Origin of the sequence: Legionella maceachernii (assembly GCF_900167045.1) — a bacterium.
GTDB lineage: Bacteria > Pseudomonadota > Gammaproteobacteria > Legionellales > Legionellaceae > Tatlockia > Tatlockia maceachernii.
This window is the reverse complement of sequence record NZ_FUXJ01000008.1, coordinates 115,344-173,014: the sequence shown is the minus strand read 5'-3', so window position 1 is coordinate 173,014 and position 57,671 is coordinate 115,344. Positions and strand designations below refer to the sequence as shown.

Below are 57,671 nucleotides of genomic sequence, written 5' to 3'. Positions count from 1 at the left end.
CTTATCTTTTGAGGCGTACAAATCATATCAGTATAAATTTCAGCGGCACTTTTTTCACTAAGATTTAAGTCTTTTCGTGTTAGAGGGTCTTGCCGTTTCAAGGCAAAAAAGCTCGCTAAGTTTTCTGCAAAACGCGTTTGCGGTAAATAGGGTTTTCCTGAAGGACAAAAGGCAGCTTTACCCTCCATTGCTGCTTTATTCGTTAGCGCACCCGGTACCGCTTGGGATGCACCATCCGCAGCAGCCGCAGCCTCCACCCCGCTCACTTCAACGCGCAGGAATAGTTTTTCATACAGAGGATTATCAATGGTTAATTGAGGTTGTTTAAGCTTCGCGGTAAATGCGACAGGTAAAATAATTTTAAATTGTTTTTCTGCTTCAGGGTATGCTTTGCAAATAAGTAAGATATGTTGCAAATACTCATCCAAATCTTCTATTCCTGGATGTAACCCAAGACGCAGTTGCACCGTGGGATGCTTAGGGAGTTCTTCTAACACGCATTTTAAAAAAGGGGCATCACAGGTTTTTACAGGCTGAGTTGAACTACTTGCAAAGGCGAATAATTGCTCGGGAGCTATGCCTAATTGTTCCCTCGTCTTCTTTATCGTTTCAGGTGCAGGAGGTTTGGCTGAAAGCGCGCTATCGATACTTAAATGCCCAGTAACAAACACTTTTGCCTCAGGCCCAAAATCTTCAATTGCGGTATCCAGTGGCACTCCCCATTGAACATTGGGTTTTTGTTTCAATGCAGGTAAATATTTCCATAAAGAATGTGGCTCTGGTTTAAACATAAACTCATCAGCAATAAGCACAGGGATATCATCCAATGCCTGAGCGATTTGAAAAGGAAGTTCATTATCCACTGACGGCACACCTAAAAAAGCATGATCAATCTGATGCTCTTTTCTTACGTACTCAGTAATGGCTTGAATTTGCTCTTCGGAACATGCCCCTGCAGGAAAATCATCCATTTTCAAGAGTTGAAACAGGCTTTTTTTCTCAATGAGAGAAGGGGACTGAAATTTTTCAATGTGGTTTTTTGCTGTCTTGGTTAGCGCAATAATTAAGCTTTCATTTCCACTCTCTTGTTTTTCCAATAACTCAATAGTTGCTAATGCTAAACTAGTATCTCCAACACTACTGACAAAAAAAGCAGTTTTCATCGTTCAACTCTACCTTATTAACCGTGGCGAAATTATAGAGTCTATCCTGTTCATGGTCAATTAAATAAACAAATAGGATTACTAGTAACCATAAAGTGAAGGATGACATTTCGGAAGTATGGATCAATCTCGACACGTTGCGGGTCGATATTGTCTTTTTAATGTCCCTTTATTGCATGTCCATGTTAAATCACCATTGGCTTGTAGCGTAGGATCTAATACTAAAGTTCCGTTACCTGCACGCTCCGTATAAGTAATGGTAATTTCGCCTTTGGCTCCAATGACAATGGACTGGACATTTTCAGTAGGTGCAGGGCTTGTGTAGTGTGTGCCTTCCTGAGAGGCCGGTAGAGCATGATTCGCCATTGTGGCTTCAGCGACGGCGAGTTTTGCAGTCTGAGCCATGTTTAATCCTTCCGCGACGCGAGCTCTAACGGTGTAATCTTGATAGGCAGGAATCGCGATTGAAATAAGAATGCCTAGGATGGCAATCACAATCATTAACTCAATAAGCGTTAATCCCTTTTGTTTCATACTCATCTCCTGAGATTAAGAAGAGAGGAAGTATGCCATAAAGTTACCCCTTAGCGATAAAGGAATATTGCTTCAAATCAAATTAATTCTGGCGGAATGACTTAAGAACCTGAACAAATAGACTAAAATATGACAATGCGTTTCGCAATGGGTATAATTTAAAAACTTAAACTAGCCTGTTATCGCGTTATGACCAGAAAAGAACGAATCAGTCAGCTTATTATTCACCAATTAACTCCGATTTTTTTAGACGTTGTGGATGAGTCTAAAAGCCACCATGTTCCCGATGGCGCAGAAACCCATTTCAAAGTATCTGTGGTTGCTGAAAAATTTACTGGCCTGGCAAAGATTGCACGCCATCGCTTAATGAATAATTTACTGGCAGAAGAATTCAATACAGGATTACATGCTTTAAGCTTGCATTTGTACACCCCTGAAGAATGGCAAGCAAGTGGGGGTATCCCCCGCTCGCCTGCTTGTCGGGATGGTTACCGTCATGGATAAAGCACCCATTTACTGGCAAACCACCTGTGTTTTACCCCAAATGTCACGAGGCTTTCATCTCATTACTCCTACTGTGCAACAAAGTTTGGCGACAATGCCGATGATTCAAACTGGTTTAGCGCATCTTTTTTTGCAACACACTTCGGCATCGCTTGCCATCAGCGAAAATACCTGCGCTGATGTTCCGCACGATTTAGAAACCTATTTCAACAAAGCCATTCCTGATGATGAGCGCCTTTATCATCATACACTAGAAGGCGAAGATGACATGCCAGCCCATATTAAGAATGTCTTGCTGGGCGTTAGTCTTACTCTACCTATCACCAAAGGACAGCTGGCACTTGGGCAATGGCAAGGACTTTATTTGTGTGAACATCGAAATCATGCGACCCAACGTCGCATTGTGATAACGGTGCATGGGAGTTAGGCAACACCCGTAAAAAAATGCTTTTCATGACTTCCCTCATTCCCTTATAATGCATATCTTTTTGCCAATTTGGCTTCTTGGGAACTGTCGATTATGAAAGCCTGGTCTTCCGAAAAAATTTCAGTCTTCGCATTAGTGCTATTAATCACTGGCGCGATCGACAGTATCCGCAATTTACCAGCTACCGCGCTCTTTGGTTCGTCATTGATTTTTTTCTTCATTTTTTCAGCCATTATTTTTCTCATTCCGGTCGCATTAGTCGCTGCTGAATTATCTTCGACTTGGTCAGAAGAGGAAGGTGGAGTGTATAGTTGGGTTAAGCATGCTTTTGGTGAAACGCCTGCCTTTTTTACCATTTGGCTGCAATGGATTAATACGATGGTATGGTATCCGACTATTCTTTCATTTATTGCAGGGACACTCGCTTATCTTATTAACCCCGCGTTAGCTCAAAATAAATACTACCTCATTAGTGTTATCTTGATTGTCTTTTGGTCGCTCACTTTCTTAGGACTTGCTGGTTTACGCGCCTCAGCAACCTTTGCAAGCTTCTGTGCGATAGTCGGAATGATTTTGCCTATGGGTTTTATTATTCTTCTTGCGCTTATTTGGTTAATTAAAGGGAATCCCATTGCCATTGATCTGCATTTTCATAGCCTAATACCCCATTGGCAAGACACTCAGTCTTGGGTGTCGCTGACGGCGATCATGACGTCCTTTCTCGGGATGGAATTAGCAGCAGTGCATGTTCGAAATGTGCACAATCCTCAGCGCAATTTTCCCAAGGCCATGTTTCTTTCGGTTATTCTTATTTTGACAACCATGATTTTTGGTTCATTAGCCATTGCCTTTGTTCTTCCACAGGAAAAAATCAGCCTTGTAGACGGGGTAATGCGCGCTTTTACCAATTTCTTTCAAGCCTATCATCTCACAGCACTCATGCCAGTGATTGTTATTTTGTTATTGTTGGGCAGCCTAGGAAGTATGATCAATTGGATTATTTCTCCGGCAAAAGGCTTATTACTTGCTGCTGATAATGGGTTTTTACCTCATTGGCTTTACCGTTTAAATCACCATGGCATTGCTTCACGCATTTTGATCCTGCAAGCGATCCTTGTCACCCTCCTTTGTAGCGGTTTTTTACTCTTTCCAAGCATTAATGCCATTTACTGGTTATTTACTGCGTTGAGTACTGAACTTTATATCATCATGTATGTGTTAATGTTCATTGCCGCCTGGAAGCTAAAAAGTAAATTTGCCAATTTACCTCGCCCTTTTGTTATTCCTGGAGGCCGCTTTGGCTACTACTTAACCTGCATTTTAGGGCTTGCAGGTTGTGCAATTACGTTATTTATTGGCTTTATTCCTCCAGAGAGCAGCATGGATATAGGAGGAGCAACACGTTTTCGATTAGTCTTTGGTAGTGGCATTTTAATTATGATCTTCCCTGCCTTCTTACTTTATTTACGCAAGAAAAGACAGGACAGTTTAAGTAAAGCCTAATCTATTATTTACTGAATTCATCATTTTTTATTTAAGTTAGCTGTAAGGTGTTTATATGGGTGGTAAAATAATTGAGAGTCCTTGGGTAGAAACGAACAATGCACTCAAACAAAAATTTGATGGATTCGCAGCTGAGCATAAAACCAAATCGGCACCTATACCTGATCTACTTCTTTTTCAAGACGATTACCTTATCAAACAATGGATTTTATCGCTTAATAGTCTCACTCAACGATTAGAAGCATTAATTAGCCAGGTTAACACAAGTTGGCAACAAGATTCAGCGGAAGAAGAGAAGATTCATGGCATGCTACTAGAGCTCTACCTGAGTTAAGTGAATTAATCGATAAGAAAAAAAAATTAGAGGCAACTATTTGGGACAGAAAACACTTTCTTTTGCCTTCTGAGACACCTATTACCCAAGCATTTCTTACTGAAACAAGAAATGAATTACGTGATACTTTAATTTCCTTCTTGACCATTTTCTCCATGGTTCACTTTGAAAATGCAGATGATCAGTTCAATGCGCTATTAATAAATAAATTAAAAGAATTTTTAGAGGAAATAGTCAAAGATCTACGAACGCTCAACCCGTTAGCTCATATGAAGATTCTTGAATTTCAAGGAAAGCTTCTTCGACACCTCGACCTCATTGCACCGTTATTTAGTGCTGGAACACGCAATGAGCTTGATCCCAATCAAATTGATGCTTTTGTGAAAACTGTATTAAGTACGACTACTAAACCTGTTACCAGAGATTCAAGACCTAAAATTATCAATGGTTTATTAAATATTGCCTCCACAAATCTTAATAGATTTGCTGGATCATCCTTCAGAGGAACGAGTTGAAGCCTATGGCATCAAAAGGCAATTAATTTCATTACGCAGCTTAAAATTTAAATTAGACCATTTTCCTATTAATACAATCAAAGAATGCCTTATCCAAACTAAAAAAATCAAAGAACGAATTGCTGACATAACCTTAACCCTTCAAACCTTAAAAAAGGAATTGAAATCCACATTGGATTTATTCATTGAGCCATTCAATGATTACGAAGATGTAAGGAAAGGCCGTCTGTTTTTAGCTGAATTAGAAAAGATAGAAGGTGAGTTTGAAGCCGTACTTGCACAATATAAAGATCAAGCGATCCCCACTTTGGAACAATTAGGGCAAATTACCTCGGTTCAGCGCGACATTGTGATTAAATTAGAGGGGCTACATCAAAAGTTGAAGGGAGAGAAAAACTTCTATAAAGAAACATTGGATTTGACTTCCCATTTAGCTAGTCAATATCATCTTAGCTTAATAAACCTTAGGTATAATTTACGCCAGAGCTTTCAAAATACTCGGGTGGTTTTATCTGCTTATTTGCGTTTACCCGCCGAAATGAAAAATGAGGGTGTCCTAGAACGAGCGCAAGCAACCCTTATTCTTCTTGATACTATGCGTCAAGAATTATGCGCTGAAACGCGAGAAAATAGGCCTTTGGCTACAATCCATCGGGAAAATCAACTTGCTATCCAAGATTTTGAACAACATGGCCAAATACCAAGAGAAATACTTGCTATTGCATACCAAAAAATTCTGGCTGATTTGATGCAACGGGCAGCGTTGCCTCTTCCAACATTAGAACAAAGAAACTCGATTGCTAATGGGCTGATTTCCCAAAAAGAAGCTGCATTAAGTGCAATTGAAGCAGCAAAAAGCGCTTACACCACCTTGACGACCTCAAATCAACAATGCGTCGCTTCACTATCTGCTTTCGCACAGGCGGATAGCGCATTAGTCGCTTTTGAGAAATCAGTACAACAAGCTTCTATTGAAGATCGCAAGCGTTCAAAACATTATCTGAAATCACTCGAAATCATTAAAGTCATCCAAGAAGAATATTTCCGAATATTGAAGAAATATTTTGACCAAGCCTGTGAAAATAATCCTGATGAGATTGCTAATTTTGTGAAACTGAAAGAAAAAAGATGGACAAGAAATGCATTCCATGCTCATGCGGATCGTTTTACTGATCTTCTTGATAAAATTGATCCAAGGTTATGTCGATTATTATCATTGCAGTTTGGGTATGAGAGGCTTAATGAAAAATACTTGAATGGAAATTTTCTGAAGTCAGCTCAAATAAAATGTAATGAGAAGGCGTTAGCGTCCACCGAACAAAGGCTACTTCAAGCTGAGCAACACTTATATAAGAACCAACTTATTAAGACAGTAGAAGACACGCTGCATAATGAGAGTATGGAATACATTTCTGAGGGAATTCGCTCGGACTTTGTTCAATGGATTCGTATTCACGTTCTTAAACCCCTTCAATACCTGCTAACCTATTGTTTTGTTCCAAATTCTTTTTTCACACCTACTTGGAGGGCATGCAGAACAGAAGAATTTTTAGTTGAAGCGGGAAATCAATTTTATAATGAGCTTACTGACAACCCAGGATTTTGAATGGGTACACGCTCATAAAAATTAAAGAAACTCCCGTAAGTTGGGGCTTAGCCTAAGTGTATTATTTCTCTAATAAACCGCAAATCTTACTCAAAAATTTACTGTTGTGACCAACTTTTGTTGGACTAAAGCTCAACTCTGCTTCAATTGACATCCGTTTTGAATTTACTGATTATCGTGTTATGGTTAGTAATGCTATTCTATGTACAAATTTTTGCTTTCGTCCTATTAAATAGACTTAAGAGATCATGGCTATTATGACTGAAGACGCGCTAAAAAAAATACGAAATCATATTGATAAAATTGACAAACAACTCTTTGAGCTCATTAAAGAACGCGCCAATTTAGCGGCTGAAGTGGCAAAAATTAAGCAATTACAACAAAGTCCCATCTATTATCGCCCCGAGCGTGAAGCACAAATTCTTCGTTCTATTGTTGCAAACAATACTAGCTTATTACCCGATCGCGAAATTGCCCAAATTTTCCGCGATATCCTGAGCGCGTGCCTCGCTCTGCAAGAACCTTTATCCGTTGCTTATTTAGGCCCAGAAGGCACTTTTTCTCAACAAGCCGTGGTTAAGCATTTTGGCGAAAGTGTCAACTTAGTTCCCGAGGTTTCCATCACGGAAGTATTTAAGCTTGTAGAGAGCGGTAATGTACATTATGGCGTAGTGCCTATTGAGAACAGTACTGAAGGGATGGTCAACGTTACTCTAGATAATTTGGTTAATTCCGATGTCCAAATCTGTGGCGAGATTGCTTTACGTATTCGTCATCATTTTGCACGAATAGATCCTGATCGCCCTTTATCCATTATTTATGGTCATCAACAGGCTTTAGCTCAGTGTCGGCATTGGTTGTCTGTTCATTATCCAAACGCTTCTTTGCATGAGGTGGCGAGCAATGGTGTAGCAGCCCAAATGGCAGCCGAAAATCCGAACGCTGCTGCTATTTGCGGCGATAATGCAGTAGAAATATATAAATTGCACAAACTTCATCAGCACATTGAAGATTATCCGAACAACACCACTCGTTTTATCATTTTAGGGAAGCAGCTTCCTGGTCCAAGTGGATGTGATAAAACATCACTTATTATTTCTACCCCGCATGAACCCGGAAGTTTAGTGAATTTACTTGCCCCGTTTGGGAAATATAAAATAAATATGACTTCAATTGCATCACGTCCTTATCGACATCGCAATTGGACTTATCTCTTCTTTATTGATTTTGAAGGTCACCAATCCGAATCGCATATTCAAGCTGCTCTTAATGAATTAGCATCGATGTCAGTCATGATGACCTTACTGGGTTCTTATCCACAAACCATGGGATAAGATCAGCTTACTCAGCCATCAAATATTTACACTTATGATACAATTCTTTAAGATTATCTTAAGCTTCGAATGATAGTTTTGTGACACAAATAAAATCAAAAACCGAGTGCTTCCATGGGTAAAACTAAAGAAGAAATTTTGCATGAACTGCAAATTATAGAAAATCAAGTTGCCGAAATTGAACACGTCGCTATTGCTTTATTACCTTTAGAATTTACCCCCTCCCTGAAAGAAACTATTCAATATTTAAAAGGACGTTGTAACGACGAAACGGTTAAATCAGGACACACCGAGCCACTTGAAGCCGAATTACGACATCTTAAGAGCCTTTTTTTCCAACAAACTAAATCCTTCTTTACAGAAGTAGCGGTGAAAGAAAAAATAAATTGGATATGTCCCATAGAAAATAAAGCTGAAATACAACCCATTATTCAGGTTAATACCTTGCTCCAAAGCTTTAAAAAATCCGTTCAAGAAATGAACGAAAGCCTTTTAATGGAATTGGATTTACTTAAAGAAAAATGGGAATCTGGGAAAGGAAGAGAAAGCATAAAAAAATTGGAAAAAATTAGTTTGTATAAAGAAAAAATCAGCCAGATGCCCAACCAATTAAGTGTAAGCAGAGAACACTTTCGAGATTTATATCTAAAGCGAACAACTCGTCAAGCTATTATTCAAGCCCATAACCTCGATTGCTTATCTGATTTCCAAAGAAAGGAGATAACCCTCCAAGAAGTAATCGGCACACTTAAATCCAAATTTGAAAAACAAGTCGCTTTCCATGAGGGTTTTATTTTGGATTTCAGCGAACTAGATAAGCTCGCACAATTCGATCCACTGCTTAAACAATGGTTAATTGAGCTTAAAAAATTAAATCACAACTCCAATCTATTCATTGCAGGAATGCGCCCGGTATTGAGCTCCTTCAGGACCAGTATAGCCATTCAAGATCAACTTAATGAGGCCATCCTTAAAATGATGGATTTAAACAGCGCCAGAGAAAAATTGCGCGCAAATATCCTCGAAAGGCAAGCCTTCCTCCAACCCACTGCATCAGACTCTGCTGGTTTAAGGGAAGAATTGCGCTCGGCAAAAGCGGAGACTCAAAATGCCCTCGAACATTTTCTTATGATTCTTTCCACCATTCATTTAGAAGGAAAGACAGATCAAGACCTCTTATTTTTCACAAAGAAACTTGCTGAATTCATCAAAGAAATTATGGTTGATTTGCAAGCAGAAGAGATGCATTTACCTACTCAAGTGATTGAAAATTTTCGTATCCAATTGCTTAGGCATCTTGGTGAACCAGCGCATTGGTACACTCTAAATAAACCCACTATCAATGCCCTTGATCGCATAGCCATTGATAGCTTTTTAAATGAACTTTTTGCATCTCCTGTTGCTTCAACGTCTGAAAAAGCTTTATTCAAAGGGGCTCAAAAATTCATTTCTGGTTTATTGCAAGCCACCTCTTCTGAAAACGATGACGCATTACTTAGAAAACAAATCATTCATTTCCGCAATCTAACAGGTAAGCTAAACCATTTTGATATTAAGGCAATCAAAGATTTTCATGCCCTAAAAGAAATTCAGCTCACTCAAGAGAAAAAGATTCCACGAATGTTTGAAGAAATAGCCTCTAAACTTTCAAGTGGAAGATTGCTTCTGCAAGCCAAACTGATGCTGTTCACCAAGCAACATGGCAAAATTGAAGAAGTTAAAAAAGGGTTTGAAATTATCAACAGCTATTATGAGCTAGATGATCAATTTAAAAGGCTATTTGCACGCTACAAAGACAAAAAACAAAAATTAGAATTGGTTTCATCGCCGTTAGAGCGCCTCGATCAGCTCACTGATCTGCAAAAAGAAGTCTGCGCTGAATTTACTCTTTTGGAAAAGCAATTCGCAGGAGATAACGGTCTTTATTCTATTACTTTAAATCAGATTCTCGCTTTGGATGAACGCTATGGTATGGCTAAATCTTGGTTAGTACAGGACTTAAAATTTGAAATTGAAAAAGCGCAAGAAGTCTTACACACTTATTACTCCATGGAGGCAGTGAAAGAGGCGCTCAGCCCCTATTCTATCAAATACCAACAATTAAGACTTACGCAAGAAATCAATTTGTCCAAAATACAAGAAGAAGTGGAACGCTTAACCACGGCGCTTAAGAAACTGAGCAGTGAGGTCAACCTACGACTTTTCGAGGATTACCAAAATACGGTACAACATTTAATTATCCAGCGGTTTTCTAGCCCTGTACATTTCAATGACATTAACCCTTTTAAAACAGAACTGAGTCGCAAAACCCAAGAGGCGGCTATCGCGGTTGAACACGTTATAGAGGCTCATAATGCACTGAAATCGGCTACGACTCCCTCAGTACGACAATTATTAGATAGACTTGAAGAAGCCATTGATGTAGCTCAAAAGAAATTACAGGCACGTGATGAAGTGCTTAAAGGCGCCAAAATTATTGAGGGGCGCTTACAATCAGTGGGTTATCAACAATCGATTTTAGCCATTGAAAGGATGAAAAAAGAATACAATCGTATAGTTAATAAGTATGTTGATGCCGCGATTGAAACTTATCCTGAAGACGAGCAACAATTCGAAGCCTTGCGAAAAATTCCCGGCAGCTCGGAAAATTACTTAACTCTGGCTCGTTACAAAGCGTATTTAGATAAAATTGATCCTCGATTATTTAAATTGCTCGCCATGCAATTCCAATTCGCTCAAATTAACAAAAGCTATATCAATCAGAATCTACTCTCGATAGTGGATGAAGAGGAACAATCGGATGAAATAGGAGTAATTGTCCTTGACTCTCAAGAAACGAGTAACCGCTTGCTAGAACGTGCGGATCAAAAATACCTATCTCATCTCATTGCGAACGTGAACCGAACGATTCACAATGCGCAAATGGAAAACTTGTCTGATGGTATTTTACCTGACTTCGTTCAATGGATTCGTATTAATATCTTAAAACCGTTGCAAGCATTGACCCATCAAGTGAGCTCCTACTTTAAACTGGAACATAATTCTCATGATCGGTTTTTCAAACCTATTCCTAAAACACCTTGGTCTTCTACCACAGAAAGGCAGCTGGTAGAAACAGGTAATGAGATTCTTGATACGCTTTATTCGGCTACCGCTGCCTCCGCGGCATAACTCGAGTGGGGTCTTTTACCCCATTGAATAAGTTACCCTATTCTCCTTGCCAACTTCTCACGGATCCTGCGGACAAGCCGCGGGATGTAGGGCACAGACGGAGGACCCACAGCGACTACCAAGCACCGACTTCTTTGAGCAGCTTACGCGCTGAAATTAAATCATCTTGCGTGTTAATGTCTTGTAAAGGTGCGGTGCAGGCTTCCTCTATTCTAATTTTGTATCCCGCCCAAAGCACTCGCAATTGTTCCAAAGCTTCACAGGCTTCAAGCTCGCAAACTGGCCAACTAACGAACTCCAGTAAAAAAGCAGCTCGGTAAGCATACAATCCAATATGGCGAAAAACCTGTGTCATACTTTTTGGGTTATCACGATGAGCAGGAATCGCGCTTCTTGAGAAATAAAGTGCATCATTGTGTTTATCCCGGACCACTTTAACGATATTCGAATTATGCAATTGCTCCACGCTCTCGATTGGCCAACATAAACTCGCCATTGGATTAGGTGATGAGTAAAGGCTGTACGCGACTTGTGAAATGAGTTCGGGAGCAATTAACGGCTCATCGCCTTGCACATTGACAATAATATCTTGTCCTGCAAATTGGCCTTTTGCAACCACTTCTGCAATACGATCTGTGCCGGTTTGATGACTCACTGCAGTCATGATGACATGCGCACCAAAATGAGTTGCATGATTGGCTATTTCCAAGCTGTCTGTTGCGATAATAATGGATTTAGGTTTGGCTTTAACTGCTTGCCTGTACACTCGCTCAATGACGGTCTGCCCTTCCAATTCCAACATCAATTTTCCTGGCAACCGTGAAGATTGATAACGAGCAGGAATAACGACATGAAAATCGATACTCATAATTGTTCTTTTTCCTCTAAAGGAATCAATCGCGCTTCTTGCTCAAGCATAACCGGTATCCCATCACGAATTGGGTAGGCTAAGCGATCGAAACGACAAATTAATTCATTTTCTTTAAGCAGTAATTTGCCCTTACAAAGGGGGCAAACCAAGATTTCAAGCAAACGTTTATCCACGAGGCTCTCCTTGAATCACTTGATTGCGTACATAAACAGGTAATGCGTCAGCTGCACTGACCGCTTTTATTTTTCCAGCTAACACAAGGCGAATCATCGCCTCTGCTTTAGGATACATCGTAATAGCCTTAACCATTTTTTTCTGAATAGAGGGCGATAGTTGTGACAGATAAGCTTCGTAACCCACACCAGCTAAAACAAAGGGTTTATCGGTACTCAACGCAATCTTGGCAGCGGCACAAACCTGTTCTTCTCCATTATGAGATTGCTCATTAAAACTAGACCAATATAATTCATTCATTCGCGCATCCAACACCGCTAAAACAGTGAGCTGATGAAATTCGTCTTTTTGCTCTAGCACCTCATTGGCAATCGCGGCAAGGCTGCTTACAGGATACACGGGTAAATCCTGCGCATAAGCCAGTCCTTTGGCTACGCTGCATGCGATTCGTAAGCCAGTAAAACTACCCGGTCCTCGCCCATAGATAATTCCATCCAATTGGCTTAAGTTTAATTCAGCTTCTGCCAACAAACGCTCGACGGTCGGCAAAAGTAACCGCGCATGGTCGCGCTGCGCACCTTGCTCTTCACTGCGTATCTCTTCATTTTGCATTAACGCAACCGAGGCGCGTTCTGTGGAAGTATCAATGGCTAACAGATTCATGTTGTAATGCTAATTTCTCTATAAAATTTAATACCGTTTGTTCGTCACGTGTTTTCGGCAGAGCAGGCAAACTCGCAAAAATATACCGTCCGTATTCTCTACCGGTTAAACGAGGATCGGCAATCATTAACACGCCACGATCTTTCGCATCGCGAATCAACCGGCCAACACCTTGTTTTAATGCCAAGACAGCACTTGGCAATGATAATTCATCGAACCCCGATAACCCACGCGATTTTAAATACGCCATTTTTCCTTGTGTGACTGGATCAAACGGATTTGCAAAAGGCAATTTATCGATGATGACACAAGAGAGAGCCTCTCCCTTTACATCGACGCCTTCCCAAAAAGTGGATGTCCCCAATAATACCGCATTGCCCAGTTCACGAAAGCGCGCGAGTAAAATCGGTTTTGCTTCATCGCCCTGGATTAATAGCGGGTAGTTTAAAGTATTGCCAAGTCGTTGAGCAACCAATTTTAAAGCCTTATGGCTAGTGAATAAGAAAAAACAACGGCCGCCGCATGCGTTAATGACAGGCAACGATTTTTCCAACAACAGGTCATAATAATTCGCGTTTTTCGGATCCGGTAAATTACGAGGTAAATAAAGCAATGCTTGTTGCTGATAATCGAAAGGGCTGGGTAAGGCAAGCGTTTTCGCGCGAGTGAGGCCTAAAGGTTTGGTAAAATAATCAAAAGAGGAGGCCATCGTTAAGGTTGCTGAGGTGAATACATAAGCTGCCGATTGACGCATTAATAATTTGTTAAAACAATCGGCAATATCAAAAGGAGTTGCATGAAAAACTAAGCTGTGTTTAAACCGCTCTAACCATCGAATTTGCACCTTATCCGTTTGTTCAAACTGAAGAAGTAACGCTTTCAAGTCGCATAAACGCTGCTGACAACGCACTAACCCTGCATTCGCCTCTACCGTTGCTGCATCCATGCATTCTAAAAATTCATCCACTAAATGAAGCAATGCTTTCCAAGCAGAATCAAAAGTTTTAAAACGCTTAAGCTCTTGCCAAGCCAGGCGCTCCTCATTGCTTGGCAAAGCGAACAACAATTGATCAATCACCTGATCCACGTTTAAACTGAGTTGTTTTAAAGGCTGGTTGGCTAAATCAAGCACGGGCCATTCCCGCAGTAAGTCATCGACTAAATCACGAAATTGTTTCGTGCTTACGCGCTGCCCATTAAAATGAGTGGCAATTTCAGTGAGTTGATGGGCTTCGTCAAAAATCACCACCTCTACGCCCGGTAAAAGTTCACCAAAGCCTTCTTCTTTTAAGCGCGTATCCGCAAAAAACAAATGATGATTGATAACGACGATATCCGCATCCATCGCTCGCTTTCGTGCTTTCACTAAAAAACACGTCTGATGATGCTCACACTCACTGCCTAAACAATTGTCGACCGTTGAGGTGACATAAGGCCAAACTGGCGAATCTTCATTAATTTCAGGCAACTCTGCTCTTTCGCCTGCAGTGAGCTGCGGCAATTTTTTTTGCACGTGTAAAATTTCGTGGGCACATTGCGGATTAACAAATCGTCCTTCTTGTGCATGCAAATCGACACGATGACGACAAATGTAGTTGGCTCTGCCTTTAAGATTTTGCACGCGTACGGGCAATCCGAGAGCACGAACAAGCATAGGCAAATCTTTTTGAAAAAGCTGATCTTGCAGGGTTTTGGTGGCAGTAGAGATGAGTGCTTTTTTGCCACTTAAAAGACACGGTAGCAGATAAGCGAATGTTTTTCCTGTGCCTGTGCCAGCCTCAGCCACTAAGATTGATTGCTCAGCAATGGTTTGGGCTATTGCGACAGATAATTCAATCTGTGCCGGACGTGCAATAAAGCCAGGGATCGCGGTAGTGAGCCTTCCTTTGTCGCTTAATACGCGCTGACAATGTGCTGCGACATCATCAACGGCAGCGACTACTTCTCCCACTCTTTTTGCAGGTATTGAAGTTTATCTTTCACAGTCTCCCACTCTTTAGCATCCGCGGGTGCTTCTTTTTTAGACGTGATATTTGGCCAAGCTTTAGAGAGCTCGGCATTAATTTCCTTAAATTGCATTTGGTCTTCGGTCAAATCATCTTCAGAAACGATCGCTTGAACAGGGCATTCAGGCTCACATAAGGCACAATCGATACATTCATCAGGATGAATGACTAAGAAATTGGGTCCTTCATAAAAGCAATCCACTGGACAAACTTCCACGCAATCGGTGTATTTGCATTTAATGCAGCTTTCAGTAATCACAAAAGTCATAGCAATACTCTAAAAATTCCTTGAAAATAACACTAATTAAAGCATAAGTAGGCCTAGTCTCGCTAGAGCAGCATTCACTTAAACTAAAAGAAAACGAAAATTCTTCTGAATCTCATTTAAGCTAAATTTATTAAGGAAAAGAGATAAACTCATCCATGCACCAAGCGCTGCCAAATCTCGAAATGGCGGTGGTAAGTACACTGGTGGAGAGAGTAATCCACGCTCTTTTAACTCGCTCAGTAAGGGTAAATCATCTAAAACAATTTTGCCTGAAAACAATAGAGGTATTGCATCAATACGGCGTTGACTGATCGCAAACCGCATAAAATTGTAAATCAACAAAAACCCCTTTGCATAAGATAAATCCTTAGTGAAAGGTCCGCCCTCTGGTGTACTTCCTCTAAAAATACGTACTGCCTGATTATAAGCTGCCTCTTCAGATAAATCACAATCCATAAAATAATGGTAGATATCAAGAAAATTAGCTCCTTGTCTTACTTTCTCAAGAGCAATCACTCGGTTGGTTATCTTTTGTACTCTTGCAGGATAAGAAGAAAAGGTCACTACTTCGGTAATCACAGCTAAACCTTCCTGCATGACCGAACTTGAAGGCGAGCCTTTCGATAAAAAGAAGCAATAAGGCTGCATTGAACCATTTAAAGTAGTACCCACATGTACCCAGCCTTCATGAACTTCGAGGTATTTTAAATCACGTTCGCTAAACATCGCTTTTTGGCTTAATTTAATGGTATCTGCACCTGCTGCAGCATCCGCTACCATGTCATCGCTTACTTGCACAGTCACTTTTCCTGGATGCTGATCAAAAAAATGACCTAGACGCTCTTGCAAAATTTCTTGCGCTTGCTGCGGAGTATAACGTTTCACATCCGCATCTGATTTAAGTTGGACATCAAGCGCAGTTAATACGTCAAAAAGCACGGTTCCTAATTCAGATAATCGAGGTCCTCCTGAGTAGAAAGCATCATTAGGACTCCCATACAACTCCATGGCCAATTCGCAAAAAGTGGGTGTACCCCTTACATCAAGCATATGGGCAGCTCGTGAGTATTCTTCGCACTGACGTTTGATGATGCGGGTGATTGGGGTGTACTGCCCCAGATGGTTCTGCGCATCGCGCAAAATTAAACGAAACTCTTCCTGTTTTTCATGCGCATCAAAGGGTAATGGCCTTTTATGGTAATAGTCTTGATCCACCGGCGGTAGCCGTTTCCCTTTATGTTTAAAAAAATCCTGCTTGATTGAATCATCCCATTTAATACTGTCTAAGATCCGTATTTGGCTTTGTGCCTCTACAATACGTCTCGATAAATCCTGAATGAAGGCTAATCCGTCTGCGTCTATTGACATAATCATCCCATATTAGCTAGCTGCCTGCTTAAGTTCTGAATCAGAGGGAGGTACTATACTCACTTGAGCACTTTGAGCCTGGTTTGGCAGATCGTAAAAGTGGCTAATGTTCGCCTCCGTCAATGGAGGAGGGACTACAACTTTAGGCCCATTTTTGCTTTGTAAATATTGCCTCTCACCATTACTAGTATAGGCTGAACAAGCCGCCAAAAGCTGCGCTGAAACTAAAAGTAAAGCAATTTTTTTCACTACAACTATCCTCGTTTAAACAAGTTGCAAAGTACGAAGTACTTGCTCTAATGCTTGATGGTGTTCTTTAGATAAGCTTGTCAAGGGTAACCGCAATTCATCCCTTATCAAGCCCATTTTGCTTAGTGCCCATTTTACAGGTATAGGATTGGATTCCACGAACAATAACTCATGGAGTTTCATTAATTGTTCATTGATCCGTAAACACCCGGCATGATCATCATCCAAAGCTGCATCACATAATTTTGCCATCTGTCTTGGCGCCACATTCGCTGTGACCGAGATAACTCCTTTCGCTCCAGCTAACAACCACTGAGCCGCAGTCAAATCATCGCCACTATACACATCCATACTTTCTTGTGATGTACGCAATATCTGTTGCAAACGAGCCATTTGCCCTGTGGCCTCTTTAATGCCTACGATATTGGAAATTTTTGCAAGCCTTGCTACCGTTTCAGGCAACATATCACAAGCAGTTCGGCTTGGTACATTATAAAGAATAATCGGCATTGCCACGGCATGAGCAATTGCACTGTAATGTTGATAAAGCCCTTCTTGTGTCGGCTTAATGTAAGCAGGGGTCATAATAAGAGCTGCATGTGCACCACATTCCATAGCCTCTCGCGTTAATTCAATGCAATCTTTAGTGGAATTCATCGCTGTTCCGGCAATAACAGGAAGACGCTCTCGCACCTGCTCTACCACTGTTTTGATAACAAAAAGTTTTTCGTGATGAGAAAGAGTACCTGCTTCTCCAGTAGTTCCTGCAGGGACGATGGCATGGGTACCTGCAGCAATATGAAACTCCACTAGTTCGCGTAAGCGCGGTTCATCCACTTGACCATCCTGCATTGGGGTGACCAACGCAACTATACTCCCTCGAAACATTACACCCTCTTTTTTTGAAACGATAAGCCAATACTACTGGGGGATGAATAATTTCTCAACTTAAATTTATTCTCGTCCGCTTACCAAAGTCTATAACCCAGTTCCCACAAGGGTTTATGAGTCTACCTAGCTACATTACGCAATAAAATTGCGTTTTTATTAATCATTTTGTTTATTTTTGTACTATTATGTTTTTTGAGGGAAATAAACAATACTAACAAAAGGAAAATAACCATGAAAAAAACAATCGCTTATTTCGCTTTTGCAGGTCTCTCTGCACTCACCTTATGTTCTTGCACCAATACCCAAGTAGGAACTGTTGCCGGCGGTGCTGCTGGCGCAGGAATAGGCTATGCCGTAGGTAGAGGGGGCGGCGCAGTAGTTGGCGGCGGTTTGGGTGCCTTAGTTGGTAATCAAATCGGCCAAGCCCAAGATAGAAGATATTGGAGAAATGCGGCCTGGGGTAATGGTTACTGGCGAAATGGCGTTTATTATTACTACTAACTGTTGAAGTTAGTATGACCCTGATTTTGCTTTGCTTGCCTCATCTGAAAAGCAAAATCAGGGTTTTGTCATTTCAACAACGAGTTATTTCACAAAAACAAGAGGTTGCTTAAGTTACAGTGGAATTTGATACAGGATAAAGCAAAATAGAAAACGCACTGCTATACTGCTAAAACAATAACATAACAGGGACTGTGAATCATGCGATTAAAAGACAAAGTTGCCATAGTAACAGGCGCTGCCAGTGGAATCGGGAAAGAAATTGCTCTGCTTTACGCAAGCGAAGGTGCAAAAGTGGCTATTGCTGATCTCAATCTTCAACAAGCCCAACTCGTCGCCGACGAAATTAAGGAAAAAAAAGGCCAAGCAATGGCTGTGGAAATGAATGTGATTGACGAAGATCAGGTTAATACCGGCGTTGATGCCGTAGCCAAACAATTTGGTGGTATCGATGTTCTTGTCAGTAATGCAGGAATCCAAATTATTGATCCCATCGATCAATTAGCCTACGCCGATTGGAAAAAACTCATAGCCATCCATTTAGACGGTGCATTCCTCACCACAAAAGCCTGCTTAAAACACATGTACGCCGCTAAGAAAGGGGGAAGCATTATCTACATGGGTTCTGTTCACTCCAAAGAAGCCTCTAAATTAAAAGCGCCTTATGTGACTGCAAAGCATGGCTTGTTAGGCTTGTGCAAGGTTGTTGCTAAAGAGGCAGCTGAATACGGCATTCATGCCAATGTCATTTGTCCTGGTTTTGTGCGCACGCCATTGGTGGACAAGCAAATACCCGAACAAGCGAAAGAGCTGGGTATTAGTGAGGATGATGTTATCAAGAAAGTGATGCTTAAAGACACGGTCGATGGCAAATTCACCACGGTAGAAGACGTGGCTCAAACTGCTCTATTTTTTGCGGCCTTTCCATCCAATGCATTGACGGGACAATCCTTAGTGGTTAGTCATGGGTGGTTCATGGAATAGATATAAAGAATACCATCGCTTTAGCATCTGGATAGGAGAATTTAAAATGGATGAAGCACAAATAAAGAAAAACGCTTTTGCAATGCCTTTCACTAGTCCTGCTTACCCTCGCGGCCCCTATTATTTTAAGAACCGGGAATATTTTATCATTACATATGAAACAGACATGGATGCTCTAAAAGAGGTTGTACCTGCTCCATTAGAAGTCGTAGAACCGTTGGTCAATTTTGAAGTCATTCGCATGCCGGATTCAACTGGATTTGGTGATTACACGGAATCGGGTCAGGTTATACCGGTTCGTTATAAAGGAAAAGCTGGCTCTTACACGCATGCGATGTATTTAGATGACATGCCTCCTATCTCTGGAGGACGGGAAATTTGGGGCTTTCCCAAAAAATTAGCCCAACCTCGATTGTGTATAGAAAAAGAAACCTTAGTCGGTATCTTGGACTATGGAAGCTGTAGGGTTGCGACAGCGACTATGGGGTTTAAGTATCAACAATTGGATCCCGAGGCTATTAAAAAATCAATGATGACGCCCTCTTACCTTTTAAAAATAATTCCCCATGTGGATGGGACCACTCGCATTTGCGAACTCGTTGAATACCAACTGGAAAATGTCGAAATCAAAGGAGCATGGACCGGGCCCGCACGATTGGATTTGCATTATCATGCTTTGGCACAACTTGCTCGGTTACCTGTAAAAAAGGTGGTAAAAGCGGTGCATGTACTCACCGATTTAATATTGCCCTATGGTCGTGTAGTTCACGATTATCTTAAGACCCCCTAAAAATTTAGGGGTCTACCGATCGTCTAATACATCGCTTCTATAGGGATATAAAACACTTATTTTGCTTGGTTCAGTTGTCATTTTATTGTCTGTTTTTGGTGGGTTTGCTTTTAAGAGACTATTTGGCGCTATTGTTTAACCGTTGAATTCTTAATCATCACGGTAAGCACCTACAAATCGCATCTACCGCCATTATTTAGCTTCCCTATTCTGCTATTTTTTCATCAGAGGGAGCAGATGTGAAGTTTAGAAGAGCTAAGAGAAGTTCGAAGATAAAGAAGGCTACGAAAGAGGGCTACGAAAGAAGAAAACGAGTCTATCTCGAGCACTGGCAATCTTCTAATCAAAGCCAGCATTTGTTGATGACAGGCGCGCATTAAACACATACGTTTGCGGTTAACATGTAAACCATGCCACCATAAATTATCACTCAATCTCCGTCACCCTTAACGGATGACGAAGATGAACCTTATCCACATCAATTTTAGATCATCACCAGTCAACTCAGTTGCTTTGTGATTTCTCTTTAGCCCCTAGGATGATCGCTAGACGTTAAAGCTAGATGATAGTTTGCCCGCTTGGCTTGTCATTGTGATCTTTTATACACCCTAGGTAAATCATCTTCAGCTTGGCACACCGATGAAGGATTAAACCCACCAAAAAATCGAAATATCCGCCCCACAATGCTTTGATCAGTTTCTGCAGATTGTCGATACAGAGGTAAGAGATGTATTTGAGGAGTTACCTCTTCCAAAATTTGCTGTGGTGATTGGACAACACGATTCACTGAGGCTAATGGTTCACTCCTATTGTGTTGAAATTGCTGCATTTGAAGAGATTGACCTGGCTGTCTAACATTTTCTTGGGGGATTGCTGTTTTCTCTTTATTAGTAGTTTCTCTATTAATAACCTCTGGTACTTCCTGAGATATATTGACTTCTGGGCGGACAGAAACTTCTTCTACATCCGCCTTTTCACTACTCATCTCACCAGGAATATTAGCAGGAATTTTTTCTTCATTAAGTTGCTTGTAATTGGTTTGGTCAAGCGAGGTATATTCATATTGAATGAAAATTTCCTCCAGTTGCACCGAACTTAAACTATTTTGAAACTCAGCATAAAAAGATTTTTTTACATCATCTTTAATTGTATTTAAGATTAAATCAGGAATATCCCAAGTTGGCAATTCGTCGGCTGTTTTTAAGTTATCAATTTGGGTAATCAACTCAGCTTTATGTGGAGAGTTTTGAATAAAAGCAACTACCCTTTCTTTTACTAAGGCTTTTAGTTTTTCACCGGCTGTTTCTTTTGTAATATAAATGATTTCCACATCTGCATGCATTCCACCATTTAATGTATCTGTTAATTTGTTGATTGTTCCGCCGGCGCAAATAGACTTATCCTCTCCCCCCATATCTTTGCCGGTTAAATCCAAATTGTAACCTCGTTGAATTTCATACAAATGTTTAACAAAACTTTCTTCAGCAGTTTGTCTATCACATTTCAGGGCTCCGGTTTTCTCATCATGCATCCCCTCCCAAATCAGCGCCAAAATATGCTTTATTGTTAAATTTGACCCTGATTCCTTATTATCAAAAAGAGTATCCATGCGCCTTATAAAGCGAATCGCGGCTTTGCGCTCGAGCTCTGATGTGTTCGGTAAAGTTTGAGCGTTGATTTTTTTGGAAAATTCTTTAATAGCCTCAATATTATTATTAATATTTATTTGAGGATAACGACAGCCTAAGCGCTGCAGTGACTCGGTAACCGACTTATGCACGCTCGCTGTATGAGTACTTTGACCACCATTAATGTTAACTGGGGCATTTACGAGTGTGGCTGTGACAGCAGTAGGTCCTAACGGCTGCATCGTTGGCTGCGGCCGCATCATTCTTGCTCCCATAATTTCATTATACTCGGAAGCAAACGTCAATGGCTCTTGAAAAGTATAGCGGCTTTCATCCTCTAAACTGCGGAAACTTAATATCTGGTAATTGTTATTATCCAGAAGCTCATAACTGACTATAATGTGTTTAATTCTGGCAAGCTGTGTCCAACCTAATAATACTTCTAAAACATCATGCTCCTGCTCAAAATCTACACTACCATTATGAGAAAAATGACCAGCACGAAGTCGCTGAGCTATATTTTCGTATGTTAGTCTTATTGTCCGATAATTAGGATTTGATATTGCTACTGCTGTATATCTTGGCACGTTAATTCCACCCTGATTGATTAATAGTCAATCAATCTTAAGGGTGTTAAATTAAAGCTCTTTTAACTAGAAAGGAAAATCTGGAATGAATTCAATTCGCTTTTGGCATAACCCTTCGTGCGAAACTTAGGAGGTACTTATTACCTCGTTGCTTGGAAAAATAGTTTATGCCAATGTTTTGGCATTATCACAATCGAATGTCTGCTTAGATGCTTAGTCAGTTTGATTTTTTAGGCATTCAAACTAACCACAGGAGCACATGCTTCAGTTGTCATAGAAAAAGAAGTGTAAGAAAATGTATTAAAAACAAATAGGAATAACTCAGTGAAAACAAGATCCGTTTATATCGCAGGAGGCATTCGGACCCCGTTTGTCAAATCAATGTCCACTTACAAGGATATATCCACCCAGGACCTGATGATTACCTCTTTGCAACAGCTAGTCAAAACGATGCATCTTGAGGGAAGAAGGGTTGGTGATGTGGGTCTTGGCGCGGTAATGAATAGCTCTTTTAATTGGAATTTAGCTCGCGAATGCGTTCTCGGCTCAGATCTTGACCCTCATACCCCAGGATATACTTTACAAAGAGCTTGTGGCACCAGTTTAGAAACCACCTTACAAATCGCATTAAAAATTGCCAACTATCAGATCGAGGATGGCATTGCGGGAGGAGTGGATTCAAACAGTGACCTACCTGTCATGTTTCGACGTGCTTTTACGCAAAAATTACTTGCTTTACATCATGCAAATCATTTTTTGACAAAATTAAAACGATTCCTTTCTTTTCGACCCAGCGATTTTAAACCAGAGTTTCCTGCTGTTGTGGAACCCAGAACAGGCTTATCCATGGGGCAGCACACTGAGAAAATGGTTAAGGAATGGGGTATCACACGACAAGCGCAAGATGAATTGGCTTTTTTAAGTCATCAAAATGGGGTTAAAGCATACGAAGAAGGTTTTTACGATGATCTGGTTTGCGAATTTTCTGGCTTGAGACGTGATAGCATTTTACGTAAAGACACGACTCTGGAAAAATTAGCTAAATTAAAACCGGCTTTTGATTTGAGTGGTTCAGGCTCTTTAACAGCTGGCAACAGCACCCCCCTCACGGATGGATCTTCTGCCGTTTATTTACTTTGCGAAGAGACAGCAAAAAAATATAACTCCCCTCTCCTTGCCCGTTTTGTCGATGCTCAAGTCGCAGCGGTAGATTATGTTCATGGCGAAGGTTTACTGATGGCACCCACTATTGCAGTGAATGAATTATTAAAACGCAATAAGCTATCGCTGCAAGATTTCGATTTTTATGAAATTCATGAAGCGTTTGCAGGTCAGGTGCTTTGTACTTTGAAAGCGTGGGAATCGGAGGAATATTGTAAACGGGTACTCCAGCGAACGACCGCACTGGGAGCCATTGATCGAACAAAAATGAACATTAAAGGCGGAAGCCTAGCTTTGGGGCATCCCTTTGCCGCAACGGGTTCTCGCATCGTTGCGAGTCTTGCAAAGATGTTATCCCTACAAGGCAATGGTCGAGGGTTAATTTCCATTTGTACCGCAGGTGGTATGGGTATAGCCGCAATTTTAGAAGCGGCTTAAGCGCAGCATTCTTAAAGGTGAAGCAAACTATTGCATTGCGCAAAATAGGAAACACTGACCCCGACGTTAGAAGTTTGGTATCGTGTAACTTTGTTCATCTTTTGACTCAAGTTTTCTTTTTTTAGTGGGTCTTTGCAACGTTTCGTCTTCTTTTTTCTTCCAAGCGAGATCCACACAGGGACCGGTATTTTTTCCATCAGGAAGAGTAACCCCTGTACAAGCAGCCCAATGAATTTTTCGATTAGGAAATCGTTGAATGACTGTGGATAAAGAAAAATAATTTTTCTTTTTTGAAACTTGGCTCATATCAAAAACCACGGTTCCTGTTTCAGGTTCAATGACTCTTGGATGAGGTAATTTATGGCAATCCACCAAAGTAAAATCAGGAACAGTTCGGTAACTTCCAGTGGCGCTGTAAAAAAACATTGGCGAATATCCCTCTTCTTCTTTTTTTTCACGTAAATTACGAACAATTACTTTATCAGGGTTAAATTGTTGGTTCTCAATATCAACCCCCAGGCTTTGGCTTAATAACCCACCTAACCCTGAATAAACCACCACTTCTGTTTGCGAACCATATTGTGATAAGTCAATGGGCTTATGCCAACTATAAGAAGTACCATGCCCTGAACAAACCAATTCGACATTCTCTCGCTTACTCATTTGTTGTAAAAAATCAGCTAAGTAAGTATCTTTTTCAAGTTCACTTTTAAACACAGTGAGTGTTTCCCGGAACGGATCTAATGAGGAAGAATAAGAGGCAATGGCCGTATTCACTAAACGATACATTTCTCTTATCTGCCAATGTGAGCACTCGTAAGCCAAAATTGGATGGGGTGCCACCATTAATAACTCTTCCACTTTATGCATGTAATAATCAGCGGTTTGATCTTGCTCTAATAGTAAATGCATTGAGGTATCCACATCCTTATAATAGCGGTATTGCAGTTTACTAGAAGGATCTGATTCACTATTAAAAATAGCTAATAGTGCATGGACATAGTGATTCAATTTCATTGCTAATCAAGATAAAGACGAGTGGGAAAATAATTATAATGGTATTAGATTAAGAAATTATTAACCCATTTGTGTTTTTTAAGAAAAATTTGATCATATAACAAACAAATTATGAGGTTTGAATGGGTTAAAAACAGAGGCCGAGCTACCCTGGAACGGATACATCACCAGAAAAAATATGCGTCTGAGTTTCAGCACTATCAAGCGCTAAATCGCTATTGGACTTGCTACAAAAGAAAGAGAAACTGGAAAAACAGCTGGGGTGTAGCCGATTTAATTCCGCATTAATTAAGCGATTGAATTCGACCTGGGTTGCAGTTCCTCCCAAAAGTCCTCTGATTTTACGGATTATCCATAGACGACTTCTCAGTTGACGAATAAACTGCAATTCAGGAGCAGGCGGAGTGTTATGACCATTTAAAGCCTCTTTCATTTCCAACAGCATTTTTTCATATTGAGGATTATTTTTTTGTGTTTTAATGAACTGCTTGAGACAAACAATAGCAATCTCTTTTTTCATTTTAAGGCTTAGGCTGTAATCCTCGCTTATCCCTTGCATTACTTCCAAGAACGCCTGACTTGAATGAGCGATACCTGCCTTATTAATATGGATTGTTTTCAAACTGTAAGACTTAATTTGTGCCTTTTTACACCTATTAAGCAGACGGTAAGAGTTAGTTTTTTCGACTCCTTTCTCTAAGAGCGATTGAATAATGAAGTACGGATCTTTTCTTGCATCCCTTGTGGAATGAGGTTCTGTGTTCTTCATCATTGCAACTGCTACATCAAGAGGTTTCTCACCCCTGGCGTTAGGCACTTCAGCAAATTGACTAAACGCTTCCCATGTTTCGTGATTACGATAATCACCTAACCGTATGGCGATATGCAAGGGTGTATCGCCTTTAAAAAATCCTCTTTCACTGAAAGACTGGTAACGATCCATACTAGAAGTAAGCTCGTTTTGCAAAGATTCATCATTCATTCCCTCAAGAATTTCTTGTTGCATTGCCGTGATCGCCTGCGGATCCATCGTACGTACAAAGGTGCGAAATTCCGGGATAGTAAAAAGAACCGCTCTTAATTTAGCTTGCCTGGAGACTAGTGCATGAGTAATTAAGGCGATTTGAGCTCTACCATCACTCTTGTTTTTATCAAACACCTGACTTAATTCCTTTTCAATAACGGTTTTGGGAATCAAGATGTGTTTATAAAACTCCCGCCATTTCGCTTGCTGAAATTCAATATCGTCCCCCAGTTCAGTAAACGCCTGAATTTCTCTAGCACTCGAATACATTTTGTTATCAATGGGATTAGCAAGAAAACGTAAGGAAGTGGGCCAATAATAATTTTGTGAATCAACAAGCTTCGGAAAAGAAAGAAGATCGCGCTTTGTTACATCAAAAGCATGATCACCATGCCGCCAATTGACAATTCGCGAGCTACAGCGTGACATTACGCTATCAGCCATCATGAGATCATTATCAATTTTAAAAAAAACAACAACTATTCTTGCCCTTCCATCTTTCCCTATTTTTTTTACGAGATAAAAACCAAAATTCCCCTTATGGAGGTCGTCTTCTTCTAATGTGTAAGAGCTGGTCAATACACTCGCTAACGAATTCATATCGAAATCAATTTCCTTCCTTTTTCTCGCTTCCCACAATACACCGAAAAAACCTGGAGGATATTGATCAAAAAAAGAAATTGGAATGTCTTTCGCTTTCTTCACTGTTCTAGAAATAATGGTATACCCTTCCTTGTATCTATGACGTTTGTCTGCACGATGAGGTTTGATGTTCCTTCGGATTTCTGCAAAATTCCCTAAACCTTCGCGTCTTTCAGCAGCATAAGCAAAATGTTCTGCTGCCAACCCAACAACCTGCTGACGATGATTTTTTACTAAAAATTGTTTTGGGGTTAAATGAGGCCGTAAAAACCGGCTTGCTATTGCAGTAAAACCGGCTTCAAAATACGAAAATTGGGGATCATTGTATTTATTTTTTTTAAAAATAATTCTTAATGCTTTGCCCTCTTCATAATAATACTTAGCATTTTTATAGACAGTATGACCTATATGAGTCAATTGCCCAAGAGCGATTTTGTTGTAGTCGTAAAAAAAGCTCATAATTAATAATATAACCGCTAAATATAACCCTAAATGTTCACAAGTTTATCAAATTGGTAATTATCTTCAACAATTACAAAAATTTATTTTATTCCAATCAAGAAAATAAAAATCCATTATGGTCTAATATTATACAATAAAAACGATTATAAGTAATCGCTTGGTTAGGAGAAAAGAATGAAAAATAACGATGAAGCTTTATCAATTAGCAATCCTCGCTTACTTTCAGCAGTCTATTTTGGTTTACTGGCCATTGTTGCCACAGTTATTTTTGATGTTATTTTTTATGCGGTCGGGGTAGAGCAAATTTTACCTACGTTTCAAGCGATATTACTGGCAGTCGTTCTCGCAAGCTGCTTTGGCGCACTTTTTGGAGAACGCATTATTTACTGTCAAAAACCTTACCGACGCAGGGCTTTTTTGTGGGGTTTCCTTATGGTGCTAGCCGCCCTGCCCATTTATGCATTAATTTTTTTCTATTTGTTTAAGGAGCATCATCCCCAAGCCTTTGCCGATTTGGGGGTTGGTAATTTATTCATTACCTATCTGTTTATCTTACTCTACAGTTTTCTTGTCGCTGGTTTATGGTTGGCCATCGCAGCAGGCATAGCAGCAATGTATTTACGAGGGCACCTTGTTTACGACATACTACACTCTAAATCTCAGAAATTAAAACCAGTAACAAAAGTGTATACTAATGAGCCACATGATGAAGGAAAATCCAAGCCCAAAGAACAAAACGGGGAGCACATTATCCATTAGACTTTGAAAGAAGCCTAGTTAAGTGATTGAAAATAATGACGACAGATCCTAATAATCCACACGACTCCTTTAGCCCTCGCTTTGCTGGAGCCATTTTTTTTGCAATTTATGCTTTGTTGTTTACGCTATTTACAAAGTACACTTTACTTTCGTTGCGGGATAAAGCACTTTTGCCTCTTTTACCCTCTATTTTCATTGCTTTAATCATCGGCGCCCTCATCGGGGCTTTATTGGGTAAAGCTTTAGCCAAAAACGGGCATTGGTTCCGTCCATTCCTCATTGGTATTTTGCTTGCCTGCCTTGCCTTAATCTTTGGTAGTCTCTTTGTTTTAATGTATTATTATTCCACCGATCCGCTCTTCTCCAACCACTTACAGCATTGGAACGATTATTTTGTTGTGTATGGTGCCATACTCGTTTCACTCATTCTCACAATAGGGACCTGGTTTATCCCGCTCACTGGCTTCATTGCCATTTATTTTAATAAACATTTTTTGCCCGGTTTAATTGCCGCTGACAAACAACGCATGCAAACTGAAGAACAAACTAAGACATCTGATACATCAAATGATCAATAACAAAGCACACTTGTTTACCCTGATGCGAGAGGGGGCAACGATTATTACGCCAAATAATCGATTAAGCCAGGAATTAATTAGCCGTTTTTTTAGTACCCAAGGCAATCCCGTACAAGATAAACCGCGTTGCTTCCCTTATGCTGCCTTTTTGCGAACCCAATTTAAAAAACTATGCCATGCCTATCCTACGATTTCACATCCTACTCTGTTATCCGTGTCACAATGTGATTACCTTTGGCGACAACTTCTTGGAAAAGACGTTTATCTTGTTAACGATGGTTTATTACAAGCCGTAGTCGAAGCTTGGACTCGTTGCCATTTATGGCAACTTGATTTCACGCATCCGGCCTTTACATCCACACCACAAACACGCCAATTTCAGCAATGGGCTATGGTGCTACTGCAAACGCTGAAAAAAATTAAAGCCATTACCGAGGTGCAATTAGTCAATTACTTATTATCACAAAAAAAATATGCCCATCCAGAAGTTTTAGTGTGGGCTTGTTTTGATGACTATACACCACAGCAACAGGCGTTACAGCACTATTTCATTGGAGAAAACTGCCCACTTTATCATTATGACTTAGAGACTCAATCCAATACCGCTCATTTGTATGCGGCTAAAGACGAAACGGATGAATATCAACAATTACTTCACTGGATTACAGAACGACTCGCTCAAGGAGAAAAGCGTATCGCTGTTGTCGTCCCTGATCTCAAAACCCAATCGAAGCGTTTGCAACGACTTCTGCAGCAACAACTCTCACCAGAACAGTTCAACATTTCTTTTGGGCAATCTTTAGCGGAATACCCTCTGGTTGCTCATGCTCTATGTTGGCTAGAACTTGACAATTACCAATTTAGTGTTGAGCAAGCCCGACTTCTGCTGCACTCCTCCTATCTCGGCTATGCACAGACAGAAATGCAGGCTCGTGCTCAACTAATGGAAGAAAGTCAGGTATTACAAGAACCTTATTTTGAGCAATCTGCCTGGCTTAAAGAGCTCGATCGGCTCACTCCTAAGCTGGCCGAACTCATCAGAGGGATAACGACATACCCTGAAAAAAATTCGCCCTCCGATTGGGTCATTACTTTTAAAAAGCGCTTAGCCGGTTTAGGCTTTCCCGGCGAGTACCCTTTAAATTCGGCCAATTACCAATGTTATCAACGGTTTTTATCGTTATTCGATGAATTTAAAGCACTTCATTTTCTCACGATGGAAATGACAACGACTGAAGCCCTTTCTGCGTTAGTGCATTTGGCCCAATCAACCATTTTTCAACCTAAAAAAATGGAAGCGACTGTACAAATTCTTGGACTATTGGAAGCCTCAGGATGCACCTTTAATAGCCTGTGGGTTACTGGTCTCACCGATCAATCTTTACCACAGAATGCGAGACTTTCTGCCTACATTCCTGTGTCACTGCAACGTGAAAAACGTATGCCGTACGCTTGCCCCGAGCGCGAGTTACAATTGGCCGAAAAGACATTAAAACGTTTTACCAACAGCAGTAATTCGGTGGTTTACAGCTACCCTCAATTCAGTGATGATAAACCGAATCTACCCAGCCCTTTAATCGCCCATTTACCTTCGCTTTCTGCAGCTGAAATTTCCAAACCAGTAACCCATTCACTTTTAGTGCATTTTACTGAAAGTTACCAAATTCCGTTGGCTGCTAATGAAAAGGCAACAGGAGGTACTGCTATTTTAGCGAATCAAGCAAAATGCCCTTTTCGTGCTTTCGCTGAACATCGCTTACACGCTAAAACTGCTCTCGAAACCTCAGAGGGACCTGATGCTAAAGAGCGAGGACAGATTATCCATAAGATCATGGAATTATTATGGCAGACTTTAAAAACACAAAAAGCCCTTCTTGAACTCAATGAAGAAGAATTAGCAATCTGCATTGAACAAGCTATTCAACAGGCATTAGAACCTGTAATTGCTAAACGAAACCACTCTTTCTCAGCCCTCTTTCAAGAAGTTGAATTTTCAAGGCTAAAGCGACTAGTTTATGCGTGTTTGCACTGGGAGCGACTACGTCCCGCTTTCGAGGTCGAAGCGCTGGAACAAGAATTCATGATTCATTTATCAGGAATGGATTTTCGCGTGCGCGTTGATAGACTCGACAAGGTTGAACAGGACAAAAAATGGGTTATCGATTACAAAAGCAGCTTTCCCCAAACACTTCCTTGGAAAGAGGAGCGTCCCAAAGAACCTCAGTTATTACTTTATGCCTTATTGGATGAAACCATCAATGGACTCTTATTGGCTCAATTAAAAGCAGGTCAGTTTAACTGTAAAGGTTTGAGTGAAAACAATCACTCTCTACCCGGTTTAACAGCCATTAAAAAAGATGAAAACTGGGCTGAGTACAGGATATATTGGCGAAATCAATTGCAACAATTAGCAGAGGAATTCAACCAAGGATATTGCCCACCTCAACCCGTGAGTGCCTCTATTTGCCAGCAATGCCATTTTCAGAATTTGTGCCGGTTTGAGACCTCATCCTGAAAGATTGATCGGTTTTTTTATTGAGAAATAAAGAGAGCACGGCTATCCTGATAGCATCAAATTATAAAAAGGGATCAGGATGAATATATTGATTGCTGGGGCCTCTGGATTTATTGGCCATCATTTAATTGATGCCCTTCGATTAACGCATACGATCACTGTCGTTGGTCGAGACGAAGCAAAACTACAAAAACACTTTCCTAAGAAAATGAAAATTTGCTCTTGGAAAAAGCTAACTGATTTGGATGCGCACTCTTACGATGCGATCATTAATCTCAGCGGCCACAACATTGGTGAATCACGTTGGAATGAGAAGATCAAACGACAACTGATTGATTCTCGAGTCAATACGACAACTGACTTAATTAACTGGGCCATTGAGCAAAAAGCAAAGCCCCATTTTTATTGCGCAAATGCAGTAGGCATTTATGGAATGCAGAAAAATGAGGATCCTCAGGCGTTTGATGAAAATAGTCCAATAAACTTTAGCGAACCTTGCGACTTTCTCAGCGAGATAGGAATACGTTGGCAAAATGCACTCCAACCTGCCATCGATTATGGCATGCAAGTGACCATCACTCGTTTTGGGGTAGTCTTAAAAAGAGGCGAAGGAATGCTTAAAAAGCTGGTTCCTAGTTTTTATGTGGGGTTAGGTGCTATTTTGGGCGATGGTAAGCAAATGATTTCATGGGTTCATGTCGATGATGTCGTGGGCGCTTATTTATTTTTATTGGATAATCCCGAGTTGACCGGTCCCTTCAATGTGACAGCTCCCATTCCAGTGAGTCAAGCACAATTTGCGCATACATTAGCTAAAGCCATGCATCGTCCTTTATTCTTAAAAATTCCTCCTGCTGTTATACGCACTGTGTTCGGTGAAATGGGCGAATGCTTATTACTTAAAGGACAGCGCGTCGTGCCCAAGCGGCTTGTGGATGCAGGATATCAATTTCACTATCCCGAATTAACTATCGCTTTGAATCATGAATTTCAATCATAGGGAAACAGCGTAGCCAAGGCCTAACCTACATTGAACTTTGAGCCAACCTACTATTGGCAGGTCAATGCAGAAGCTTCCCCAGGTTGATGAAAATCTAACTCACTTTCTTCACTTAATCGATGCGCAAGAGGAGTGGGATTCATAAAATTAACGAATTCCGTAATTTCAGTGAGTTGCCGATCACGGCAAAACCTGTAATCACCATAAATATCACCCGCAGCTGAATTTGCTACAATAATGCCAAAAAGGATAATACTCACGCCCAACATAGCCATGAGGCCCAAAGCCACCCCAAAAGCAAAAAATCCCCAGGGGCTCAATACTAAAGCAGCTCCACAGGCGATCAAATCTATCGCTGCCCATGTAATCAATCCACCTCCAATTGCAAAGGCCACACCTGTAGCACAGTGAAGTGAATCAATTACCATATTTAACCCAGCTATCGTGTAATTAAAATTTTTATTTTCCTGTCCTGTTTTTACCAGAAATTCCACTTTCCTGAAAAATGAGGAGTAATCGTCAGACGATGTAGGATTTTTTAGCACACGTATACCATCGAGTAGGATTTGTGTATAGTCTTCTTCTCTTTCATATTGATTAAGTCGGTTTAGTTCAGCAAGACTTTTTAAAAATCGTCTACCTTTTATCACAATCTCTTTTTTTCGTGTGGCAGACACGGTAAGGTAATTTCGCTGGAGAAATGATATTTGCAAATATCGATTTAACTCCCTCTCAAATTGTTCTTCCGCTTCATCAAAAGATATCATTTTTCCTACTCAATTTACCCTGTTAAATTTTGTGCAACTGTCTCATTTCAATCAAAACAACGAATATTCCCGCATTGACACCTCAGTGTCAGTGGAGTTTATATTCCTCCCTCCCTCTGACAGGCTTCTCTCTAAATCCTCCCCATTCGCAGCACAATTAGGATTCAATAAATGCACAAATTCTTTAATTTCTCTAATTTGATTTTCTTTATAATAACGGTAATTGGTGTAGGCATCATAAGCAGTCATTCCTGCAATAAAAAGACCTATCATAGTAGCGCCCAGGCCAATAGCTAACCAAAGGAGAGGACCACCTGAAGCCGCTAAAATACCACCCGCTGCCAAAAGAGCAATGCTATTATAAATGGTGTACAATCCTCCAGTTGCAAGTGTAACCCCAGCTGCTGCAAAAGTAGAATTAGCTACGAAATTAAAGCCACCTGTACACGTTTTAATGCTTTCTCTGTTCTGGATTTTTTTTTCTAAAATTCTAAAATTGTTTATTAAGTTATGAGAATCTTTAGATGGATCTTTTAACAATTCAGTTGCCGCATCTAAAATATCGTCAAATAATGATTGTGTTGATGGGATAAATAAATTTCTTAATTCCTCAATGCTTTTTAAAAACTTTTTCCCTTTAGTAAAAAAATGACTGTTCTTTGAATGCGCTAAATTAAAAAAACGCCTGCTTTCAGAAGTATCTAAATATTTTTGCTCAAGCGCTATCTGAAATTGTTTTTTTAACTCATCCCAACCCATAATAATTCCAAAATAGATATGATTTATGGGCGGGAAAAGTATCACATTTTAATCAAAATTAATACAATTAATGAAATATTAGCGATAAATGCTATTATAAACACTTATCAAGGTGTTGTTTCTCTTGCCCTGAAAGATTGTTATGATTTACAGAAGGACTGTCATCAAAAACGATACTACTTAGAAATCGATGCGTGCCATAAATCATCAATTTAGCTGCAACACCGCCTGGAATCGCATAAGCTACACCATTAGTAATCACCACATAGGCCATTTTTTCCCAATTGATGGAGGCCATATTTGTTTCACGTAACCATTTATTACTAATCGCTAAAAGTGTTTTCGTATCCACTTCTTCAAACGATTTATGCAATATCGTTTCATCAAGCAAACCGCGATGATGCACTATTTTTCCAATGAGCTGTTCAGTTATGCGGATTGCCTGCTGTGAAGTCAGCGAAAACGCTTCGGTCAAATAGGTAGCTAGCGAATGAGAGTGTTTTTGTAAGCTGCATTTTTGAAAATGGTTCTGAGACAATAAAACATTTCCAACCTCATAAGCGAGACTTGCAAAAGGCAATAAGTCTCCAAAATAACTCAATAAAGACGCTGTACCAAATTGCTCTGCGGGGATTTTAATGACGTCTGGATTCTCTTTTAGCTGTTCTAAAATAAAGTTGCTGATTACGCGCATGCTATGGAAAAAATAGGATTAACGAAAAAGCAATTCTACCTATGCAACCTTAAGGATTTATGAACACTAAACTGACTTTTTAAATTTTATTTGAGCAGAATAGATTTTACATCATCAGAAAGCCCTGTATTTGGACTCTATGATCGTATTCCACCTTTTGATTTGCAATGAGATTTTGCCCCACTATTACGCGTGCTTTACGCCCTTTCAAAGTCAAAAGATAAAGTGTTCGCAATAGCAGGCTCGCTGAGTGCTAGCGTTAAAAGCCTGTCCACTCCCAACGCAACCCCGCTGCAAGATGGCAAACCATGTGCCAAAGCTTGCAACAAGTATTCATCGGGAGCTGGTTCAGGTAACCCTTTCTTACGGCGAGCAGCGAGATCCTGTTGAAAACGAGCAGCTTGCACACTTACGTCCGTGAGCTCGTGGAAACCGTTTGCTAGTTCAACGCCTTGAACATAAATTTCAAAACGCTCAGCAACCCCTTGATTAATTTTTGCAAGCGCCGCTTGAGAAACGGGAAAATCGTACACCGCGACCGGAACCGAATCTTTCCCCATCGCTGGCTCAACCACATGGCTCATCAGCAAAAACAAATACTGATCAGGATCGTGTTCATCCAAAGCGAGCACATTATCCAACTCAAATCGCTGGAGCGCTTTTTTTAGCTCAGTCAGCGAGGCAGTCAGTGGATCTAAATCACACGTCTCTAAAAAGACTTGTTGATAAGTTTTTCTATGCATAGGGGGCGATTGCAATAGGGTTTGCAATAGCGCATCCATCTCATCCATTAAGCCATGGTGATCCACATTTAATTGGTACCACTCTAGCATGGTAAATTCAGGATTATGCCAGCGCCCTAGCTCATCGTCGCGAAACGCTTTTGCTAATTGAAAAATAGGGCCACTACCCGCCGCTAATAATCGTTTCATATGGTATTCGGGTGAGGTTTGTAGGTAATAAGGCCGGCCTCTAAAAGTCGCTACGATATTGGACAAATAAACATCGGTAATCCCAAAACGCGATAATGTCGGCGTTTCTACTTCCAAATAACCACGCTGGCAAAAGAACGCACGAATTTGGGTTAATAATTTTGCCCGTTGACGTAATGTCTCAATGGATGCAGAAGGCTGCCAAAGCGAAGGATTATGCATCAGTAAAAAATTCCGAGCTCGAGACGTGCCGCTTCGGTCATGCGTTCCTGGCTCCAAGGAGGATCCCAAACTAATTCCACAGTGCAGTCGCTCACCCCTTCCACTTGATTAACGGCGCGTTCAACGGTCCCTGGAAAGGTCTGTGCTACAGGGCACCCCGGGGTTGTTAGCGTCATTTGAACATGAACATGCTGCTCGTCATTGATCGCAATGTCGTAAATTAAACCTAGATCATAAATATTGACTGGAATTTCAGGGTCAAACACGGTTTTGAGTGCAGCAATTACACTGACTTTTAAGGCCTCATTATCCTGTTTCTTTTTCAAGCCGAACATAATAATTACTCCGTGCTAACAGTCACTGTCTCTTTATTAAGCGCGGCTTCCAAAGTATGCCATGCTAAAGTAGCGCATTTAACCCGAGCGGGATAGGCTTTGACGCCAGCAAGGACAGCGAGCTTATCCAAAGAAACGAGTTGTGATTCATCATCGCGAGTGAGCATGGTATGAAAACGATTAAATAGCTCGTGGGCTTCTTGCACAGTCTTACCACACAGTGCCTCTGTCATGAGCGAAGCAGAAGCTTGAGAAATAGCACAACCACAACCAAGAAAACTGATGTCAATAATTTTATGCTCTTTAACCTTCAAATAAACGGTTAATTTATCACCACAAAGAGGATTAAAGCCTTTCGCCTCAGTGGTCGCATCAGTCATCGCATGATGATTTCGCGGGTTGCGATTATGATCAATAATAATTTCTTGATAAAGCTCACGTAATTCCATCATGCGAATACCTCTTTTACCTTGTGCAGCGCTTGTACACAACGATCAATTTCCTCCGTGGTATTATAGAAAGACATTGAGATACGCGCTGTCGCAGCAACATCCAAATAATCCATTAAGGGCATCGCACAATGATGACCACTACGAATTGCAATTCCAGCACTGTCTAAAATAGTACCAATGTCATGCGCATGGATTTTGCCATGTACAAAAGAGACAATGGGCACTTTTTTCTTTGCAGTACCCACGATATTAAATCCTTTGACGGACTTAATTGCTTCTGTAGCGTAGTCAAGCAGTCTATCTTCATAAGCCGCAATGACTTCTAAATCCAATGACCAAAGATAATCCATCGCCGCACTTAGTCCAATAGCACCCGCAATATTGGGTGTTCCCGCTTCAAATTTATGAGGTAAGGACGCATATTCGGTGGCTTCAAGGGTGACGTAATTGATCATCTCCCCTCCCCCCTGATAAGGCATCATGTCATCCAATAACGCTTCCCTTCCCCACAAAATACCAATACCGGTAGGTCCATACATTTTATGGCCTGAGAAAGCATAAAAGTCGCAGCCTAAATCCTGTACATCAATGGGCAAGTGCGCTGTGGCCTGAGCCCCATCTAAAAGCACTAGTGCCCCATACTCGTGCGCCATTTCGATCATTTGTTTTACTGGATTGATCGTTCCCAATGCATTGGATGCATAAGAAATTGCTACAAATTTCGTGTTTTCATTCAAACATCTTTCAAATTCATCTAAAAGCACTTCCCCTTCCAAGGAAATGGGAGCCACTTTTAAGCGAGCACCTGTTTTTTTACACACCATTTGCCAAGGCACAATGTTGGAGTGATGCTCCAGATGAGTAATGAGAATTTCTTCTCCAGGAAGAATTCGTGGCGCTACAAAGCTTTGAGCAACCAAATTAATACCTTCTGTGGTTCCACGAACAAAAATACATTCTCTAGCCGAGTTGGCATGAATAAACCGCTGTACATTATTTCGTGCCGCTTCATATTGCTGAGTAGCACGTACGCTCAAGGTATGGACGCCACGATGTACGTTTGAATTATCGTGGGAATAATAACGGGTAATAGCATCAATCACTGCTTGTGGTTTTTGTGTGGTAGCCGCATTATCCAAATAGGTCAGCGGGTAATCATTTATTTTCTGATTAAGCACTGGAAAATCGCGGCGAATCGCCTCGACATCTAACGTGTCAGTGAAGGCTGTAACGGTACTCATCATTTTACCCCAATTGCTCATTTAACAAGGTAGCCATCCAATCCGCCAAAATGCGATTGGGCACAAGCCGTAAATTCTCAGCGGCAAAGGCATGGATCAAATAGCTACTTGCTTCGCGGCGGTCAATACCTCGCGTTGCTAAATAAAATAGCGCTTCTTCATCCAACTGTCCTACTGTTGCCCCGTGTGTACAAATGACATCATCAGCAAAAATTTCCAACTGCGGCTTCGTATCGATTTCAGCTTGAGCAGACAGCAGCAAGTTTTTATTTTGCTGATTCGCACAAGAATGCTGTGCATCTTTAGCAACGATAACCTTGCCATTAAAGATTGCACGAGAGTGTCCCATTAAAATGCCTTTATAATCTTGTTTACTCTGGCAATGAGGCATCTGATGATAAACAGTGGTGTGGTGGTCAACATGCTGACCCTCAGTGGGCACATAAATGCCATTCAGTAAACAACGCGCCTGTTCTTCTTGTAAGTGTAGACTAAGGTCGCTGCGTACGAGCTTGCCCCCTAAGCTTAATGAATGGCTTTCGAATTGACTTCCCCCTGACTGGTTCACAGAAAGATGGCCAATGTGGTAAGCGGACTTCGCTTCACGTTGTATTTTATAATGCACTACTCTAGCATTTTTTGCCGTAAAGATTTCAGTGACTGTATTGGTAAAATAAGGACAAGCCTCAGCACCACTGTAATCTTCGACAATGGTCGCCTGACTCCCTTGTTCAGCAATGATTAGATAGCGATTGTGGATAACTTGATTCGCTTGGTCCTGCCAATGAGAAAGAACAATGGGTTGATCGATAGTCACGCCCGCAGGCAAATAAATAACTACCCCACAACGCAACATGGCTGTATTTAAGGCCTGAAAACCATGCTCATGATGTAAAGCTTGACCTAAATAAGGTTTTATTATATCAGCATGATGTTCTAAAGCGCAGGTCAACGATTCAATCAAAACACCAGCAGGTAAATCGTCATTATTTTCAGTAAAAACTTGACCATTTTGCACTGTCACACAACCATTCAAAGGCAATTTAATCTCAGTCTTAGCGCGGGCTGGTTGATTGAGGGCCTGCTGAGTAAAGCGCTGCTGCAAAAGCGAATCCACCAGCGTATATTTCCAATCCTCTTGATGCCGAGTCGGAAACCCACAGCGCTGCAATTCAATCAATCCTTGTTCCTGTAACTTGGCTAACCAAGGAATTGTTGAAAAAGCTGCTTTTGCCTGTTGTTGATAGAATTCAATGACTTCGCTCATGCTTGCTCCGTCTCCTCAAGCCAGCTGTATCCCTTTTTCTCTAATTCGATGGCGAGCGACTTATCCCCTGACTTCACGATACGGCCATCAGCCAAGACATGAATAAAATCAGGTTCAATGTAATCCAATAAGCGTTGGTAATGAGTCACTAAAATAATTGCGCGCTCAGGTGAGCGCATGGTATTGACACCCTGAGAAATCACACGTAGTGCATCAATATCCAAGCCAGAATCCGTCTCATCAAGGATAGCCAATTTCGGTTCCAGTGCGATCATCTGCAAAATTTCATTGCGCTTTTTCTCACCGCCTGAAAAACCCTCATTAATGCTGCGGTACAAAAAGCTTTCATCCATCCCCAACAGCTGGCACTTCTCACGAATAAAACTTAAAAATTCAATGGCATCAAGGGGTTTTTTATTTTGCCCTTTACGTACTGCGTTCACTGAAGCCTTGAGAAAATTAATGTTTGTCACTCCTGGAATTTCGACGGGGTATTGAAACGACATAAAAATGCCTGCTCTCGCCCGATCTTCCGGTGCCAATGGCAATAAATCTTGCCCCAAATAACTGACTTCGCCATGGGTTACTTCGTAAGCAGGATGACCAGTCAGCACTTTTGACAACGTGCTTTTACCCGAGCCATTAGGCCCCATAATCGCATGTACTTCACCTGGCTTAACGTGTAAGTTAATGCCTTTTAAGATAGGTTGCCCATTAATGGCGACACTTAATTGTTTAATGTTTAACATATTAACCTACTGCCCCTTCCAAACTAATACCTAAAAGTTTTGTCGCTTCAACTGCAAATTCCATAGGTAATTCTTTCAATACTTGCTTACAAAATCCATTCACAATCATCGACACCGCATCTTCCATATCAATACCGCGTTGCTGACAATAAAATAATTGCTCCTCACTGATTTTTGAGGTGGTCGCCTCATGCTCTACTTGCGCCGTCGGGTTTTTGACTTCAATGTAAGGAAACGTGTGTGCTGAACAGTGTGAGCCCATTAACATCGAATCACATTGCGTATAGTTGCGCGCATTGGTTGCAGTGGGCGCAATGCGGACTAAGCCACGATACGCATTGTGTGCACGGCCTGCACTGATGCCTTTAGAAATGATTGTTGAACGGGTATTTTTACCCAAATGAATCATTTTAGTGCCTGTATCAGCTTGTTGGTAGTTATTCGTTAAGGCGACCGAATAAAATTCACCCACGGAATCATCCCCTTGCAAAATCACACTGGGGTATTTCCAAGTGATAGCAGACCCGGTTTCAATTTGTGTCCAAGAGATTTTTGAACGCTTACCGCGACAAGCACCGCGCTTGGTAACGAAGTTATAAATTCCACCTTTCCCTTCTTTATCCCCAGGATACCAGTTCTGCACAGTAGAATATTTAATCTGCGCTCCATCTAGCGCAATTAATTCAACCACCGCCGCATGCAATTGATTTTCGTCTCGCATGGGCGCTGTACATCCTTCTAAATAAGACACATAACTATCACTGTCTGCAATAATGAGGGTGCGCTCAAACTGCCCTGTTGAAGCGGCATTGATACGAAAATAGGTGGACAACTCCATTGGACAGCGCACGCCTTTTGGCACATACACAAATGATCCATCGCTAAAAACAGCCGAATTAAGCGCTGCATAAAAATTATCACGATAAGGAACCACTGACCCTAAGTATTGGCGCACCAAATCGGGGTATTTCTGAACAGCCTCTGAAAAAGAGCAAAAAATAACACCGACTTCGGCCAGTTTTGCTTTAAACGTGGTTGCGACTGAAACACTGTCGAACACGGCATCCACTGCCACACCGGCAAGCAGCTCTTGCTCTTTAAGCGGTATGCCCAGTTTTTCATAAGTTTTTAATAATTCCGGATCCACTTCATCAAGGCTTTTTGGCCCTTCTTTCTTCGATTTGGGTGCAGAGTAATAAGAAACAGCCTGATAATCGATAGGAGGATAATGCACGCTTGCCCAATGCGGATGAGGCATCGTGAGCCAATGCCGAAATGCGTTTAAACGCCATTCGAGTAGGAATTCAGGTTCGCCTTTTATAGCGGACAAACGACGTATGACGTCTTCATCCAAACCTGGTTCAAAAGTCTCTACTTCAATGTCGGTTACAAAACCATGTTGGTATTCCCTTTCGAGGAGGGAATTAATTTGCTCACTGCTTTTAGCCATGACTAACTCCGCTTGCTAACTGCTTGATGCGGTCAACGTTTGCCGTCGGGAGAGAGGGTTTTGCCAGCACTTCCAGACTCACACTATCCAGTGCAGTTTCTATCGCCTGACTTATCAACCGCCAATTGCCTTGAATATGACACACATGCTGTAATGAGCATTCATTGGGATGCAAACTACACTCTGTCAACCCAAGCTGATCTTCTAATGCAGCAATAATTTGCATCACCGAAATTTCAGAGGCAGAACGCTGCAGGCGATAACCGCCGCTCACACCCCGTACTGAAGTTAATAACCCTGCAGCAGTTAACCGTTTTAATAACTTACTGACTGTAGGAATACTCAGATGCGTATGCAAAGCAATGTCACGCGCATTACAAAGAGACTGTGCACGTCTTGCTAAATACACCATTACAACTGTTCCATAATCGGCCAATTTGCTGATGCGCAGCATACCACCCCCACACCCAATTATCTAGTACTAAATCAGTCTTGATTAAGTATTGATAAATCAGCACTGAAATAGTCCTATTTACTAATATAGTACCAATTTAGTTCTATTTAAAGCAAAACGCGAATGATATCCTATTTTGGGTTGAAATCCAAATACCTTCCGACTCTTACAAGGCAAACGCATCTAATTTGCGAGACTTACACCTTCCAATCTAGGATCGTAATTTGGCTCCCGCAAATTAGATGTATTGCCCTGTATCGATAAACTTATCACTCGCATTTTGCCAAGCGCTCTGGCAAAATCTCTATCCAAAACTGAATATTGGCTAGCTCACGGAGATCTTATGTCAATTAAAAATGCAATTTATGCGCAATCTGGCGGAGTCACTGCAGTGATTAACGCTTCTGCTTGTGGTGTTATTCAAACAGCGAGACTGCATCCCGAAAAGATAGGAAAAGTGTATGCCGCGCAAAATGGGATAATTGGCGCTCTCAATGAGCAATTAATTGACACATCATTGGAAAGCGATGCGGATATTGCCGCGCTGATGCATACTCCTTCTGGCGCTTTTGGCTCATGCCGCTATAAATTAAAGGATGATGGTGCTGAATATGAGCGATTGCTTGATGTTTTTAAAGCGCACAATATTGGCTATTTTTTTTACAATGGCGGCGGGGATTCACAAGATACCGCGCATAAGGTTTCCAAATTGAGTAGCCACATGGGTTATCCCATTACCTGCATTGGGATTCCCAAAACAGTGGATAACGATTTGCCTTTTACTGACAATTGTCCCGGTTTTGGATCGGTCGCCAAATATGTGGCCGTATCGACAATGGAAGCAGGATTTGATGTAGCATCAATGGCCGCCTCCTCAACAAAAGTGTTTATTCTTGAAGTCATGGGACGCCATGCTGGATGGATTGCTGCCGCAAGTGGCTTAGCAGGACAAAGCGCTGAGCAGCCCCCTCATATTATTTTATTCCCTGAAATCCCATTTGACGCTCAGCGTTTTCTCAATAAAGTGAAAGCATGCGTAAATGATTACGGCTATTGTGTCGTGGTAGTCTCTGAAGGCATTCGTAATGAGCAAGGAAAATTTTTAAGCGAAGCTGGTCTACGCGATGCATTTGGCCATGCGCAGTTAGGCGGTGTAGCTCCTGTATTGGCTCAACTCGTAAAAGCAGAGTTAGGGTATAAATACCATTGGGCTGTTGCTGATTATTTACAACGCGCTGCTCGTCATATTGCCTCTCAAGTGGATGTTGAACACGCCTATGCCTTAGGTAAAGCAGCCGTTGAATTAGCACTGAACGGCCATAATGCAGTTATGCCTATTATTAAACGTGAACAAGATTCACCTTATCGTTGGTCTATTCAACATGTGCCATTAGCGGATGTCGCTAATCAAGAAAAAGCGATGCCCTCAGAATTCATCACAGCTGATGGCATGGGTATCACCGAATCGTGTCGACGCTATTTAGCCCCCTTGATTCAAGGAGAAGCCTATCCCCCTTATAAAGAAGGTGTGCCGGTTTATGTCAGGCTGAAAAATAAATTAGTGGAGCAAAAGCTTTAAATTAGGCAATGCTTGGGCATTTGCTCTCAACCATTGAAGCCAAGGAGAGCAAATCCCCGCTTACGCGGGGAGGATAATGTTCTTTAACTTAACAGCAGTAAGTCATAATCAACACGCAAGAATCACCATGGCTTATTAGAATTTTACCATGTAGGATTCAGGTTTCTCCTGTTGTATTTTTTTAATGACGTCTTTACTTAATCCTGTAGCCCCTTGGATTGTACCCAAATTAAAATGTTGTACCCCATTCATCAATGTGATCTCATTAATCCCGTCGGTGCGATTGAAGCCTTCATAAACTTCCAAATCTTCATTGCCCACATTTAAGAAACTATGAAAATTTCCTACGGGAATGGAGATCAAATCCCCTCGATGAACGAGAGTGTGATAAACCTTTCCGTCATCATTCATCAGAGTGAAGAACGCCTCTCCATTTAATACAAATAACAACACATCACCCGAAGTATACCAATGAGGAATGCGTAGTACTCCAGGCTTCATGATCGTTCTTTGCAAAGCCATTCCATCGATAAGAGGATTAACTTTGGAATCTACTCGAGTGATTGAACCTAGTTCTGATTGATAAAGCGGTTTTGTGGTCTTAAAGTTATTCGATAGCTCGCTGTACATATCCCCTTTTTCGGGTGAGGCGGCTGGATCGAATGCACTTAATCGATTAACAGTTGTTTTCTTAATACCGTCAATATCACTTTCCGTAAGCCCAACAGCACGTGCCAGTATGGCATCGGGCAATGAAGCCCAGGCAGTAAGAAAATCCCTATCCGCAGCGATAGGCGAATCATAAACAACAAGAAATTTCATCTTTTCTGGTCCCACATTTTCTAAGGAATGCAGTTTGGCCTTTGGAATAATCCATGTACCATTTTTTTCTACGGTGTACATTTTGGTATTTCCCGCACCTTCCCAAATGGTGACTCTCATTTTTCCACTGAGAACTGTTCCTATCTCAGTCGCATTAGAATGCCAATGCGGAACTCTCATTGCATCAGTCACCACTTCATAATAAAAAAGTAATCCTGAATTATTAGAAAGTAATTGATTTGCGGTTTCCGCAATTCTTACTCCCGCGCTATTTTTATCAATCTGCCCCTGCTTAAATAGATTAATACGATAAGGAAATTCTGCTGCTATATTCTTCGACTCCTCTTGCAGGAGCTTTTCAATTTTAGGATTTGCACTGACAGTGGTGGTTTCAGGGCCTGATGGAGAGGCTGTTGTTTCTGTTGCTTGCGCCGGTGGAATGAATATCACAGCAAGAAGAATAATATTAATTGCTGCTTTCCAATATTTCCTTATCATCTTCAAATTCCCTATTCAGTTCAATGAGGTCATTACCTAAAAATTTAAGGTAATTCTCCTATTTTCTCAGAGTTCTCATTAAAATGATAGGTTGAACTTATTAGACTAGTGATTCACTTAACTTCAATATTATTACCCTCAGAAGGTGACATGAACCACCGGGCAAAATCTTCCGTGCTCACTTTATCAGGTGAGCGGAGCAAGGTATTAAAATCATGATTTCTGAGAAAGGTGACGTCTTTAATAAAAGAAAAAAAATGTTCATGACTTATTTTTTCACAATGAAGGTATTCAGAAGCAAATTCAATCACTTGTTCAGTCAATACAAACGCTTGTTTCATCTGCGTTAAAAATTCGGCGATCATTGGCTTTTCCTGGCTCAACTCACGCGTTGCGGTGGAATAAATTTCTTCTAAACCGTATGCTGATGGAATGACTTTTAAATGGTGTTTTAATTGGTTTAGCAGAAAGATTGTCTCGTTTAAGTTGACCACTTTCGCTTGATCTGTTCGTCGAAACCATTTTTTCTCTCTCTTAATTGCCGTATTCAATAAATCAATCTTCTTATCCATTTCAACAATAAAATGATCAACCACAAAATTTCTTAGTATGCAATTTAAATTATCGACTTTGGTTAGCGCCTTTGCATCATGCCAACTTGCTGTTTGCTCTGGGGGCAAGGCATAATATTTAGGATTAAAATTGAATTCATTGTCAGAAAATAACCAATAATAGGCTTCTTTAAGCAAATGAACTAACGCTTCTGGACCGCTTGTTTTTGAGGTTGTATCAACACGATAATCACCGGAGCCAAAAAAGGAAATGAATCGTCCTAATTGTGAATTACGATGTTTGGCTGTGAGTTGTGGGTCGCGGTAAAGGCTCTGATAATTTTGCACGATGGCATTACGGAAAGCAGAAATGACACGACCATAAGCCTCACTCGCCATGAAATCATTATTATAAAAGCCTCGCGCCCCGCTGAATAAAAAACCATGGGGCGCATCCAAGTCACCTAAAGGAGACTCTCCTGGGAACACGTCTTTGGTATCCGCATAAACGCCACCCTTTCGAAATAAAATTTCGACACGCAAAATATCCGAAGCAGCAGCATAATTTCGATACAGACCTTCAATCTCATCATCAAAAAAATTCCTGGCAGCCATTTCCTGATAAATGGCATGCTCGTGCTGAACAATTGGATGAGTAATTAGCGGGTTTCTGGCGATATCAGCGATAGTAATTTGGTTTTCACTGGCCCACTGCACAAGTTCAAGATAATCTTCATAATTGGACAAATAAGCTTCATCCTCTGGCAATCCTGATTGTTTCGGATCAATAAAAAGCTCAGAATCGATCCAAAGCTTAACAGCATAATCAGGGTTTTGCTTTTTCCAAGCAATGATATTATCGCGCCCTTGCCGATCAGGGACCTTGCCTAACCAGATAAAGTGTAAGTCCTTTGGCAAAATAGCCATAGAAGCCTCGTTTTATTTTAAATACATTGTAATAATAGATGATTTGAGTTGTCAGATTACCTGCGTATTCGAAATGAGCGAAATGAATTGTACAGCATAGCTAAGGAACAAACATGGCAAAGAAATTTATTGATCTTTCCATTTACTTGGAAAACGAAGTGAAATCCGATCCCCCTGGCTATCAACCAGAAATTCACTATTTAACTCATCAACAAACGGTAGGTGAGCTGATGCATTTTTTCCCCGGTCTAACTCCTGGCGATCTACCCGACAGTGAGGCCTGGGCTTACGAACGAGTCAATTTGATTACCCACAATGGCACTCATCTCGATGCCCCTTATCATTTCTCGACACTAATGGATAAAAATAAGCGAGCGATTACCATCGATGAAATTCCCCTGGAATGGTGCTTCCAAGCAGGAGTAAAACTGGATTTTCGCCATTTGCCTGATGGTTACGTCGTCACTAAAAAGGATGTGCAAGCTGAGCTTAAACGAATTCATTATGAATTGAAACCGTTAGATATCGTGTTAATTAATACCCGTGCTGGCTCACGATATGGTCATGAGGATTATATTAACGCAGGCTGTGGTATGGGGCGCGAAGCAACCCTATATTTACTGGAATTCGGGGTAAAAATTACTGGAACAGATGGCTGGAGCTGGGATGCACCCTTTGCCCATACTCGGGAAAAATACCTCGCTAAGAGAGATGCTTCCTTGATTTGGGAAGGGCATAAAGCAAGTCGTGAGATCAGTTATTGCCATTTAGAAAAACTCCATAATTTAGAAAGTCTGCCTGCACACGGCTTCATGGTTTGTTGTTTCCCCGTCAAAATCAAAAACGCGTCAGCCGGTTGGACTCGTGCCGTAGCGATTTTGCAAGATTAGGAGAATCTGTTTGGAGAATTTCTCTTCCCCTTTGCTGCATTTAAAGCTAAATTGTTCATGTCGTCCTGAGCGAAGCGAAGGATCTCCTTGGTGGGGTTACTGCCAAGAGTTGGGAGGTCCCTCGCGTTGCTCGGGATGACAGGGTATTGTCCTCCCGAACGTAGTAAGGGATCTCCCTGATGGAGTTACTGCCAAGAGTCGGGAGGTCCTTCGCGTTGCTCAGGATGACAGTGAGTTGTGTTGTCGTCCTGAGCGAGGCGAAGGATCTCCTTGGTGGGGTTAGTGCCAAGAGTCGGGAGGTCCCTCGCTTTGCTCGGGATGACAGTTGTGTTGTCGTCCTGAGCGAAGCGAAGGATCTCCTTGGTGGGGTTAGTGCCAAGAGTCGGGAGGTCCCTCGCTTTGCTCGGGATGACAGTTGTGTTGTCGTCCTGAGCGAAGCGAAGGATCTCCTTGGTGGGGTTACTGCCAAGAGTTGGGAGGTCCCTCGCATTGCTCGGGATGACAGAGGTTGTTGTCGTCCCGAACGCAGTGAGGGATCTCCTGGATGGGGTTACTGCCAAGAGTTGGGAGGTCCCTCGCTTTGCTCGGGATGACAGTTGTGTTGTCGTCCTGAGCGCAGTGAGGGATCTCCTTTGGAGGTTACTGCCAAGAGTCGGGAGGTCCCTCGCTTTGCTCGGGGGTTGTCGTCCTGAGCGAAGCGAAGGATCTCGGAATTAAGGATGAATGGTGCAAAAAGATCAACAACGTTTGTTAATTCTTTCAAGTTTAGGCGGAACTTTAGAGTTTTATGACTTCATTATTTTCGCCCTGTTTGCGAGCTATATTTCTAATGCTTTTTTCCCAGCTACTGACGAGCTAGTCAGCTTACTGATTACCTTTGCCACTTTTGCCATTGGTTATTTAGTCAGACCTCTGGGAGGAATTATTTTTGGGCATTTTGGCGATAAAATTGGCCGCAAAACGACTTTTACCGTGTCAATATTAATCATGGCACTGGCCACAATCGGTATCGGCTTCATACCCACTTATTCCACGATAGGTATAGCCGCCCCCCTTATCGTCATTAGCTTACGGATTTTGCAAGGCATTTCCATTGGTGGCGAGATTCCTGGAGCCATTACTTATGTCACTGAATCGTTACCTCAACATAAAGGCCTTGCCTGCGGAATCATTTTCTGCGCTCTTCTTTTTGGGATTGTATTAGGGTCAATTGTTCATGCTGCGATTTTAACTTTTCTTCCTGAAGCCCAAATGCAAGCTTATGGCTGGCGAATTCCTTTCATTGCGGGTGGCGTTTTTGGATTACTCAGTTATTTACTTCGCAAAGAACTCCATGAATCAGCGCCGTTTTTAGCGATCGAAAAATCCATTGAAAAATTTCCAATTGTTACCGTGTTTAAACAACAATTTTCCTGTGTCGTCGCAGGAGGACTTATTGTGGCACTGTGTGCGGCGATTGTGACGGGGCTTTTCTTATTTAATCCAGCCTATTTCACTAAAGTGTTACATTTACCCAACAATGCTTACATCTGGGAACGCACCGCAGCGATAGCTTTTGGCTCGGTTTTGAGTATAGTTTTTGGGTATCTAACCGACGTATTCAATATAAAAAAATTAGTACGGTTTTTGGCAATACTCACCGCTTGTCTTGCTTACCCAATCTTTACTATTTATGCGTATTACCCCTCTCTTTATCCCATTGCCTTTATTGCCAGTTCCTTATTGCTGGGTTTATCTGCAGGGTTTATTCCGCCTTTACTCAGTGAATTATTTCCCACAAAAATCCGTTATAGTGGCATAGCCGTTAGCTATAATTTAGGTTTTGCTCTTTTCGGAGGGCTGACTCCACTTCTCTCTTTATCTTTAATTTATTATACGGGCTGGGTCACTGCGCCAGCACTTTATTTAATCCTTGTCGCACTGCTCACTATTCTTTCACTGGTGTTTCTTAGTCGTAGATACCAAGTACTAAACCCTAAAGGGATAGGTCATCCCGCCGCTTAACAAGGGACGCCCTAGGTGGGGTGAACTGATAATGTCGCTGCCTTAAGGATTATTATTACACCCCGATGACATGACGTCTCTGGAGCTAATTCACGCGCAAGACTGCTAGATCCTGCGGATAAGCGGCGGGACGTAGGAATAGGTACGATTGCAGGGACTTTTAAGCTTCTTTAGAATACAACGCAATTGCATTCCCTTCTGTATCCAAAATAATGGCTCTGTGGCCGTAAGGGCCTATTTGCTCTTTTGCTTGAACTAGCTTTGCACCGAGCTTTTTTGCTTCTTCAATGGCCTTATCCAATTGACCTTCAACATTAAGATAAACCAATGGGCCATCCTGGGATGGTTTTCTGTCATTCATCACGACTAAGCAGCCTGAAACATTATCCTGCGCATGAGGTAATAGTCCAAATTCGAAACCATGCTCAGCGATTTTTTGTACCGGCTCGCTTAAAATTGCGCTGTAAAAATGAATGGCTCTGTCCAAATCAACAACAGGAATATCTATCCAACAAAAGGTATTTTTAGGGCTCATACTTGCTCTTATGGTGGTTAATGAGCAAACGATTCTAGCATAGGCTAATTAAAAAATAGCCTTATTAAAGCCCATAATCAGCAAATTTAATGGAAAATTAGAATGGAGGTTGCCTCCTACCTAGCGCCACTCTTCTTAATGACATTTCGATAAGCGCTATACAAATCCGCCTCCACAGAGGAGAAAAAAAACTAGAAACTGGGGTCATGCCTCTCACCGAGAACAATACCTCTTCAATTGATAGGGGGCAATTAAAGCCATCCTTAAGGGATCATAAAAGATTTTTTTAAAAGCATTTAGATTATTTATTAATCAATAATCCACATTACACATTTGCACCAATAAGAAATCATATATAATTTATGGAAGCGGTGTAGAATAAGTTGTGGAAGTAAGATGAATGAGTTAAAGCAAGTTTCCCCAAAGGAAAATACGACATTGGCTAATGAGAAAAACAAATCTTTAGGAATTGATTTACCTAATAACGAAGAGGAGCTGTTCCTTCTGGATCATTATCCTTTGCTTGATATTGAGCTGGGACTTGCTAACCTGGGTGATGCCTCCATTTTACACGAGCTGCTTGAGCTCCTCTTAAAGAAAGAATTACCCACGGAATTAAGCGAAATTGAAGCAGCTTACACTGAACATAATTGGTGCAAAATTGAGGAACTCGCGCATAAATTGAAGAGTGCAGCTTTGTATTGTGGCACTGTTCGGCTTAAATTAGCTTGCCAATATTTGGAACGTTATCAAAAAGCAGGTTACACTAACCTATTGGACAAGCTCTATTTTCAATTAATTCAAGTGGCTAATGAGACTGAACAATCGATTAATGACTGGATTTCTACGCACACAGCTTAATTACTATGAAACCATTAAACGTTAAACTCGCTTTTCTGTTTACTTTGTTCCTACTTCCTTCTTTAAGTGGCGCTGAAACTATCTCTCAATCGGAGTCTGCTGTAGCACGTATTTCTATGCTGGAAAGAGCCTTAGCCCCTAAAGAGCCGGCTGAAGTGGCCTCTTTATTTGCTGAAGCCACTAAAACACGCAATGGGGCAGTCCAATTTATGCTCTTTTCAGATCCATTAAAAAATAAATATAAACAAGAATGGCCTTATTGGGTCTCAGGAACTTCCAGCCCTTGGATTACCTCTTATCAGATCAAACAAATAGCCCAACATAAAAACAGCTGGCAATTTCAAATCACTTATCAATGGGCAACCTCTTCTGGGCCTTTTTACCCCGCATTAGTACAAACCATTGTGGTTGAACCGGTTCCTAGCAACGTCAACAGCTCTCAGCATTTTTGGATAGTGAAATTCAAAGAAAATGAATAAGGGTTTTTGCTCTTTCTCTGCAGACTAGCCGGGCACGTGGGCAAAATAGGGTCTACTTCTAGCTTTGGATAAGAGGGAGGCGCGTCAACTGCATGGAAGGTATACGCATGATAAGCTCGATTAGACTGATTTGCATTACTCTTGTCCAGAAAATAAGGTCTTACTCACCGCCAACACCTCATACCGCTGGGCGCTGTAATCATGGACTGCGGGTTGCAGTAAATTTTGATGCAACAAATGATGATAATACTTATAGGCTTGTTTGAGTTTACCCCACTGCTCGTGATTAAGAATCATTTCACTGTACAATTGCTGTAGCAGATTTAATGTATTGGTATGCCGCAGAAAACTCGGTTTTGGATAGGCCAATACTAAAAATTGCACTAAAAATTCAAGATCCAGCAAGCCGCCCGCTGCGTATTTCACTAGTTCAGAGTCGGCATGCTGGCTAATTCTTTCTCTCATGTTTAACACGTCATCGCGCAGCGTTCGTTTATCTCTCGGCAAAAATAACACATCGGCTTTAAGTTGTTTGAAAAGATGACGAATACGATTGTTAGCCACGATGATTCGTGCTCGAAGTAATGCTTGATGCTCCCAAGTCCAAGCATGAGCACGTTGATATTCAATGAACGCGTCAATATGACTGACTAATAAACCCGCAGCACCGGAGGGACGTAAACGGGTGTCAACTGAATATAAAATTCCCGCTTGCGAACGGGTAGTTAACATATGCAAAATTTTTTGCGTCAACCGCGTCACTAATCCTTCTTCTTCCTGACGCGCTGCATGAATAAAAACCAAATCAAGATCGGAATTATAGTTCATTTCCCGACTCCCTAACTTACCGTAAGCAATAATGGCGAAGCGTGTTTTTATCTGCTCCATTTGCGGATAACGTTTGGCTAATTGCTCACAAGCAATGGCCAAAACCGCTTCAACAATCACCTCAGCAACATCCGCCAAAAAGCGTCCAATACGTACGGCATCATACTGCCTATGCATCTCTGCCCGAGCAGCATAAAGCCAATTATTCAATTTAAATTGACGTAAAATTTCGCCTTGTAATTCGTTCTCTGTGCAATGCACTAATTGACTTTTTAAGGTTTGCAGAAGCTGCTGGCGTGAGGGCAACCGCCAATTTTCCTCTTGATCAAGTAAAACCTCGAGCAAGAAAGGCTGACTGACAAGCAATGAGGTGATAAAAGGACTATGAGCAAACCAATGCAATAATTCTTTTAAGACTTGCGGATTTTCAGTGATCAAGGCTAAATAAGCGCTCCGTCCGACAATATTTTCGAGTAAGTGCAACACTTGGGCTAAAACGGCATCCGTTTCTGCAATTTCAGTTAACTCAGTCAATAACAGCAACATAAAGCGATCAAGACGCATTCTAGCCGCTTGTGACAGACGCCGGCACCGGGGCGAGTGACGAAAGGTATACAACATTTGGTAACAACGCTCGGGCTGACGAAATCCAAGTCCAGCGAGTAAATTGACGGCCATAGTGTTTTCAATATGACCTTGCCATAAGCTAGCCAACTGGTTCGAAATCAGCCGATTTTCATCTTCATAAGGATCGCCTTTTCGTAAAATTGTGCGAAAAAGGGTGCTCACAATTCGCTGATATTGCTGCAATCGTGTTAAAAGGCCATTCCAATCCTTATAGCCCATGGCCATTGCAATTTGCGCTTGCTTCAACTCATCCTTAGGCAAAGCATGGGTTTGCTGATCATTTACGCTTTGCAGTGTATTTTCCAGTTTTCTTAAAAAAAGATAGGCTTGTTTTAATACGGTGGTGTGCGTCAAGAGGTCTTCTGCTTTTATTGCATCAAGTGCTGCGATCAAATTTTGCTGTCTTAAAAAAGGAAAGCGCCCACCTCGGATTAGCTGAATACTTTGAACAATGAATTCAATTTCTCGAATGCCTCCAAACCCACGCTTAATGTCATCTAACATGGGATTTAATTGCACTTCGCGCGCAATCATCGCTTTCATGCTGCGCAAAGACTCAATCACGCTGAAATCCACATAACGTCGATAGACAAAGGGTGTAATTAAGCGATGAAACCAATGATCTTGCTCCAGGGTATGCTCACCAATAAGGCGCGCTTTGACCATCGCATAACGCTCCCAATCGCGTCCTTGCTCTTGATAATAAGTTTCCATCGCAGCGAGAGTACTGACTAAAGCACCACTATCGCCATTAGGACGCAAACGCAAATCAACACGAAACACAAAGCCATCCGCAGTCGCATTGTGTAACAGTTGCATGAAACTCTGCACGACTTTACTGTAATAGTGCTGATTGCTTATTGAGTCTTGTCCATGAGTATAACCGGCAGCTGAAAAAGCAAAAATTAAGTCAATATCCGAAGAAAAATTAAGCTCCCTCCCCCCAAGCTTGCCCATAGCAAGGACATAAAGTAGCGTTGGCTTACCTACTTCATCACAAGGTTGGCCGTAGCGCTCTGTCATTTCCTTTTGACAAAAGTAAAGCGAGTGTAAGATGATCGCATCGGCGCAGGCTGACCAAGCAGTCATTGTTTGCTCTGTGTCAGATAATCCAGCGAGCTCTCGCAGCATCAACCGTAAAAAATGGCGATGTCGGAAATAGCGCAATTCGCGAGCAAAATGGGGCTCTTCCTTCGGCAGTCGGCTTAACACAGTGCAATAATCGCTGTAGGTCAAGGGTTGCAAACAGTCATCCTCAGTGAGTAACTGTTTTAACGTCTCAATGTGGCGACAGGCGAAATCACTCACCAGCAATAAAGATTGCAGCGCCGCATTAAGCGGGTGCGTCGTCAGCTCAGCAAAATGCTTCTGATAATAATACATCCTTGATTGTAGCTGTTGCATTGATTATTTTTCTGAAATGAAAAGGGATTTTCTTTAGCCTATCTAAGCTTACTAAGAAACACAAATCTTAAGCGATCTGAGAGAGTAGGACAGATTATCATCAAAAAAATTTCTTAAATTTTCACCATTTTATTGAGGAATCAATCTATAGTTAAAGGAGTTATTTAACAAGGAGATACACAATGGGATATGTACAAGTTGGTGACTGTACTCGGGTTTTTGTACAGGATTGGGGATCAGGTAAACCCATCGTCTTTATTTCCGGATGGCCTTTCGATCATCGTTGTTATGAATATCAATTCACGCAAATACCAAAGCATGGCTACCGTTGCGTCGGAATCGATATGAGAGGTTATGGGAAATCCGACAAGCCTTGGGGCGAATACAACTACGACGTTTTTGCCGATGACATTTTAAAGGTTTTGCGCCATCTTGATTTAGACGATGTCACGCTCGTAGGCCATTCCATGGGAGGCGCAATAGCAATTAACTACTGCGTGCGTCATCACAATGAGCGCGTTTCAGGACTCGTACTGTTAGGCGCTGCCGCACCCATCTGGACACAACGCTCCGACTTTCCACATGGCTTAACGATTGATCAATGCAATGAGCTCCTTGAATTATGCTATTCTGACAGAGCACAATTGCTGGCTAATTTCGGCAAGATTTTCTTCCATAAGGAAGATTCCGTAAGCCCTAAATTTGCTGATTGGATGCATAACATGGGTATGGAAGCTTCTCCTTATGCCACCGCTGAATGCATTATCGCACTGAGAGATACCGATCAACGTAAAAACCTAGAAAAAGTGAAAGTCCCTACCGCCATTTTTCATGCACCCGGCGATAAAGTATGTCCTTTTGGGCTGGCTGAAGCCATGAATAAAGGCATTAAAAATTCAAAAATCATTCGTTTTGAAAACAGTGGGCATGGACTGTTTTATGATGAGTGGAAAAAATGCAATGACGAATTGATGAAGTTTGTGGATGAACATCATAAGTAATAATCAAAAAGGCTAATCGTTCTCTTCCTCTGGCCCCGGCTTGTTCGCGGGGGCCAGACGAGGATGTAGGAATAAAGGCGGCCAAATGAGATGGCCCTTGTTTTAAGTCTAAGTTGTTTTACTTTGTACCACTTGAGCAGCAGATTGCTCAGCACGTGGCAATACCTCTTCCACAGGTGCTGATTTTGCTTCTTTTTTTAACAATTGTTTAAACTGGGTATCTGTCACTTGCCCTCCAAGCTCCTTGGTCTTGTTTAACCTGTCAATCATGCTCTGAAGTTGAGTTTCACCCAATTTCATCAGTGGTTGGCGATTTCCTTTTATTTCAATATGATTATCCCCCATCAACTCAAAAAGCTGTTTAATTTTCTCAGTTTTTTTGTCACTCCACTTTGCTGCATTATCAACGAGATAATCAAGGGTTTTCTTGTTCAAAGCCCCATGTTCATTAAGGGTCGTCATAATGGATTCCACTTTCTGCAAATTTCCCTTACTTAATTGCATGAGGTTAGCTAATCTGTCTGAGCCAATGAATTGCGTGAGCGGAATACCATTGTCATTCATTGCCTGGATGCAATTGATAAGACTTTGCACGTGGGCTTCATCTTTCAGCTTACCATTAGCCACATTATCAACCACATGATCAAAAATATCCTTATTGAGTTCTCCTCCTACCGCCTCGAAAATCTTAGCAACTGTAGCCAGTTTAGTTTCATCTCCCTCTTTTTTCCCAGTATCTAAAGCCATCAAACGGCCGAGTCGATCATCAAGCAGGGTTGAAAAAGGGACTTTGCCATTCATTGCACCCACACATTGGCCAAAGTGTTTAATTTGATTGTCATCCCAATCTTTTAATTTGCTGACATTCTTGCGCAAAACTTTAAAATCATCTTTATTCATTGGTACGTCAGTTTTCTTGAATTCAGCAAGCACTTTGGCAAGGTTATCCAGTTCCTTGTTGTCCATTTTCATAATAGGCTGTCGATTGCCTTTTATGGGAATATCAAGTTCGCCCATGGCCGTAAACACTTTCAATACTCTGTCTACCTTTTTCTCGCCATCAGGTTTTTTTTCGTCGACTGGTTCATTCAATTCCTTCGCATGCTCAACAATATAATCAAAAGTGGCTTTATTGAGATTTGAACCTTTTGGATGATAGGATAATTTACCCAATAATTTATTAACGGTTTCCAATTCATCCTTTGATCGGGCTAAAAGCTTGGCGAGGCGATCCTCTTTCAATGGCAAGGATTCAGTCAGTGGAATGCGGCTAGCCCGCAGAGCATTAATGCATCCAGCAAACGGTTTTGCCTTGGTATCGTCTAATTTTTTTACATGAGTTTGTAGCGCCTTAAATTCATCCTTACCCAGTGGTTCTTTAATATCCGTGGGTGCCTTTAATTGGCCTAAAAAGGCAGTTAGTTTTTGTAATTCTGCTACACCCTCCTTCCCTTTCATAGCAAGCTTCATTAAAGGCTGTCGATGCCCCGCAATGTTAATACGGGCAGTTCGCATTGCATCAAAGGCTGACGTGATGTGGCCCGCTTTATCCGCCAGAGCCGGAGCATTTTTCACCACATAATCAAAGGTCTTATCATTTAAAGCACTGCTTTGCCCCTCTTTTCCTGCTATGCTCTGTAAAATCTTCGCAACACCAGCCAAATGCGCCGGATTAGCCCCTACTTTCATGAGATCGCCGATCCGATTGCCTATGACTTGATGTTGTACTGGCACGTTGCCTTTATTCATCGCAGCAATACAGCTGGCAAGACTATCAACCGCCTCTTTGTCAAAATCCTTGACGCCTTCGCGCATCATCTTAAAAGTGTCTTTGTTAATCGGTAAGGGTTGTTTACCTTCTTTTGGAGCCGCTGCAGCATTCAAAATCACTTTTAACTTATCTAAATCTTTATCCTCCATTTTCATGACAGGTTGCCTGTCACCTTCCAAATCGATTTTTAACTCACGCATGCCGTCGAACACATCGGCAATCCTTTTTGCCTTATTGTCTTTGGTTAACTCATCGGCATTTTTAACAAGGTATTCAAAGGTTTTTTCATCCATCTCTTTGGCAAGGCTTGTGACAATTTTGGCCAGTTCTTGGAGCTTATTTCCTGCTCCATCTTGAGTTCCTAATTTTACTAATTGCGCAAGATGACCCTCCATCAAAGGTACAGAAGAGGTTAATGCAATTTTTGGGGTTTGTGCATTCATCGCGCGTAGGCAAGTCATGAGCGAATCTACTTGATCGAGATGCAAATGCTGAATATTACTGCGCAGATCTTTAAATGCTTTATCATCTAGAGCGACTTTGGGAGGTTGATTTGATTTTTCTAAGACTGATTTTAGAACACTTAAGCTCCCTGGGTTAGACTTTGCCATTTCCATAATGGGTTGTCTATTTCCCTCAATGGAAATGCCAAAATCATCCATTGCTTTAAAAACGGCAACCACTTCATCCGCCTTTGTCTTGCCAATCGCTCCTACAGCCAGATCGGGAGCATTATCCACGATGTAATCAAACGTTTTTTTATCGAGGGCTTTATAATTCGATAAAGTCGTTAACAGATTGCCAACCGCTTTGAGTTCATTTGGCTTTAAATCCATGAGACGGCTGGGATTCTCTGCTCTTAAGAATGGGGTTAGGGAGATATCGTTTGCTTGCATTGCCCTAAAGCATTTGCCTAAGTCTTGAGCGCGGTCTTTAGTCCAAGGCTCTTTTTCTGGATTTTTACTGTCTTTTACCAGCTTGTCGATAAGGTTCTTACATGCGCTTTTATCCAATAAAGGCGGTTTATCTTTCGGTACTGCCAATTGCCCTACAACCTCTTTAAGCGCCTCCAGCACTTTGACATCCTTACCTTCTGTATCTTTCGCATTTACGATGTCCATGACAGGTTGGCGAAGCCCTTCAAGATCCATGTTGGCCGTTTCTTTCATTGCTTTAAAAACGTCGGCAATTTTAGCTGCTTTAGGTGCCAACCGAGGACTTTCTTTTAGCACATAGTCAAAGGTTTTTTCATCCAGACGATCACCCAGGCTCTCCACGATTTTGCCAATTCCTTCGAGATCTTTTCCCTTACCCATCAACTCAATCAATCGATTATGCCCTGCTACTGAAACCAAAGGCACCTTACCGTCCATCGCTCTGACACACTGACCAAAATGGGGTATTTGACCTTCCTCCAATTGACCCACATGCTCTCGAAGCCAATTAAATTGGGTTGGGGATAATCGTCGCTTTGGTTTTAGAAAATCAAATTGAGGTAAAACCGCCGCGAGCTTGACTAAGTGATTACCATCCATATTCATAATAGGCTGTCTATTCCCTACAATGGGAATATGCGCTTCATCCATTGCGGTGAATGCAGCGACAATCGCTGCCCCTTTAGTCGATTTTCCCACTGGCTCAGCAAAATGCTTAGGATTGTCAACAATATAATTAAATGTGCGTTCATCCAAGGCTTTACGCGGAGGCGTTGTAAGCCCTTTTAGAACGGCTGAAACGGCGATTAACTGGTTTTCAGGCAGTTGCGCAATACGCTCGACATTGTTCCCTCTCCAAAATCGACTCATGGGGATATCGGCACTCTTCATAGCCGCAATACAGTTCCCTAAAGCACCGACTCTTTCGTTTTCGCCATCCTTGAAGCCATCCATGAGGTGATTAAATGTT

52 protein-coding genes (2 of these 52 cut by a window edge) are annotated in these 57,671 nt (G+C 41.4%); 23 read left to right on the top strand and 29 right to left on the bottom strand.

The genetic code is table 11. The annotated features are described in order from the left end of the window. On the bottom strand, positions 1 to 1,163 hold the 5' portion of the coding sequence (locus tag B5D33_RS08675; RefSeq protein ID WP_058451164.1) for a hypothetical protein. It extends 4 nt beyond the left edge of the window; the window shows 1,163 of its 1,167 coding nt (coding positions 1-1,163); it begins with the start codon at positions 1,161 to 1,163; the stop codon falls past the left edge of the window. Positions 1,164 to 1,286: 123 nt separating this feature from the next. Beyond that, positions 1,287 to 1,697 carry a pilin gene (locus B5D33_RS08670; RefSeq protein ID WP_058451165.1) on the bottom strand — a complete coding sequence of 137 codons (411 nt, stop codon included), beginning with the start codon at positions 1,695 to 1,697 and terminating at the stop codon, positions 1,287 to 1,289. A 189-nt stretch (positions 1,698 to 1,886) separates the two neighbouring features. Here B5D33_RS08670 and B5D33_RS08665 point away from each other — a divergent pair, with 189 nt between their 5' ends. The 8 genes from B5D33_RS08665 to B5D33_RS08630 all read left to right on the top strand — a co-directional run bounded on the left by B5D33_RS08665 (position 1,887) and on the right by B5D33_RS08630 (position 11,091). Next, positions 1,887 to 2,201 carry a BolA family protein gene (locus tag B5D33_RS08665; protein WP_058451166.1) on the top strand — a complete coding sequence of 105 codons (315 nt, stop codon included), beginning with the start codon at positions 1,887 to 1,889 and terminating at the stop codon, positions 2,199 to 2,201. Continuing rightward, complete coding sequence (locus B5D33_RS08660; protein ID WP_058451167.1) at positions 2,194 to 2,628, top strand: secondary thiamine-phosphate synthase enzyme YjbQ; 435 nt, start codon at positions 2,194 to 2,196, stop codon at positions 2,626 to 2,628. Before B5D33_RS08665 ends, B5D33_RS08660 begins: the two co-directional genes overlap by 8 nt. Positions 2,629 to 2,721: 93 nt before the next feature. Beyond that, positions 2,722 to 4,131 (top strand): amino acid permease, encoded by a 1,410-nt coding sequence (locus B5D33_RS08655; RefSeq protein ID WP_058451168.1) that lies wholly within the window; start codon positions 2,722 to 2,724, stop codon positions 4,129 to 4,131. Positions 4,132 to 4,186: 55 nt separating this feature from the next. Then, a complete protein-coding gene (locus B5D33_RS08650; protein WP_058451169.1) occupies positions 4,187 to 4,465 on the top strand; it encodes a hypothetical protein in 279 nt (92 codons plus the stop codon). Continuing rightward, positions 4,399 to 4,980: a hypothetical protein gene (locus B5D33_RS08645; protein WP_133140973.1), complete on the top strand. Its 582-nt coding sequence runs from the start codon at positions 4,399 to 4,401 to the stop codon at positions 4,978 to 4,980. The genes B5D33_RS08650 and B5D33_RS08645 overlap by 67 nt, the downstream gene beginning before the upstream one ends. Then, on the top strand, positions 4,925 to 6,586 hold the full coding sequence (locus tag B5D33_RS08640; RefSeq protein WP_133140974.1) for a hypothetical protein: 1,662 nt from the start codon (positions 4,925 to 4,927) through the stop codon (positions 6,584 to 6,586). The genes B5D33_RS08645 and B5D33_RS08640 overlap by 56 nt, the downstream gene beginning before the upstream one ends. 248 nt (positions 6,587 to 6,834) lie before the next feature. Continuing rightward, on the top strand, positions 6,835 to 7,920 hold the full coding sequence (pheA, locus tag B5D33_RS08635) for a prephenate dehydratase (protein WP_174223979.1): 1,086 nt from the start codon (positions 6,835 to 6,837) through the stop codon (positions 7,918 to 7,920). A gap of 114 nt (positions 7,921 to 8,034) precedes the next feature. Next, entirely contained in the window at positions 8,035 to 11,091 is a 3,057-nt protein-coding gene (locus B5D33_RS08630; protein WP_058451172.1) for a hypothetical protein, read from the top strand. Between the two features lie 115 nt (positions 11,092 to 11,206). Here B5D33_RS08630 and kdsB read toward each other — a convergent pair whose 3' ends face one another. The 8 genes from kdsB to dapA form a co-directional block, all read right to left on the bottom strand. After that, entirely contained in the window at positions 11,207 to 11,959 is a 753-nt protein-coding gene (kdsB, locus tag B5D33_RS08625; protein WP_058451173.1) for a 3-deoxy-manno-octulosonate cytidylyltransferase, read from the bottom strand. Then, positions 11,956 to 12,135, bottom strand: coding sequence for a Trm112 family protein (locus tag B5D33_RS08620; protein ID WP_045098768.1), 180 nt, complete (start codon positions 12,133 to 12,135; stop codon positions 11,956 to 11,958). The genes kdsB and B5D33_RS08620 overlap by 4 nt, the downstream gene beginning before the upstream one ends. After that, on the bottom strand, positions 12,128 to 12,799 hold the full coding sequence (tsaB, locus tag B5D33_RS08615) for a tRNA (adenosine(37)-N6)-threonylcarbamoyltransferase complex dimerization subunit type 1 TsaB (RefSeq protein ID WP_058451174.1): 672 nt from the start codon (positions 12,797 to 12,799) through the stop codon (positions 12,128 to 12,130). The genes B5D33_RS08620 and tsaB overlap by 8 nt, the downstream gene beginning before the upstream one ends. Next, a complete protein-coding gene (locus tag B5D33_RS08610; protein WP_058451175.1) occupies positions 12,780 to 14,750 on the bottom strand; it encodes a DNA repair helicase YoaA in 1,971 nt (656 codons plus the stop codon). The genes tsaB and B5D33_RS08610 overlap by 20 nt, the downstream gene beginning before the upstream one ends. Further along, positions 14,738 to 15,073: a ferredoxin FdxA gene (gene fdxA / locus B5D33_RS08605; RefSeq protein ID WP_058451176.1), complete on the bottom strand. Its 336-nt coding sequence runs from the start codon at positions 15,071 to 15,073 to the stop codon at positions 14,738 to 14,740. The genes B5D33_RS08610 and fdxA overlap by 13 nt, the downstream gene beginning before the upstream one ends. 78 nt (positions 15,074 to 15,151) lie before the next feature. Then, on the bottom strand, positions 15,152 to 16,441 hold the full coding sequence (locus B5D33_RS08600; protein ID WP_115304878.1) for a flavohemoglobin expression-modulating QEGLA motif protein: 1,290 nt from the start codon (positions 16,439 to 16,441) through the stop codon (positions 15,152 to 15,154). Positions 16,442 to 16,453: 12 nt separating this feature from the next. Continuing rightward, a complete protein-coding gene (locus B5D33_RS08595) occupies positions 16,454 to 16,690 on the bottom strand; it encodes a hypothetical protein (RefSeq protein ID WP_058451178.1) in 237 nt (78 codons plus the stop codon). A 15-nt stretch (positions 16,691 to 16,705) separates the two neighbouring features. Continuing rightward, a complete protein-coding gene (gene dapA, locus B5D33_RS08590; RefSeq protein WP_058451179.1) occupies positions 16,706 to 17,578 on the bottom strand; it encodes a 4-hydroxy-tetrahydrodipicolinate synthase in 873 nt (290 codons plus the stop codon). A 234-nt stretch (positions 17,579 to 17,812) separates the two neighbouring features. Between dapA and B5D33_RS08585 the strand changes: the two genes are divergently transcribed. The 3 genes from B5D33_RS08585 to B5D33_RS08575 all read left to right on the top strand — a co-directional run bounded on the left by B5D33_RS08585 (position 17,813) and on the right by B5D33_RS08575 (position 19,856). Next, the gene (locus B5D33_RS08585; RefSeq protein ID WP_058451180.1) at positions 17,813 to 18,082 is read left to right on the top strand and encodes a glycine zipper domain-containing protein; all 270 of its coding nucleotides are present in this window, start codon (positions 17,813 to 17,815) and stop codon (positions 18,080 to 18,082) included. Between the two features lie 201 nt (positions 18,083 to 18,283). Next, the gene (locus B5D33_RS08580; protein WP_058451181.1) at positions 18,284 to 19,066 is read left to right on the top strand and encodes a 3-hydroxybutyrate dehydrogenase; all 783 of its coding nucleotides are present in this window, start codon (positions 18,284 to 18,286) and stop codon (positions 19,064 to 19,066) included. Between the two features lie 46 nt (positions 19,067 to 19,112). Beyond that, the gene (locus B5D33_RS08575) at positions 19,113 to 19,856 is read left to right on the top strand and encodes an acetoacetate decarboxylase (RefSeq protein ID WP_058451182.1); all 744 of its coding nucleotides are present in this window, start codon (positions 19,113 to 19,115) and stop codon (positions 19,854 to 19,856) included. Positions 19,857 to 20,442: 586 nt separating this feature from the next. Here the strand turns inward: B5D33_RS08575 and B5D33_RS08570 are convergent. Then, positions 20,443 to 22,071: a hypothetical protein gene (locus tag B5D33_RS08570; protein WP_058451183.1), complete on the bottom strand. Its 1,629-nt coding sequence runs from the start codon at positions 22,069 to 22,071 to the stop codon at positions 20,443 to 20,445. A 324-nt stretch (positions 22,072 to 22,395) separates the two neighbouring features. Here B5D33_RS08570 and B5D33_RS08565 point away from each other — a divergent pair, with 324 nt between their 5' ends. After that, the gene (locus B5D33_RS08565) at positions 22,396 to 23,670 is read left to right on the top strand and encodes an acetyl-CoA C-acetyltransferase (RefSeq protein WP_078767390.1); all 1,275 of its coding nucleotides are present in this window, start codon (positions 22,396 to 22,398) and stop codon (positions 23,668 to 23,670) included. 66 nt (positions 23,671 to 23,736) lie between these two features. Here the strand turns inward: B5D33_RS08565 and B5D33_RS08560 are convergent, their stop codons facing one another. Then, the gene (locus tag B5D33_RS08560) at positions 23,737 to 24,687 is read right to left on the bottom strand and encodes a DUF6863 domain-containing protein (protein WP_058451185.1); all 951 of its coding nucleotides are present in this window, start codon (positions 24,685 to 24,687) and stop codon (positions 23,737 to 23,739) included. 145 nt (positions 24,688 to 24,832) lie between these two features. Further along, the gene (gene ankK, locus B5D33_RS08555; protein WP_058451186.1) at positions 24,833 to 26,812 is read right to left on the bottom strand and encodes a Dot/Icm T4SS effector AnkK/LegA5; all 1,980 of its coding nucleotides are present in this window, start codon (positions 26,810 to 26,812) and stop codon (positions 24,833 to 24,835) included. Positions 26,813 to 26,989: 177 nt separating this feature from the next. Between ankK and B5D33_RS08550 the strand changes: the two genes are divergently transcribed. The 4 genes from B5D33_RS08550 (at position 26,990) to B5D33_RS08535 (ending at position 31,667) form a co-directional block, all read left to right on the top strand. Next, positions 26,990 to 27,574: a hypothetical protein gene (locus B5D33_RS08550; RefSeq protein ID WP_058451187.1), complete on the top strand. Its 585-nt coding sequence runs from the start codon at positions 26,990 to 26,992 to the stop codon at positions 27,572 to 27,574. A 35-nt stretch (positions 27,575 to 27,609) separates the two neighbouring features. Beyond that, the gene (locus B5D33_RS08545) at positions 27,610 to 28,152 is read left to right on the top strand and encodes a hypothetical protein (RefSeq protein ID WP_058451188.1); all 543 of its coding nucleotides are present in this window, start codon (positions 27,610 to 27,612) and stop codon (positions 28,150 to 28,152) included. Further along, complete coding sequence (locus B5D33_RS08540; RefSeq protein WP_058451189.1) at positions 28,142 to 30,667, top strand: PD-(D/E)XK nuclease family protein; 2,526 nt, start codon at positions 28,142 to 28,144, stop codon at positions 30,665 to 30,667. The genes B5D33_RS08545 and B5D33_RS08540 overlap by 11 nt, the downstream gene beginning before the upstream one ends. A 79-nt stretch (positions 30,668 to 30,746) precedes the next feature. Continuing rightward, entirely contained in the window at positions 30,747 to 31,667 is a 921-nt protein-coding gene (locus B5D33_RS08535) for a TIGR01777 family oxidoreductase (RefSeq protein ID WP_058451190.1), read from the top strand. A gap of 50 nt (positions 31,668 to 31,717) precedes the next feature. Here the strand turns inward: B5D33_RS08535 and B5D33_RS08530 are convergent, their stop codons facing one another. From B5D33_RS08530 to B5D33_RS08480, 11 genes are all read right to left on the bottom strand, one after another. Continuing rightward, on the bottom strand, positions 31,718 to 32,434 hold the full coding sequence (locus B5D33_RS08530) for a hypothetical protein (RefSeq protein ID WP_058451191.1): 717 nt from the start codon (positions 32,432 to 32,434) through the stop codon (positions 31,718 to 31,720). A 51-nt stretch (positions 32,435 to 32,485) separates the two neighbouring features. After that, positions 32,486 to 33,193, bottom strand: a complete 708-nt coding sequence (locus tag B5D33_RS08525) for a CopD family protein (protein WP_058451192.1) — start codon at positions 33,191 to 33,193, stop codon at positions 32,486 to 32,488. A 94-nt stretch (positions 33,194 to 33,287) separates the two neighbouring features. Further along, a complete protein-coding gene (locus B5D33_RS08520; RefSeq protein ID WP_058451193.1) occupies positions 33,288 to 33,887 on the bottom strand; it encodes a hypothetical protein in 600 nt (199 codons plus the stop codon). A 197-nt stretch (positions 33,888 to 34,084) separates the two neighbouring features. After that, complete coding sequence (gene epmA / locus B5D33_RS08515; protein ID WP_058451194.1) at positions 34,085 to 35,041, bottom strand: elongation factor P--(R)-beta-lysine ligase; 957 nt, start codon at positions 35,039 to 35,041, stop codon at positions 34,085 to 34,087. Further along, a complete protein-coding gene (locus B5D33_RS08510) occupies positions 35,041 to 35,376 on the bottom strand; it encodes an SUF system Fe-S cluster assembly protein (RefSeq protein WP_058451195.1) in 336 nt (111 codons plus the stop codon). Before B5D33_RS08510 ends, epmA begins: the two co-directional genes overlap by 1 nt. 5 nt (positions 35,377 to 35,381) lie before the next feature. Further along, on the bottom strand, positions 35,382 to 35,828 hold the full coding sequence (sufU, locus tag B5D33_RS08505) for a Fe-S cluster assembly sulfur transfer protein SufU (RefSeq protein WP_058451196.1): 447 nt from the start codon (positions 35,826 to 35,828) through the stop codon (positions 35,382 to 35,384). Then, positions 35,825 to 37,069 (bottom strand): cysteine desulfurase, encoded by a 1,245-nt coding sequence (locus tag B5D33_RS08500; protein WP_058451206.1) that lies wholly within the window; start codon positions 37,067 to 37,069, stop codon positions 35,825 to 35,827. Before B5D33_RS08500 ends, sufU begins: the two co-directional genes overlap by 4 nt. A gap of 4 nt (positions 37,070 to 37,073) precedes the next feature. Then, positions 37,074 to 38,336: a Fe-S cluster assembly protein SufD gene (gene sufD, locus B5D33_RS08495; protein ID WP_058451197.1), complete on the bottom strand. Its 1,263-nt coding sequence runs from the start codon at positions 38,334 to 38,336 to the stop codon at positions 37,074 to 37,076. Next, positions 38,333 to 39,085 (bottom strand): Fe-S cluster assembly ATPase SufC, encoded by a 753-nt coding sequence (sufC, locus tag B5D33_RS08490; RefSeq protein WP_058451198.1) that lies wholly within the window; start codon positions 39,083 to 39,085, stop codon positions 38,333 to 38,335. Before sufC ends, sufD begins: the two co-directional genes overlap by 4 nt. Before the next feature lies 1 nt (position 39,086). Next, positions 39,087 to 40,535, bottom strand: coding sequence for a Fe-S cluster assembly protein SufB (gene sufB / locus B5D33_RS08485; RefSeq protein WP_058451199.1), 1,449 nt, complete (start codon positions 40,533 to 40,535; stop codon positions 39,087 to 39,089). After that, on the bottom strand, positions 40,528 to 40,989 hold the full coding sequence (locus B5D33_RS08480) for an SUF system Fe-S cluster assembly regulator (RefSeq protein ID WP_058451200.1): 462 nt from the start codon (positions 40,987 to 40,989) through the stop codon (positions 40,528 to 40,530). Before B5D33_RS08480 ends, sufB begins: the two co-directional genes overlap by 8 nt. Before the next feature lie 343 nt (positions 40,990 to 41,332). On the opposite strand from B5D33_RS08480, the gene B5D33_RS08475 reads away from it, so the two are divergent. Continuing rightward, entirely contained in the window at positions 41,333 to 42,568 is a 1,236-nt protein-coding gene (locus B5D33_RS08475) for a 6-phosphofructokinase (RefSeq protein WP_058451201.1), read from the top strand. Positions 42,569 to 42,703: 135 nt separating this feature from the next. On the opposite strand, the gene B5D33_RS08470 is transcribed toward B5D33_RS08475, so the two are convergent. After that, a complete protein-coding gene (locus tag B5D33_RS08470) occupies positions 42,704 to 43,888 on the bottom strand; it encodes a cupin domain-containing protein (RefSeq protein ID WP_058451202.1) in 1,185 nt (394 codons plus the stop codon). Between the two features lie 113 nt (positions 43,889 to 44,001). Further along, a complete protein-coding gene (locus B5D33_RS08465) occupies positions 44,002 to 45,366 on the bottom strand; it encodes a TcdA/TcdB catalytic glycosyltransferase domain-containing protein (protein WP_058451203.1) in 1,365 nt (454 codons plus the stop codon). 113 nt (positions 45,367 to 45,479) lie between these two features. Here B5D33_RS08465 and B5D33_RS08460 point away from each other — a divergent pair, with 113 nt between their 5' ends. From B5D33_RS08460 to B5D33_RS08450, 3 genes are all read left to right on the top strand, one after another. Continuing rightward, on the top strand, positions 45,480 to 46,256 hold the full coding sequence (locus B5D33_RS08460) for a cyclase family protein (protein WP_058451204.1): 777 nt from the start codon (positions 45,480 to 45,482) through the stop codon (positions 46,254 to 46,256). A gap of 230 nt (positions 46,257 to 46,486) precedes the next feature. Further along, a complete protein-coding gene (locus B5D33_RS08455; RefSeq protein WP_139364748.1) occupies positions 46,487 to 46,849 on the top strand; it encodes a hypothetical protein in 363 nt (120 codons plus the stop codon). A gap of 130 nt (positions 46,850 to 46,979) precedes the next feature. Next, entirely contained in the window at positions 46,980 to 48,260 is a 1,281-nt protein-coding gene (locus tag B5D33_RS08450) for an MFS transporter (RefSeq protein ID WP_058451267.1), read from the top strand. Positions 48,261 to 48,420: 160 nt separating this feature from the next. Here the strand turns inward: B5D33_RS08450 and B5D33_RS08445 are convergent, their stop codons facing one another. After that, on the bottom strand, positions 48,421 to 48,795 hold the full coding sequence (locus B5D33_RS08445) for a VOC family protein (protein ID WP_058451266.1): 375 nt from the start codon (positions 48,793 to 48,795) through the stop codon (positions 48,421 to 48,423). Positions 48,796 to 49,191: 396 nt separating this feature from the next. Between B5D33_RS08445 and B5D33_RS08440 the strand changes: the two genes are divergently transcribed. Together B5D33_RS08440 and B5D33_RS08435 are read left to right on the top strand one after the other, a co-directional pair. Next, complete coding sequence (locus B5D33_RS08440) at positions 49,192 to 49,656, top strand: Hpt domain-containing protein (RefSeq protein ID WP_058451265.1); 465 nt, start codon at positions 49,192 to 49,194, stop codon at positions 49,654 to 49,656. Between the two features lie 5 nt (positions 49,657 to 49,661). Next, positions 49,662 to 50,135 carry a hypothetical protein gene (locus tag B5D33_RS08435; protein WP_058451264.1) on the top strand — a complete coding sequence of 158 codons (474 nt, stop codon included), beginning with the start codon at positions 49,662 to 49,664 and terminating at the stop codon, positions 50,133 to 50,135. A gap of 135 nt (positions 50,136 to 50,270) precedes the next feature. Here the strand turns inward: B5D33_RS08435 and glnE are convergent, their stop codons facing one another. Then, positions 50,271 to 52,994, bottom strand: coding sequence for a bifunctional [glutamate--ammonia ligase]-adenylyl-L-tyrosine phosphorylase/[glutamate--ammonia-ligase] adenylyltransferase (gene glnE, locus B5D33_RS08430; RefSeq protein WP_058451263.1), 2,724 nt, complete (start codon positions 52,992 to 52,994; stop codon positions 50,271 to 50,273). A 182-nt stretch (positions 52,995 to 53,176) separates the two neighbouring features. Between glnE and B5D33_RS08425 the strand changes: the two genes are divergently transcribed. Beyond that, entirely contained in the window at positions 53,177 to 53,995 is an 819-nt protein-coding gene (locus B5D33_RS08425; RefSeq protein WP_058451262.1) for an alpha/beta fold hydrolase, read from the top strand. 108 nt (positions 53,996 to 54,103) lie between these two features. Here B5D33_RS08425 and B5D33_RS08420 read toward each other — a convergent pair whose 3' ends face one another. Next, on the bottom strand, positions 54,104 to 57,671 hold the 3' portion of the coding sequence (locus B5D33_RS08420; RefSeq protein ID WP_058451261.1) for a hypothetical protein. Its footprint extends 377 nt past the window's final position; 3,568 of the gene's 3,945 nt are visible here — the last part of the coding sequence; its start codon lies beyond the right edge, outside the window; its stop codon occupies positions 54,104 to 54,106.

Bases quoted from the DNA above. Each gene is read 5' to 3' on its own strand.
- B5D33_RS08670 (WP_058451165.1), bottom strand. From the start codon at position 1,697: ATGAAACAAAAGGGATTAACGCTTATTGAGTTAATGATTGTGATTGCC.
- B5D33_RS08665 (WP_058451166.1), top strand. From the start codon at position 1,887: ATGACCAGAAAAGAACGAATCAGTCAGCTTATTATTCACCAATTAACT.
- B5D33_RS08660 (WP_058451167.1), top strand. From the start codon at position 2,194: ATGGATAAAGCACCCATTTACTGGCAAACCACCTGTGTTTTACCCCAA.
- B5D33_RS08655 (WP_058451168.1), top strand. From the start codon at position 2,722: ATGAAAGCCTGGTCTTCCGAAAAAATTTCAGTCTTCGCATTAGTGCTA.
- B5D33_RS08650 (WP_058451169.1), top strand. From the start codon at position 4,187: ATGGGTGGTAAAATAATTGAGAGTCCTTGGGTAGAAACGAACAATGCA.
- pheA (WP_174223979.1), top strand. From the start codon at position 6,835: ATGGCTATTATGACTGAAGACGCGCTAAAAAAAATACGAAATCATATT.
- B5D33_RS08630 (WP_058451172.1), top strand. From the start codon at position 8,035: ATGGGTAAAACTAAAGAAGAAATTTTGCATGAACTGCAAATTATAGAA.
- kdsB (WP_058451173.1), bottom strand. From the start codon at position 11,959: ATGAGTATCGATTTTCATGTCGTTATTCCTGCTCGTTATCAATCTTCA.
- tsaB (WP_058451174.1), bottom strand. From the start codon at position 12,799: ATGAATCTGTTAGCCATTGATACTTCCACAGAACGCGCCTCGGTTGCG.
- fdxA (WP_058451176.1), bottom strand. From the start codon at position 15,073: ATGACTTTTGTGATTACTGAAAGCTGCATTAAATGCAAATACACCGAT.
- B5D33_RS08600 (WP_115304878.1), bottom strand. From the start codon at position 16,441: ATGTCAATAGACGCAGACGGATTAGCCTTCATTCAGGATTTATCGAGA.
- dapA (WP_058451179.1), bottom strand. From the start codon at position 17,578: ATGTTTCGAGGGAGTATAGTTGCGTTGGTCACCCCAATGCAGGATGGT.
- B5D33_RS08585 (WP_058451180.1), top strand. From the start codon at position 17,813: ATGAAAAAAACAATCGCTTATTTCGCTTTTGCAGGTCTCTCTGCACTC.
- B5D33_RS08580 (WP_058451181.1), top strand. From the start codon at position 18,284: ATGCGATTAAAAGACAAAGTTGCCATAGTAACAGGCGCTGCCAGTGGA.
- B5D33_RS08575 (WP_058451182.1), top strand. From the start codon at position 19,113: ATGGATGAAGCACAAATAAAGAAAAACGCTTTTGCAATGCCTTTCACT.
- B5D33_RS08560 (WP_058451185.1), bottom strand. From the start codon at position 24,687: ATGAAATTGAATCACTATGTCCATGCACTATTAGCTATTTTTAATAGT.
- ankK (WP_058451186.1), bottom strand. From the start codon at position 26,812: ATGAGCTTTTTTTACGACTACAACAAAATCGCTCTTGGGCAATTGACT.
- B5D33_RS08550 (WP_058451187.1), top strand. From the start codon at position 26,990: ATGAAAAATAACGATGAAGCTTTATCAATTAGCAATCCTCGCTTACTT.
- B5D33_RS08545 (WP_058451188.1), top strand. From the start codon at position 27,610: ATGACGACAGATCCTAATAATCCACACGACTCCTTTAGCCCTCGCTTT.
- B5D33_RS08540 (WP_058451189.1), top strand. From the start codon at position 28,142: ATGATCAATAACAAAGCACACTTGTTTACCCTGATGCGAGAGGGGGCA.
- B5D33_RS08535 (WP_058451190.1), top strand. From the start codon at position 30,747: ATGAATATATTGATTGCTGGGGCCTCTGGATTTATTGGCCATCATTTA.
- B5D33_RS08530 (WP_058451191.1), bottom strand. From the start codon at position 32,434: ATGATATCTTTTGATGAAGCGGAAGAACAATTTGAGAGGGAGTTAAAT.
- B5D33_RS08525 (WP_058451192.1), bottom strand. From the start codon at position 33,193: ATGGGTTGGGATGAGTTAAAAAAACAATTTCAGATAGCGCTTGAGCAA.
- B5D33_RS08520 (WP_058451193.1), bottom strand. From the start codon at position 33,887: ATGCGCGTAATCAGCAACTTTATTTTAGAACAGCTAAAAGAGAATCCA.
- epmA (WP_058451194.1), bottom strand. From the start codon at position 35,041: ATGCATAATCCTTCGCTTTGGCAGCCTTCTGCATCCATTGAGACATTA.
- B5D33_RS08510 (WP_058451195.1), bottom strand. From the start codon at position 35,376: ATGTTCGGCTTGAAAAAGAAACAGGATAATGAGGCCTTAAAAGTCAGT.
- sufU (WP_058451196.1), bottom strand. From the start codon at position 35,828: ATGATGGAATTACGTGAGCTTTATCAAGAAATTATTATTGATCATAAT.
- B5D33_RS08500 (WP_058451206.1), bottom strand. From the start codon at position 37,069: ATGAGTACCGTTACAGCCTTCACTGACACGTTAGATGTCGAGGCGATT.
- sufD (WP_058451197.1), bottom strand. From the start codon at position 38,336: ATGAGCGAAGTCATTGAATTCTATCAACAACAGGCAAAAGCAGCTTTT.
- sufC (WP_058451198.1), bottom strand. From the start codon at position 39,085: ATGTTAAACATTAAACAATTAAGTGTCGCCATTAATGGGCAACCTATC.
- sufB (WP_058451199.1), bottom strand. From the start codon at position 40,535: ATGGCTAAAAGCAGTGAGCAAATTAATTCCCTCCTCGAAAGGGAATAC.
- B5D33_RS08480 (WP_058451200.1), bottom strand. From the start codon at position 40,989: ATGCTGCGCATCAGCAAATTGGCCGATTATGGAACAGTTGTAATGGTG.
- B5D33_RS08475 (WP_058451201.1), top strand. From the start codon at position 41,333: ATGTCAATTAAAAATGCAATTTATGCGCAATCTGGCGGAGTCACTGCA.
- B5D33_RS08470 (WP_058451202.1), bottom strand. From the start codon at position 43,888: ATGATAAGGAAATATTGGAAAGCAGCAATTAATATTATTCTTCTTGCT.
- B5D33_RS08465 (WP_058451203.1), bottom strand. From the start codon at position 45,366: ATGGCTATTTTGCCAAAGGACTTACACTTTATCTGGTTAGGCAAGGTC.
- B5D33_RS08460 (WP_058451204.1), top strand. From the start codon at position 45,480: ATGGCAAAGAAATTTATTGATCTTTCCATTTACTTGGAAAACGAAGTG.
- B5D33_RS08450 (WP_058451267.1), top strand. From the start codon at position 46,980: ATGGTGCAAAAAGATCAACAACGTTTGTTAATTCTTTCAAGTTTAGGC.
- B5D33_RS08445 (WP_058451266.1), bottom strand. From the start codon at position 48,795: ATGAGCCCTAAAAATACCTTTTGTTGGATAGATATTCCTGTTGTTGAT.
- B5D33_RS08440 (WP_058451265.1), top strand. From the start codon at position 49,192: ATGAATGAGTTAAAGCAAGTTTCCCCAAAGGAAAATACGACATTGGCT.
- B5D33_RS08435 (WP_058451264.1), top strand. From the start codon at position 49,662: ATGAAACCATTAAACGTTAAACTCGCTTTTCTGTTTACTTTGTTCCTA.
- glnE (WP_058451263.1), bottom strand. From the start codon at position 52,994: ATGCAACAGCTACAATCAAGGATGTATTATTATCAGAAGCATTTTGCT.
- B5D33_RS08425 (WP_058451262.1), top strand. From the start codon at position 53,177: ATGGGATATGTACAAGTTGGTGACTGTACTCGGGTTTTTGTACAGGAT.